The sequence below is a fragment of the Streptomyces sp. SP18CS02 genome (assembly GCF_036322365.1).
Classification (GTDB): domain Bacteria; phylum Actinomycetota; class Actinomycetes; order Streptomycetales; family Streptomycetaceae; genus Streptomyces.
The window spans coordinates 1-57,671 of record NZ_JAQYXC010000251.1 but is presented as its reverse complement, the minus strand read 5'-3'; the positions used below and the strand labels follow the sequence as shown (position 1 = coordinate 57,671).

Annotated in this window: 48 protein-coding genes and 1 pseudogene (1 of these 49 running past the window's edge); 23 read left to right on the top strand and 26 right to left on the bottom strand. The window is 72.4% G+C overall.

Annotated features, from left to right (window positions below; translation table 11 throughout):
- From PUR26_RS03515 to PUR26_RS03505, 3 genes are all read right to left on the bottom strand, one after another.
- Positions 1-1,371, bottom strand: partial view of an alpha/beta hydrolase gene (locus tag PUR26_RS03515; protein ID WP_329869084.1) — the 5' portion only. 219 nt of this gene lie to the left of the window's left edge; only the first 1,371 of its 1,590 coding nucleotides appear in the window; the start codon lies at positions 1,369-1,371; its stop codon lies off the left edge, out of view.
- A gap of 170 nt (positions 1,372-1,541) precedes the next feature.
- Entirely contained in the window at positions 1,542-2,009 is a 468-nt protein-coding gene (locus PUR26_RS03510) for a hypothetical protein (protein WP_329869082.1), read from the bottom strand.
- Positions 2,010-2,175: 166 nt separating this feature from the next.
- The gene (locus PUR26_RS03505; protein ID WP_329869080.1) at positions 2,176-2,670 is read right to left on the bottom strand and encodes a cupin domain-containing protein; all 495 of its coding nucleotides are present in this window, start codon (positions 2,668-2,670) and stop codon (positions 2,176-2,178) included.
- A gap of 661 nt (positions 2,671-3,331) precedes the next feature.
- Between PUR26_RS03505 and PUR26_RS03500 the strand changes: the two genes are divergently transcribed.
- Positions 3,332-3,727 carry a hypothetical protein gene (locus PUR26_RS03500; protein WP_329869079.1) on the top strand — a complete coding sequence of 132 codons (396 nt, stop codon included), beginning with the start codon at positions 3,332-3,334 and terminating at the stop codon, positions 3,725-3,727.
- A gap of 98 nt (positions 3,728-3,825) precedes the next feature.
- Here the strand turns inward: PUR26_RS03500 and PUR26_RS03495 are convergent, their stop codons facing one another.
- Positions 3,826-4,731 carry an oxidoreductase gene (locus PUR26_RS03495; protein WP_329869078.1) on the bottom strand — a complete coding sequence of 302 codons (906 nt, stop codon included), beginning with the start codon at positions 4,729-4,731 and terminating at the stop codon, positions 3,826-3,828.
- Between the two features lie 683 nt (positions 4,732-5,414).
- Here PUR26_RS03495 and PUR26_RS03490 point away from each other — a divergent pair.
- From PUR26_RS03490 to PUR26_RS03470, 5 genes are all read left to right on the top strand, one after another.
- The gene (locus PUR26_RS03490; RefSeq protein ID WP_329869132.1) at positions 5,415-5,795 is read left to right on the top strand and encodes a winged helix-turn-helix transcriptional regulator; all 381 of its coding nucleotides are present in this window, start codon (positions 5,415-5,417) and stop codon (positions 5,793-5,795) included.
- A 157-nt stretch (positions 5,796-5,952) separates the two neighbouring features.
- Positions 5,953-6,873 carry an aminoglycoside phosphotransferase family protein gene (locus tag PUR26_RS03485; protein WP_329869077.1) on the top strand — a complete coding sequence of 307 codons (921 nt, stop codon included), beginning with the start codon at positions 5,953-5,955 and terminating at the stop codon, positions 6,871-6,873.
- A gap of 345 nt (positions 6,874-7,218) precedes the next feature.
- Positions 7,219-7,824 carry a flavodoxin family protein gene (locus tag PUR26_RS03480; RefSeq protein ID WP_329869076.1) on the top strand — a complete coding sequence of 202 codons (606 nt, stop codon included), beginning with the start codon at positions 7,219-7,221 and terminating at the stop codon, positions 7,822-7,824.
- A 50-nt stretch (positions 7,825-7,874) separates the two neighbouring features.
- Positions 7,875-10,220, top strand: a complete 2,346-nt coding sequence (locus tag PUR26_RS03475) for a phosphoketolase family protein (protein WP_329869074.1) — start codon at positions 7,875-7,877, stop codon at positions 10,218-10,220.
- Positions 10,217-11,356, top strand: a complete 1,140-nt coding sequence (locus PUR26_RS03470) for an acetate/propionate family kinase (protein ID WP_329869072.1) — start codon at positions 10,217-10,219, stop codon at positions 11,354-11,356. Before PUR26_RS03475 ends, PUR26_RS03470 begins: the two co-directional genes overlap by 4 nt.
- Before the next feature lie 693 nt (positions 11,357-12,049).
- On the opposite strand, the gene PUR26_RS03465 is transcribed toward PUR26_RS03470, so the two are convergent.
- The 4 genes from PUR26_RS03465 to PUR26_RS03450 all read right to left on the bottom strand — a co-directional run bounded on the left by PUR26_RS03465 (position 12,050) and on the right by PUR26_RS03450 (position 16,510).
- Positions 12,050-12,844, bottom strand: coding sequence for a VOC family protein (locus PUR26_RS03465; RefSeq protein ID WP_329869070.1), 795 nt, complete (start codon positions 12,842-12,844; stop codon positions 12,050-12,052).
- A gap of 337 nt (positions 12,845-13,181) precedes the next feature.
- Positions 13,182-13,919, bottom strand: a complete 738-nt coding sequence (locus PUR26_RS03460; RefSeq protein ID WP_329869068.1) for a S1 family peptidase — start codon at positions 13,917-13,919, stop codon at positions 13,182-13,184.
- Positions 13,920-14,843: 924 nt separating this feature from the next.
- Positions 14,844-15,329 (bottom strand): cupin domain-containing protein, encoded by a 486-nt coding sequence (locus tag PUR26_RS03455; protein WP_329869066.1) that lies wholly within the window; start codon positions 15,327-15,329, stop codon positions 14,844-14,846.
- Positions 15,330-15,751: 422 nt separating this feature from the next.
- Positions 15,752-16,510, bottom strand: a complete 759-nt coding sequence (locus PUR26_RS03450; protein ID WP_329869064.1) for a hypothetical protein — start codon at positions 16,508-16,510, stop codon at positions 15,752-15,754.
- 369 nt (positions 16,511-16,879) lie between these two features.
- Here PUR26_RS03450 and PUR26_RS03445 point away from each other — a divergent pair, with 369 nt between their 5' ends.
- The 5 genes from PUR26_RS03445 (at position 16,880) to PUR26_RS03425 (ending at position 22,662) form a co-directional block, all read left to right on the top strand.
- Positions 16,880-17,401: a GNAT family N-acetyltransferase gene (locus PUR26_RS03445; RefSeq protein WP_329869062.1), complete on the top strand. Its 522-nt coding sequence runs from the start codon at positions 16,880-16,882 to the stop codon at positions 17,399-17,401.
- 277 nt (positions 17,402-17,678) lie between these two features.
- Complete coding sequence (locus PUR26_RS03440) at positions 17,679-18,713, top strand: hypothetical protein (protein WP_329869061.1); 1,035 nt, start codon at positions 17,679-17,681, stop codon at positions 18,711-18,713.
- Between the two features lie 520 nt (positions 18,714-19,233).
- Positions 19,234-20,427, top strand: a complete 1,194-nt coding sequence (locus tag PUR26_RS03435; protein WP_329869058.1) for a S8 family peptidase — start codon at positions 19,234-19,236, stop codon at positions 20,425-20,427.
- A gap of 158 nt (positions 20,428-20,585) precedes the next feature.
- Positions 20,586-21,635, top strand: a complete 1,050-nt coding sequence (locus PUR26_RS03430) for a carboxylate-amine ligase (protein ID WP_329869056.1) — start codon at positions 20,586-20,588, stop codon at positions 21,633-21,635.
- Between the two features lie 196 nt (positions 21,636-21,831).
- Positions 21,832-22,662 (top strand): pectate lyase, encoded by an 831-nt coding sequence (locus PUR26_RS03425; RefSeq protein WP_329869054.1) that lies wholly within the window; start codon positions 21,832-21,834, stop codon positions 22,660-22,662.
- A gap of 251 nt (positions 22,663-22,913) precedes the next feature.
- Here PUR26_RS03425 and PUR26_RS03420 read toward each other — a convergent pair.
- The 3 genes and pseudogenes from PUR26_RS03420 to PUR26_RS03410 all read right to left on the bottom strand — a co-directional run.
- Positions 22,914-23,145, bottom strand: a pseudogene (locus PUR26_RS03420) (ATP-binding protein); the annotation flags it as partial.
- A 133-nt stretch (positions 23,146-23,278) separates the two neighbouring features.
- A complete protein-coding gene (locus PUR26_RS03415) occupies positions 23,279-23,452 on the bottom strand; it encodes a hypothetical protein (RefSeq protein ID WP_329869053.1) in 174 nt (57 codons plus the stop codon).
- Positions 23,453-23,678: 226 nt separating this feature from the next.
- The gene (locus PUR26_RS03410) at positions 23,679-24,149 is read right to left on the bottom strand and encodes a hypothetical protein (RefSeq protein WP_329869050.1); all 471 of its coding nucleotides are present in this window, start codon (positions 24,147-24,149) and stop codon (positions 23,679-23,681) included.
- Positions 24,150-24,578: 429 nt separating this feature from the next.
- Here PUR26_RS03410 and PUR26_RS03405 point away from each other — a divergent pair, with 429 nt between their 5' ends.
- From PUR26_RS03405 to PUR26_RS03395, 3 genes are all read left to right on the top strand, one after another.
- A complete protein-coding gene (locus tag PUR26_RS03405; protein WP_443076960.1) occupies positions 24,579-25,556 on the top strand; it encodes an endonuclease/exonuclease/phosphatase family protein in 978 nt (325 codons plus the stop codon).
- A 59-nt stretch (positions 25,557-25,615) separates the two neighbouring features.
- The gene (locus PUR26_RS03400; RefSeq protein ID WP_329869048.1) at positions 25,616-26,104 is read left to right on the top strand and encodes a hypothetical protein; all 489 of its coding nucleotides are present in this window, start codon (positions 25,616-25,618) and stop codon (positions 26,102-26,104) included.
- A 287-nt stretch (positions 26,105-26,391) separates the two neighbouring features.
- The gene (locus tag PUR26_RS03395) at positions 26,392-27,018 is read left to right on the top strand and encodes a flavodoxin family protein (protein ID WP_329869047.1); all 627 of its coding nucleotides are present in this window, start codon (positions 26,392-26,394) and stop codon (positions 27,016-27,018) included.
- A 230-nt stretch (positions 27,019-27,248) separates the two neighbouring features.
- Here PUR26_RS03395 and PUR26_RS03390 read toward each other — a convergent pair whose 3' ends face one another.
- Together PUR26_RS03390 and PUR26_RS03385 are read right to left on the bottom strand one after the other, a co-directional pair.
- The gene (locus tag PUR26_RS03390) at positions 27,249-27,749 is read right to left on the bottom strand and encodes a hypothetical protein (protein WP_329869045.1); all 501 of its coding nucleotides are present in this window, start codon (positions 27,747-27,749) and stop codon (positions 27,249-27,251) included.
- Between the two features lie 176 nt (positions 27,750-27,925).
- A complete protein-coding gene (locus tag PUR26_RS03385; protein WP_329869043.1) occupies positions 27,926-28,663 on the bottom strand; it encodes a ribonuclease H family protein in 738 nt (245 codons plus the stop codon).
- 491 nt (positions 28,664-29,154) lie between these two features.
- Here PUR26_RS03385 and PUR26_RS03380 point away from each other — a divergent pair, with 491 nt between their 5' ends.
- The 6 genes from PUR26_RS03380 (at position 29,155) to PUR26_RS03355 (ending at position 34,840) form a co-directional block, all read left to right on the top strand.
- Positions 29,155-29,454, top strand: a complete 300-nt coding sequence (locus tag PUR26_RS03380) for a hypothetical protein (RefSeq protein WP_329869041.1) — start codon at positions 29,155-29,157, stop codon at positions 29,452-29,454.
- A 129-nt stretch (positions 29,455-29,583) separates the two neighbouring features.
- Positions 29,584-30,780 carry a hypothetical protein gene (locus PUR26_RS03375; RefSeq protein ID WP_329869039.1) on the top strand — a complete coding sequence of 399 codons (1,197 nt, stop codon included), beginning with the start codon at positions 29,584-29,586 and terminating at the stop codon, positions 30,778-30,780.
- Positions 30,777-32,030: an MFS transporter gene (locus PUR26_RS03370; RefSeq protein ID WP_329869037.1), complete on the top strand. Its 1,254-nt coding sequence runs from the start codon at positions 30,777-30,779 to the stop codon at positions 32,028-32,030. Before PUR26_RS03375 ends, PUR26_RS03370 begins: the two co-directional genes overlap by 4 nt.
- Entirely contained in the window at positions 32,014-32,907 is an 894-nt protein-coding gene (locus tag PUR26_RS03365) for a class I SAM-dependent methyltransferase (protein ID WP_329869035.1), read from the top strand. The genes PUR26_RS03370 and PUR26_RS03365 overlap by 17 nt, the downstream gene beginning before the upstream one ends.
- Entirely contained in the window at positions 32,904-33,605 is a 702-nt protein-coding gene (locus tag PUR26_RS03360; RefSeq protein ID WP_329869033.1) for a hypothetical protein, read from the top strand. Before PUR26_RS03365 ends, PUR26_RS03360 begins: the two co-directional genes overlap by 4 nt.
- The gene (locus PUR26_RS03355; RefSeq protein WP_329869031.1) at positions 33,602-34,840 is read left to right on the top strand and encodes a DUF2087 domain-containing protein; all 1,239 of its coding nucleotides are present in this window, start codon (positions 33,602-33,604) and stop codon (positions 34,838-34,840) included. Before PUR26_RS03360 ends, PUR26_RS03355 begins: the two co-directional genes overlap by 4 nt.
- Before the next feature lie 219 nt (positions 34,841-35,059).
- Here PUR26_RS03355 and PUR26_RS03350 read toward each other — a convergent pair whose 3' ends face one another.
- The gene (locus PUR26_RS03350) at positions 35,060-36,316 is read right to left on the bottom strand and encodes an amidohydrolase (protein WP_329869029.1); all 1,257 of its coding nucleotides are present in this window, start codon (positions 36,314-36,316) and stop codon (positions 35,060-35,062) included.
- A gap of 153 nt (positions 36,317-36,469) precedes the next feature.
- Here PUR26_RS03350 and PUR26_RS03345 point away from each other — a divergent pair, with 153 nt between their 5' ends.
- Entirely contained in the window at positions 36,470-36,643 is a 174-nt protein-coding gene (locus PUR26_RS03345) for a thiazolylpeptide-type bacteriocin (protein ID WP_007268044.1), read from the top strand.
- Between the two features lie 118 nt (positions 36,644-36,761).
- Here PUR26_RS03345 and PUR26_RS03340 read toward each other — a convergent pair whose 3' ends face one another.
- The 10 genes from PUR26_RS03340 to PUR26_RS03295 all read right to left on the bottom strand — a co-directional run bounded on the left by PUR26_RS03340 (position 36,762) and on the right by PUR26_RS03295 (position 53,315).
- Positions 36,762-38,693, bottom strand: coding sequence for a TOMM precursor leader peptide-binding protein (locus tag PUR26_RS03340; protein ID WP_329869007.1), 1,932 nt, complete (start codon positions 38,691-38,693; stop codon positions 36,762-36,764).
- On the bottom strand, positions 38,690-39,445 hold the full coding sequence (locus PUR26_RS03335) for an ABC transporter permease (protein ID WP_329869006.1): 756 nt from the start codon (positions 39,443-39,445) through the stop codon (positions 38,690-38,692). Before PUR26_RS03335 ends, PUR26_RS03340 begins: the two co-directional genes overlap by 4 nt.
- Positions 39,442-40,413 carry an ABC transporter ATP-binding protein gene (locus PUR26_RS03330; protein WP_329869004.1) on the bottom strand — a complete coding sequence of 324 codons (972 nt, stop codon included), beginning with the start codon at positions 40,411-40,413 and terminating at the stop codon, positions 39,442-39,444. Before PUR26_RS03330 ends, PUR26_RS03335 begins: the two co-directional genes overlap by 4 nt.
- A 111-nt stretch (positions 40,414-40,524) precedes the next feature.
- Positions 40,525-41,643, bottom strand: coding sequence for a peptidase M50 (locus tag PUR26_RS03325; RefSeq protein ID WP_329869002.1), 1,119 nt, complete (start codon positions 41,641-41,643; stop codon positions 40,525-40,527).
- On the bottom strand, positions 41,640-42,719 hold the full coding sequence (locus PUR26_RS03320; protein ID WP_329869000.1) for a lantibiotic dehydratase C-terminal domain-containing protein: 1,080 nt from the start codon (positions 42,717-42,719) through the stop codon (positions 41,640-41,642). The genes PUR26_RS03325 and PUR26_RS03320 overlap by 4 nt, the downstream gene beginning before the upstream one ends.
- Entirely contained in the window at positions 42,707-45,421 is a 2,715-nt protein-coding gene (locus PUR26_RS03315) for a lantibiotic dehydratase (protein WP_329868998.1), read from the bottom strand. The genes PUR26_RS03320 and PUR26_RS03315 overlap by 13 nt, the downstream gene beginning before the upstream one ends.
- 10 nt (positions 45,422-45,431) lie before the next feature.
- Complete coding sequence (locus tag PUR26_RS03310) at positions 45,432-47,015, bottom strand: nitroreductase family protein (RefSeq protein WP_329868997.1); 1,584 nt, start codon at positions 47,013-47,015, stop codon at positions 45,432-45,434.
- A 44-nt stretch (positions 47,016-47,059) separates the two neighbouring features.
- Positions 47,060-48,928 carry a TOMM precursor leader peptide-binding protein gene (locus tag PUR26_RS03305; RefSeq protein WP_443076958.1) on the bottom strand — a complete coding sequence of 623 codons (1,869 nt, stop codon included), beginning with the start codon at positions 48,926-48,928 and terminating at the stop codon, positions 47,060-47,062.
- A 151-nt stretch (positions 48,929-49,079) separates the two neighbouring features.
- Positions 49,080-51,311, bottom strand: a complete 2,232-nt coding sequence (locus PUR26_RS03300; RefSeq protein ID WP_329868995.1) for a TOMM precursor leader peptide-binding protein — start codon at positions 51,309-51,311, stop codon at positions 49,080-49,082.
- A 99-nt stretch (positions 51,312-51,410) separates the two neighbouring features.
- Positions 51,411-53,315: a BTAD domain-containing putative transcriptional regulator gene (locus PUR26_RS03295; RefSeq protein ID WP_443076957.1), complete on the bottom strand. Its 1,905-nt coding sequence runs from the start codon at positions 53,313-53,315 to the stop codon at positions 51,411-51,413.
- Positions 53,316-54,359: 1,044 nt separating this feature from the next.
- Between PUR26_RS03295 and PUR26_RS03290 the strand changes: the two genes are divergently transcribed.
- On the top strand, positions 54,360-55,460 hold the full coding sequence (locus tag PUR26_RS03290) for a hypothetical protein (RefSeq protein ID WP_329868991.1): 1,101 nt from the start codon (positions 54,360-54,362) through the stop codon (positions 55,458-55,460).
- A 277-nt stretch (positions 55,461-55,737) separates the two neighbouring features.
- A complete protein-coding gene (locus PUR26_RS03285; RefSeq protein ID WP_329868989.1) occupies positions 55,738-56,313 on the top strand; it encodes a hypothetical protein in 576 nt (191 codons plus the stop codon).
- Positions 56,314-56,739: 426 nt separating this feature from the next.
- Here PUR26_RS03285 and PUR26_RS03280 read toward each other — a convergent pair whose 3' ends face one another.
- Positions 56,740-57,474, bottom strand: coding sequence for an FAD:protein FMN transferase (locus PUR26_RS03280; RefSeq protein WP_329869127.1), 735 nt, complete (start codon positions 57,472-57,474; stop codon positions 56,740-56,742).
- A 38-nt stretch (positions 57,475-57,512) separates the two neighbouring features.
- Positions 57,513-57,596: an FMN-binding protein gene (locus PUR26_RS34585; protein ID WP_443076956.1), complete on the bottom strand. Its 84-nt coding sequence runs from the start codon at positions 57,594-57,596 to the stop codon at positions 57,513-57,515.
- Positions 57,597-57,671: the final 75 nt, after the last annotated feature.

Below are 57,671 nucleotides of genomic sequence, written 5' to 3'. Positions count from 1 at the left end.
GCCCGCCGCACCGACCTCCGGGGTGACCCGCTCACCCTCCACCGGCCAGTCGGCGCAGCCGACCAGACCGATGGCCATGCCTTCACCGAAGACGGGGGAGACCTTCTTGAACTCGGTGATCCGCGCCGCTGCCTGCTCCGGCGTGAAGCGCTCCTTGCTGTCGGCGCAGCTGATCGCGGTGTTGGCCGCGGCCATGTTGCTGAAGCGTCCCTGGGCGTCCCGGCCCAGGTAACCGTCCGCCGCCATCAGGAGATTGTTGCCCGTCCCGTTCTGCTGCACCTCGCCGATGCCCTGGACCAGAAGTTCCCAGCCCTCTTCGTTGTACAAGGCGGCGGCGATGCCGGTGGCGGCCAGGCCCGCCGTGAGCCTGCGGCCGTCCGGGTCCTCGGTGGGAGCGGGCTTCTTCTCCAGCTTCTCCAGCACCGCGCCGATACGCCGGTTGCCCTCCTCGGCGTTCGGGCCGGTCGGGCAGGACTGGGCGTACTGTTCCACGCAGTACTCCATGGCGTTCTCCAGTGCCGCCTGGAAGCCCTTCGCCTGGGCGAGGCCCTGCTCGACGCGGCCCTGGGTCGGGTCGACGACGGCGTCGAGGACGGTACGGCCGACGTTCTTCGGGTACAGATGGGCGTACACGCCGCCCAGCTCCGTCCCGTAGGAGATGCCGAAGTAGTTCAGCTTCCGATCGCCGAGGACCTGGCGCATCAGGTCCAGGTCGTGGGCGGCGTTGGTGGTGCCGACGTGCGGCAGCACCTTCGCGGAGTTCTTCACGCAGGCCGCCGCGTACTCCTTGCCCTCCTTCAGCGCCTCCCGGGCCTCGGTGACACCGTCCTGGACCGGGCCCGCCTCCTGCGTGTCCGCGTCCATCGCCTTGTCGTCCAGGCAGATGACGCCCGCGCTCTCACCGACGCCTCGCGGGTCGAAGCTGACCAGGTCGTAGCGGGAGTTGAGCTTGCCGTAGTCCTCGGCGGCGAAGGGCAGCGTGGCGACTCCGGAGGCGCCCGGCCCGCCGAAGTTGTAGACCAGCGAACCCAGCCGCTTGCCCCGGTCCTTCGCCTTCTTGCGGATCATCGCGAGGTCGATCGTCCCACCGGCCGGCGCGGCGTAGTCCAGCGGCACCTTCAGTGTGGCGCACTCCCAGCCGCTGCCGGGCGCCTCGCCACCACCCTGGGCGACGGTCGGCGCGGAGCAGGTCGTCCACCGCGGCTTCTGCCCGGTCAGCGACGCGGGCAGAACGGCCGACCCGGAGTCCGCCGGAGCGGAGGCCGACGGCGAAGCCGCCCCGTCCTTCGCACCGTCGTCGCAGCCGGCCAGCGCGGTGACCGCCAACAGGGCAGCGGCGGCGGCCGCCACCGGCCGTATGAGGTGGGACATGCGTGCTCCTGTCGTGCTGTTCGATTGAGTACCGAACAGTAGAGGACCGTTTCGCCCCGCTGGAGAGCAGGTCGCACGCCCTGTGCGACGCCGGAGGAGGCGAGGTGTGGCCGCCGAAACGCGGGGACGGGGGACAGGCCCGGTGTACGGCGGCTCCGAGGCGCCGCCGCTCACACGCCGGGCGCCCCTTCCCCTCCACGGGGCCGGCGAGGGCCGGGGCGCAGGGCGATGGCACACCACGCCGCCGCTGCCACCAACACGGCCGCGGCCATCGCGGCCAGCGCCGGAGCCTCCGGCCGCCATCCCAGTGAGAGCCGGGTGCCCAGGAAGACGAGGATCCCTGCGATCCGGCCCGGGGCGTAGACCGGCACCCTGGCGGCGGTGGTGCGCAGTACGGCCGTCGTCGCCAGCCCGATCCCGCCCCAGGCGAGCAGGTAGGGCCACACGGGCCCCGGAGCGGCCGGCGGCAGCCCGTACTCCTCCGGGCCGATACGGAACAAGGCGCCGGCCCAGCCCAGTCCCACCGCGAGAACGGTCATGCCCGCCACCCACACGGCGTGGCGCCATAGAGGTCCGGGCCGCACGGTCCCTTCGCCGTCGTCACCGTCGACGTCGGCGGGTTCGTAAACTTCGATCATGTCCTGTGGGACGCGGACCGGGGGCCGTACGTTGCTCCGGAGGCGAAGTCACACTGAAAGTGCCCGGATGCCCGGATGCCCGGATGCCCGGATGCCCGGATGCCCGGACGACGGGAGCGGGTTCCGGCCGGACGCGCCGCGGCGGGTGTTGTCGCGGCCCACCGGATCAGCGCGTGGCTTCGAGGGCGGTGCGCCACACCGGGCTGTCCACGTAGTGGTTGTCGAACTGCTCGGACGACGCCTTGATCTCCTGAGGGCTTGCCTCGCCCCGCATCACCCGGCCGAGCAGGCGGAGGTAGTCGAAGCGCGGCATGCCGGGCGTGAAGACGAACAGCACATCGGCCTCGGCACCGGGAGCGGCAGCGAAGGCGTGCGGAGTGTGCGGCGGTACGAGCAGGAGGTCACCCTCCTGCAAAATGCTGACCTCGTCGTCGACGAGAACCTGCAGGGACCCTCCGATGACGAAGAAGAGTTCCGAGGCCCGGGTATGGAAGTGGGCCGGAGCGCCCACCGCGCCCTTGGCGAAGCGCGAGCGGTAGCTGGTGAGAGGGCTTCCGTCCGTGCCGCAGTCGGCGAGCAGGGTCATGACGCTGCTGGGGTCGCTGGTCGTCTCGGCGTCCGCGGCCCGGGTCAGAAGGGGCTTGAGGGTGCTGGCGTTCATCGGTGCACTCCATGTCGTCGAACCGTGGGCCGCGGGCTTTTTCCCTGGCTCCGTGAGGACGACTCTAGGCAGCCGATAGACCTGCTGACGGGTGCATTCGATGCCTGCTTTGGTGGGTCAATCCTGATCCTGCGGTGGCCTGCGGTGGCCTGCGGTGGCCTGCGGTGGCCTGCGGTGGCCTGCGGTGCCCTGCGAGCCGATGTGCGGCGCGACCCTCGTCCGCCCGGCCCCCGTCCGCCAGGCCCCCACCCCGCCCAGCCCCCCTCCCGTCCGGCCCCATCCGGGCCCCGCCCATCCGGGCCCGGCCCGGCCTCGATCCGGCGGTGAGATCCGAGCAAGAGGCCCCGGTGCCCAATCGCTGTGCGCTGCCCCGGCAGGCCGTCCCCGCCCTCTTCCCGCGATCCGGCGAAGAGTCAGGCGTCTGACGTCACGCCGGGCCGGTAATCCCGACCGCTCGGGATTGACCACGCGAACGGAATCACCGTCCTCGGTTTCCCGGAAACGGCCGGATAGCGGAAGCGGAACGCGGACCCCCTATACCGACTGGTAACCATCCGGGCGGTGACCCCACCGAGCCCGAAATATTCGACTGCCTCCGGGCTGTCGGCTTTGTCCTGTCGTCATTTATGAGACAGCCCGCCGGATGATGCATGATCACCCCATGCTCGTTGAACTGTTAAAGATTGTTCGGTATCCGTGGAGCCCCTGGCTGGCCACTGTTCGTACCTCCTTCGGTCAGACCGTGGTGAGTTGGGGAGGTGATCCGGCAGCGAGGCCGGGTGAGTATCGCGTCGAGTGGAAGGTCGCCGAGGACATCGAGTGGGGGCGTAATGCCGTGCCGGCCAAGGGTTACGGACCCGAGGTCCGGCCCGGCCGTCATGGAATTGTTCTGCGGGGACGTCTGCGCCTGACGGGGGACGGCGCCGGCCTCTTCGATCTGGATGACACGACGGTATTGCTGAACCTTGTCGCCCCGCCTCCGGAAGGCACGGTGGGCACGTGGGTGGACCTCTTCGTCCGACGGGAAACGGTCGCTCTCCACCCTGTTGCGCACTGACCGGCGGGAGTCGGCAAAAGAAATTTGTGTGCTGTCCCTGGTCGGACGGGAAATTCTTCCCTTTGCGCGCTGATGCGGGCGCGCCGGCCATGGGGCACTCAACCCGCCGTGCCGTGCGTCGAGCCGAGCAGGGCCATGTGCTCGTCCGTCAGCCGCAGTGCTCCCGCCGCGATGTTGTCGGCGAGGTGGTCCGGGTTTCCGGTGCCCGGAATGGCCAGCACGTGTTCTCCCTGCCGGAGCGTCCAGGCAAGCCGGACCTGCGACGGCGAAGCGCCGAGTGCGCGTGCGACGGCCAGCACCTCCTCGCTCTCCGCGCCGCCCGCGCCGGTTTCGCGTCCCGCGCCAGCGATGGCGAAGAAGGGTACGAACGCGATGCCCTGTGCCGCGCAGTGGCGCAGTACGTCCTCGCCGTCCCGTGCGTCGAGGCCGTAGCGGTTCTGGACACAGACCACCGGCGCGATGGCCCGGGCCTGCGCGAGGTGTTCCGGCCGGACGCCGGAGACGCCGAGGTGCCGGACGAGCCCGGCGTCACGCAGCTCGGAGAGTGCTCCGAAGTGCTCGGCGACGGACGACTGGCCCATGACGCGCAGATTGACCAGGTCGAGGTGGTCGCGGCCGAGCTGGCGCAGGTTCTCCTCGACCTGGCCGCGCAGCTGGTCGGGCCGGGCGGGGGTGGTCCACTCGCCCGACGCGTCGCGGGCCGGCCCCACCTTGGTGGCGATGACGAGATCGTCCGGATAGGGCGCCAGTGCCGAGTTGATCAGTTCGTTGGCGGAGCGCGACCGTGAGAAGTAGAAGGCCGCGGTGTCGATGTGATTGACGCCGAGTTCGATCGCCCGGCGCAGTAGCCCGGTCACCCGGTCACGGTCGCTCGGGGCGCCGAGGTGAAACGGCGCGCTCCCGGTCAATCGCATCGCCCCCAGACCAATGCGATGGACCTTCAGGTCGCCGAGCAGCCAGGTGCCGGCTGCCGCCGCGTGGACGGTGTCCGTCGCCTTGCCCATTCGTGACTCCTCATGCTTCTTCCGGCGGGTTTCCGTAGGACCGGCCGTCGCCCTTGGGCGTACGGGCGGCCTTGGAGTATGTGACGGCGACGGGGAGGGCGAGAAGAGGTGAAGCCGTGGGGGATTCTCACACCGGGACGGGGAACCGTAAGGGGCCGCGGGGAGTTGTCATCGTCAGGAGGACCGCCCCTCGCGGCGGCCGTTCCCTCCGGCATCCGAACGGAAATGCCGGGTCCCTCGGCCTCTTCGCCGCGCGCCTCAGCGTTTCGACCAGGCGGACCGCCCGGGAGAACGAGTCCGACCACGAAAAGAATGACCGCGCCCCCGATGGGGGTGCCAGCGCGGAGTGCCTGCCAGCGCGGAGTGCCGACGGACACGGGCCCGCAGTACCGCACCACCTGAGCGCCGAGGGCTCCTCTTCCCGACCGTCACCCCATCGGCATCCCGGGCGCCCCGCCCGGCGGTGCGGGCCGGCTTCGGTCCGGTGGCGAACGCTACCCGCCGACAGACGCCGACGTGGGGCGATTCGCCGGCGCAGGGTGGAGGCCGTGCTGTCTGCCTCCTCCGGGCCAGGAGGGCCCACCTGCCCCGGACACACCCATACTCCCTTGTGATGACCGGGGAACCGTAGGAGAGTGGCCGCTGACATGGAAGAACGTACTTCTCGGGGACCGGGGGACCTTGTGGTGACCCAGCAGTTCAGCGGCTCGCCGGACGAAGCGGACCTGGGGCGCGTGGACTCCCTGGCCCGGGAGATCTTCGCGGACGTCGCCAACAAGTGGGCGCTCCTGATCATCGAGGCGCTGGGCGGACGCACCCTGCGGTTCGGTGAGCTGAGCGACGAGGTCGAGGGCATCAGTCACAAGATGCTCACCCAGAACCTGCGCATGCTGGAGCGCAACGGGCTGGTCGAGCGGAACGTGCATCCCACCGTGCCGCCGCGGGTCGAGTACACACTCACCGAGCCGGGCCACGCCCTGCGCGACACGGTCCACGGGATGTGCGGCTGGACCCGTCAGCACCTCGGTCACATCGAGAACTCGCGGCGCCGTTTCCATGCCTGACCTGTCACCACCCCTGAGGCGTCTCCTCGCCGCCGGGGCCGACCGCGTCCGTACCCGGATGTGTGACGGCATGCTGTGACGCCTGCCCGGCAGCCGGGCGCCCCCGAGAACTCCTTCGTAGCCGTACGAGTCCGCACCCCACGAAGGAGCATCCACCATGAGCACGTCCGTTCCCATCGGCGTTCCCGACGCGTTCGCCGCGGCGTACAGCCGGCACAACCCGTCCGGCCGTGCCTGGCTCGCCGCGTTGCCGCGGCTGGCCGCCGACGCCCTGGACCGCTGGGACCTGCGGCTGGACGGCCCCGCCCGGCACGGCATGGCGTCACTGGTGCTGCCGGTGACCCGAGCCGACGGCACCCCGGCGGTGCTGAGGCTTCATGAGGCCACCGAGGACAACGCGGGCGCCGCGCTGGGCCTGCGCGTCTGGAACGGCGACGGAGCGGTGCTGCTGCTCGACGACGACCCGGATGCCGGAACCATGCTGCTGGAGAGGCTCGATGCCGGCCGGCCGCTCTCCTCGGTGGCCGATGACTCCGCCGCCATGCGGATCCTCGCCGAGCTGATGGCACGTCTGGCCGCGGTGCCCGCACCCCCGGGCCTGCCGCATCTGGCCGACATCGCCGCCGCCATGCTCGACGAGGTACCGAGGGCCCTGCCGGCCTTGGCCGATCCTGTCGAGCGGCGACTGCTGCGCACCTGCGCGGCAGCCGTGACGGAGGTGATCGGCGCCCCCGGCGACCGACTGCTGCACTGGGACCTCCACTACGGCAACATCCTCGCCGGCCGGCGGGAACCCTGGCTGGCCATCGATCCCGAACCACTGGCGGGCGACCCCGGTTTCGAGCTCCTGCCCGCCCTGGACAACCGCTGGGAGGAAGTGGTGGCCGCCGGGGACGTGACGCGTACGGTGCTCCGACGCTTCGACCTGCTGACCGAAGCGCTCGCCCTGGACCGGCGGCGGGCGGTCGGCTGGACGCTCGGTCGCGTCCTGCAGAACGCGTTGTGGGACATCGAGGACGGCAAGGCGGCGCTGGAGCCGACCCAGGTCGCCATCGCCACGGCCCTGATGCGCCGATAGCAGCCGAGCGGCCTTCCCTGACCTGCGGCGGGGCCCCGGTACGACGCCCCGCTCACGGCCCGGTGAGCGGGGAACGGCCCCGGCGGTCGCCGGACGGGATCACCGCACCGATGAGGGTCCGTCGGGTGGAGCGAAGGTCCCGCCGAGACGCCCGGACGCCCGGCGCCGCGACGGACGCCGCTGACGCCGTCGCGGAGGGGGCGAGCGTCGCGGGGGAGAACCGGTCACGGCGAAAACGGTGACCCCGGTCTCCGCCGTGACACGAGTCCTGCGCCGGGTGCGTCCCTTCACCCGGTCGGCCCGCCGAACCGTCTGGCCGCCCAAGTCCTGGGTACGAGTGACGGCATGAAGGCACTCGTGATCAACTGCACGCTCAAGACGTCCCCCGAACCGTCCAACACCCATGCCCTGGCGAAGGTCGTGGCGGACCGGCTGGAGACGTACGGTGTGGAGGTCCACTTCGCACGGGCGGTCGACCTCGACATCAAGCCGGGTGTCACCAGCGATGCCGGGGAAGGCGACCAGTGGCCCGGGGTGCACAGCGCACTCCTTGAGTCCGAGATCCTGATCATGGCTTCACCGACCTGGCTCGGCCGGCCCTCCTCGGTCGCCCAGCGCGTGCTGGAGCGCATGGACGCCATGCTGTCCGAGACCGATGACGACGGGCGGCCGGTGGCGTACAACCGTGTGGCCGGTGTGGTGGTGACCGGTAACGAGGACGGCGCCCACCACGTGATCAGCGAGATCTCGGGCGCTCTCGGCGACATCGGCTACACCATCCCCGGCCAGGCATGGACGTACTGGCACCTGGGCCCGGGAGCGGGGCCCGACTACCTGGACGACGAGCGCGGACACGACTGGGCCCACAAGACGGGCCGGGCGATGGCGGCGAACCTCTACGGGACGGCCAGGGCCCTGCAGGAGAACCCCCTGGGCGCTCCGCCGAGCTGAGGCGGGACGAACGGAGACGAGGGAGCCGACCCGACCGAGGAGAGGGCGTCATGAAGCCTGCACACGAAGGGACACGAGCGTACCGGCGCGCCGCCGACTACGTGGCCGCCGCGCTCATCTTCCTGCGCGACAACGTGCTGCTGCGAGAACCGCTTCGCCGAGAGCACCTCAAGCCGCGGCTGCTCGGCCACTGGGGGTCCTGTCCCGGCATCACCATGGTGTACGCGGCGCTCAACAACCTGATCGAGGAGCGAGGCACCGACGTCCTCCTCATCACGGGTCCCGGACACGGCGCTCCGGCCAACCACGCCAACCTGTGGCTCGAAGGCACACACGAGCAGTACGACCCGGCGCTGGCACGCACCGAGAACGGGCTGCGGGAGCTCGCCCGCCGCTACTGCGCGCCCGACGGGTTCCCCAGCCACCTCTCACCGGCCGTGCCCGGGACCATCCATGAGGGCGGAGAACTCGGCTACGCGCTGGCGACCGCCTTCGGCGCCGCACTGGACGCCCCCGACCGCCTGGTGGCCTGCATCGTCGGGGACGGGGAGGCCGAGACCGGCCCCACCGCCGGTGCCTGGCACTCCGGCAAGCTCCTCGACCCCGTCACCGGTGGAGCCGTCCTGCCGATCCTCCATCTGAACGGCTACAAGATCTCCTCCCCGACGCTGTTCGCCACCATGTCCGACGACGAGCTGACGGCGCTTTTCCGCGGCTACGGCTGGGACCCCCGCATCGTCGACATGACCGTCGACCCCGACGGCGAAGGGCTGACGGACGCGGTGCTCGACGCCCACGCGGCCATCGCCGACATCCAGCGCCGGGCGCGTGAAGGAGCCGTCCCGGACCGGCCCGCCTGGCCGATGCTCGTGCTCCGCAGCCTGAAAGGCCAGGGCGCCCCGCGCGAGGTCGGCGGACGCCGTATCGAGGGCACGTTCCACGCCCATCAGGTTCCGCTGCCAGGGGTCCACGACGACGACAAGCAGTTCGAGGCGCTGGAGGCATGGCTGCGGTCGTACGCACCGCACGAGCTCTTCGACGAGGAGGGCAGGCCACGGCCCCACGTCCTGGCCGCCTGCCCGACGGGCGAGCGGCGCATCGGCATGCAGCCCGCCGGAGACGGGGGCCGCCTGCGCCGCCCCCTGGACCTGCCGGCCCTCGAACCGTACGCCGTCGACGTCGCCGCCGGCCCGGGCACCGCCTCCGCGAGCCCGAACCGCGTGCTGGCCGCGTGGCTGACGGAGATCATGCACCGCACGGAGAAGAGCCGCGACTTCCGCATCATGTCGCCGGACGAACTGGCCTCCAACAAACTCGACAGCGTCCTCGGCGCGACCGGACGCGCCTACGTGTGGCCCGTGGACGAATACGCCGAGGACCTCTCGCGCGACGGACGCGTCATGGAGACGTTGTCCGAGCACAACTGCCAGGGCTGGCTGCAGGGATACCTCCAGACCGGCCGTCACGGCCTCTTCCCCACGTACGAGGCGTTCGCCTCGGTCGTCGACAGCATGGTCAACCAGTACGCCAAATGGCTGAAGATGTCGCAGGAGGTACCGTGGCGAACACCCGTCAGCAGCATGACGTACCTGCTGACCAGCGAGGGGTGGCGCCAGGAGCACAACGGCTACAGCCACCAGGGCCCGGGTTTCATCAACAACCTGCTCACCAAGAAGAACACGGTCACCGGAGTCCACCTGCCGCCCGACGCCAACACACTGCTCGTCACCATGGAGCGGCTGCTCGACGACACCGGCAGGATCAACCTGGTCGTGGCCGGCAAGCACACGGCCGCCCAGTGGCTCGGCCTGGACGAGGCCCGACGCCACTGCGCGGCCGGCGCGTCCGTCTGGCGCTGGGCCTCCACGCACGGGGGCGAGGACCCGGAGCTGATCCTCGCCTGCGCCGGGGGCATCCCGACGGTCGAGACGCTCGCCGCCGCCCAGCTGCTGCGCGCCGACCTGCCGGACGTGCGCGTCCGGGTCGTCAACGTCGTGGACCTGTGCGTACTCGCCCGGCCGGACCGGCACCCGCACGGTATGGCGGACGCCGACTTCCGTGACCTGTTCGGCACGGACACCCATGTCGTCTTCGACTTCCACGGCTACCCCTCCGTCGTGCACGAACTGCTGCACGGCCGGCCTCGCCCCGAACGCTTCCACGTCCGCGGCTACGTCGAGGAGGGCACCACCACCACGCCGTACGACCTGCTCGCCAGCAACGGCGTCTCCCGTCACGACCTCGCCATCACCGCGCTCTCCCACCTCCGCGGCCGCTCACCGGCCACCGGGGACCTGGCCGCCGCCTATGCCCGCCACCGCGACCGACTGCGCGAGGAACTCCGCCGCACAGGGGTCGACCCCGCCGAGATCACCCGGTGGAGGTGGCAGCCGTGAACGACACCAACATCCTCGTCGTCGACGCCGGCTCCGCCAGCCTCCGTCTGGCGGTCTTCGACGCCGACCACCGCGAACTGGCCGGACGCCACCTGCACGAAGCGCCGGGCGAGGACGCCCGCGAGCTGATCTCGTCCTTCCTCCGCGAGGCGCCGCCCGTCGGCGCGACCGGCCACCGCGTCGTGCACGGCGGGCCCCGCCTCTCGCGGCACAGCGCCGTCGACGACGACGTACGGGCCGCGCTCGACGACGCCGCCCGACTCGCCCCCCTGCACGTGCCGTCCGCGCTCGCCGTTCTCGACGCGGCGCGCGGCCTGCTGCCCGATGTTCCGCACGTCGTCTGCCTGGACACCGTCTTCCACACCGGCCTTCCGCCGGCCGCCCGCGCCTACGGTGTGCCCCGGGAGTGGACGGAGCGCCATGGGCTGCGCCGGTACGGATTCCACGGACTCTCCTGCGCCTGGGCCCTGAAGCGGGCCGCCGGACTGCTCGGCCGGCCCGCCGACTCGCTCCAGCTGGTCCTCGCGCACCTGGGGGGCGGCTGTTCCGCCACCGCGGTGCGCGACGGCCACAGCGTCGACACCACCATGGGCTTCACCCCCCTGGAGGGCCTGGTGATGAGCAAGCGCAGCGGCAGCGTCGATCCCGGGATGCTGTTGTGGCTGCAGACGTCGGCCGGTCTGAGCGCCGAGCGCCTCTCCCATGTCCTGCACCACGAGTCGGGACTCCTCGGGCTCTCCGGCACGTCCGGCGACACACGCGACCTCGTCCGGGCCGCGGCGCGGGGCGACGGTGCCGCGGCCTTCGCGCTCGACGTGTTCGCCCTCAACGTCCGCAGGGGCGTCGCGCGCGTGGCCGCCTCCCTCGACCGCGTCGACGCGCTGGTGTTCACCGGCGAGATCGGGGAGGACCAGCCGGAGGTGCGGGAGGCGGTCTGCGCCGGCCTGGGCGTGCTCGGCCTCACCGGGGGCCTGGCGCCGGACAACCCCGCACGGGACGCCGTCGTCAGCGCCCCGGACGCGAAGGTCCCCGTCCTGGTGATCCCTACGGGGGAGCCCCAGCAGGTGGCGGTGGAAACGCGCGCGGTGCTCGCCGGACGGCGCCCGCGCCCTCACCCGGCAGGAGGCGGGACCTGAGCCCGGCCTCATGACCGGCCACGAGGCCGGGCGGGTCCGGGCACGTGCAGCGGACAGGCCGGGCCGCCGTCGCGGCGGCACGCCCGAGGCGCCCGGCCGCACCGTGGCCGTCTTGACCCCGGCCGGGGCCGCGCAGCTCCGGCCCGCGTTGTACGTGGCCGCCACGGCGAAGGACGGGTACGTGCCGGCGGAGGCGTCCGGGAGGACCAGCGCAGGGGCGTTGCCGCCCGGCGGGACGTGGACCATCGCTCCCTCCACGCGTATCGGGGCAGCGGTGAGACGAGGGTTCAGCGGCAGGTCGTCGGCCGCGAGTACGGGGCAACCCGCCTTTGACCGGACGTGGTTGGCGAGCGGCAGCGCGGCGATCGAGCGGTCCTGGCAGAGGAGCGGGCGGGGCAGGCCGTCGTCGTGGAGGTCGGCTTCGGGGGTGTGGTGCGCGGCGCAGGGTCCGGGTGCCCCTGTCCGTGACGGCGTCGGCGGGAGCAGGCCGCGCACGGACGCGCGGCCTCGTTCCTCCAGCGCCCGGGCGAAGAAACGGACGGCCCAGGTTTCCCAGGGCCACGGGGCCACGGGGACGGGACGGTCACGTCCCGACGGCGCAGCCCGGTGACCGGCTCGGGTGGTGGTGCTCGGGCGGTCACAAACCGGCGGTCACAAACCGGCGGTCACAAACCGGCGGTCAGGATCCCGCGGTCAGGACTCCTCCGGGGTGAGCACGACGAAGTCCGCGCCGGACCGGTCGAGGCACACGGCCATCCGGCCGACGCCCTCCGCGTCCTCGGGGCCCATCTGGACGCTGCCGCCGTTCTCCCTGACCCGTGCGAGGGTGGCATCACAGTCCCTCGACCCGAAGACCGGATGCCAGTACGGCCGGCCGCCGGTCAGCGTCAGTTGTTCGGTCGACACCTGCATGAGGCCGCCGTGCATACGCTCGGGAGGCAGACCGGTCGGCGTGATCAGGGAGTACGTTCCGCCGTTGCCCGGCAGCGGCATGTCCTGCGTCTGCCAGCCGAACAGGTTGCCGTAGAAGTGCTTGGCGCCGGCCGCGTCGGTCGTGTACAGCTCGACCCACGTCAAGGTGCCCGCCTGGTCCACCACGTCCAGACCCTTGGTGCTGCCCGGTTGCCACACGGCGAACTGACCCCCCTGGGGATCGGTGTACTGGGCCACCCGGCCCTCTCCGTCGGCGCTCATCGGGGGAAGCCGGATGGAGCCGCCCGATCGCCGCACGGCCTCGGTCGTGGCGTCGGCGTCGGGGACCTGGAAGTAGACCATCCAGGCCGAACGGGCGCCCTCCTCGGTGAGCGGTCCCAGTCCGGCGACCGTCTTGCCGTCGAGCTTGAAGAACCCGTAGTCCGGCGCCTCGGGGCTGACGGATCGGAACTCCCAGTCGAACACCGATCCGTAGAATTCGGCCGCCGCCGGGACGTCGGGCGCGCCGAGGTCCAGCCAGCACGGGGAGCCGGGAACAAAGTCAGTGGTGATCACGGCGGTCCTTGTTCAGCGGGGTGGCGCGTACCGCGCACAGGGGGAGATCTCCTGCCGAAGCAGCGTGACACCGCTCAGCGGCTCGCGCCCCCGGAGTGCGACGAACCGGTGACTGGGGCCGATCGGGCCGATCGGCGGCACGGTGCACCGGAAGCCGGTGCGCCGATGCGCCGGTACGCGCTATGCGGGACGTCGGGACGCCGAGGGGCCTGTGCGCCGGCGCGTCGGTGTCCCGAACCGTCCGTCACCGAGATGCCGAAGGGGTGAAGGCCCGCACCCGGCGGAAGCCCCCACCCCTTGTGCTCCCTCGCGATCAGCCGCGTGGGGGAGCGGTCGGTCAGACGCCGGCGACGCTCTGGATCCAGGACCGGTAGGCGGTCACGTTCGTGTACGCCGTGGTGGTCTGGCGGTCGCTGGTGGAGGCGACACCGACCTGCACGCCGTTGGCCATCATCGGGCCGCCGGAGTCACCGCCGGCCGTGATGCCGTTGCCGCGCCGGGCGCAGATGGCCGAGCCGTTGTAGGCGTCGCGGCAGCCGCCGGTCACGATGACGTCGGCGACCTTCAGGTACCGGGACTGGCAGTTGGCCTCGGAGCCGCACTGGGACGTCGCTCCCCAGCCGTAGACCTGGACGGTCTGGTTCACCGACACCGATCCCGGCTGGCCGAGCCGTGAGTAGGTGGCCGAGACGGAGCGGTCGAGCTTGACCAGCGACAGGTCCGAGGAGGCGTTGTTGTACACGGCGACGCCATTGGCCACGGTGCCGCCGGTGGTCTGGTCGAGGCTGCCTATGCGGAACGACAGCCCGCCGCCGCTGACGCAGTGCTTGGCGGTGAGGATCCAGGTCGGGGCGATGATCGAGGCGCTGCAGGTCTCGCGGCCGTTGGAGAACAGCCGGGCCGCCCACGGGGCGTTGCCGGCGTAGCCGCCGCCGATGATCGGCTGGGCCGCGGTGCCGGTCACGGCACGGGGTGCGCTCTCGGGCGCCGGCGCCTGAGCCGAAGCCGTGGGTGCGAGCGCGAGGACGGAGAGTGCGCCGGCCGCCAAGGCAGGGAAAAGTCTGGTGATTCGCACGTTCTTCTCCATTGTGTGGGGGTTGGAACGTTTTACTGAGCCGCCTGCATAGATATGCAGGCGGATGGGCGCGAATGGCTGGGTGAGCCTGTCGCGTTCATGCCAGGTTCGGCACCGGGAAATCTGGCAGACGTGATGTTGCCGGCGCAAGGGGTCGGTCATGACGAGTTGTGCGCCGGTGCTTGGCGGGTGGGCTGGTTCGGTGCCGTGAGCGCAGGCCGGAGCCGCCGCTGAAAGGCCGCGAAGGGTGAAGGGGAAAGGCGCTGGCGGGCATTCGCTCCTGCTGGGCCGGGATGTGCGCGTCCGGGGGGTCTCCCGAGTGCGGACTCCCGTTGGTGCCCGGCCGATCCTCTCTGTATTGGTCTGGACTATGCGCGTAGATATGCGATGTGAGGAATGAGCACGCCATATTTTGCGGCCGTGATCCGCGTGTCGCGAGAATGCCGTCCGAGTCGAGGGGGCCGCTCCCCGTCCGGTGTGACGCCCCAGCTCGCGTTCGTGTGGCCCGGCGCCCGATGCCCCTCGGGATCCGCGTGCCGGCCCGGGCAGGCCGGGGTGCTCGGCGTCCGGGCCCCACCGTGGTCAGGGCGCGCACGAGGCGACCATGCCGGGACGCCCACTGTGCTGTCCGTGCTCACCTCGCGCCACGACACGTCCCTCTTCGGCGCCGCGGTTCCGCGCCCGCAGTTCCGCTGACGACCTGCGGGTACGCGACGGCGCCACGGGCGAGCAGCGAGAAGTCCGCAGTTTCCCCGGAGGCGACGATCCGGTGGGCTCGTTCCTCGTGTACGAGGGCCGGATCATCGGCGCCCGCTCTGAGTCGTACGGGTCACGGACCAAGCCCCGCACGGCCTGCGAACGCCGCCGACCGTCGACCACGCAGCCGTCACCCTCGCGACCCGGGGCCGTCCCGGTCCGACACCCTCAGAGGACCAGCCCGTGCTTCGCGATGAGCGCCATGGTCGCCTCCATGTCCACCGCGCAGCCGTACGTCGCCGCTTTGAGCTCCAGTTCCCCGGGGCTCGCTTCCTCCGTGAGCCGGTCGAGCCATCGGAACAGCTCCTCAAGGCCACCCGGCGAGATGATCTCCAGCAACCGGGCCGGCGTCCCACCGGCGTTCCAGAAGGTGTGCCACTCGTCGCGCGGCTTGAAGACGAGGTCACCCGGCCCGGCCAGCACCTCCTCGTCACCGAACGCGGCGCCGACCGATCCGGCGAGCACGAAACCGAACTCGTCCTCGCGGGTGTGCTTGTGCACCGGCGCCGCGAGCACATGGGGAGGCAGACGGTGCTCGACGACGGAGAAGCGGCCCCCCGACGCCCCGCTGTCGATGAGGAAGCGATCCCCGCACGCGTGCTCCGGCTCATGGAGCTCGCCGTCATCAGGACCCAGTATCCGGCGCTCGACCACTGCACACACCGCCCTCGGTGAGGCTCGGCATACCACCTGCTTCGAGAATACGCGCGCAGCCGCGTACGGCCGGATCACCGGCCGTCGAGGGCGCCTCATGGCAGGACGCCGTCCGGACACACGACGGGGGATGCCGGGTCGCACTCCCTCGTGGGCCGACACACCGGCCGCCCGCGGATGCGGCCGTGCGCTCGCGGGGGTGCGATCGGGATTCCGGCGGCTGCGGCCGGGCCTGTTCGAGGCCCGGCCGCCCCCTTGGACGAGACCGGTGGCGCAGGGGGCGGCCGGGACGAGGCAGCAGGGGCGCCAGGGCTGAAGGAGGGGGCCGTACGTACGGGGATCGGCACACAGCCCGTGCTGCACCGGACCGCCGGACGGCAGCGGCCGTCGCGGTCGTCGGTTGCCTCAGTCCTGCTGTCCGCTCAGGCTGCGACAGCCCGGTAGAGACCGGGTCCCACGCGCTGGGCCCTGGACGTCGCCACCAGACGGTCGAGGGTGCTGCGCACGGCGTTGATGCTGTTGGAGGAGGCGTCGCGGCCCAGCTCCTGCGCGACGTCACGGGAGCGGACCGCGTTGTCACCGGAGGAGGACAGCACGCGCAGGACCTGCTCGGTGAGGCCCGCACCGCTGTTGTCGACGGTGGCGGCCGGCGTCGCCTTGGCGGCCTTGGCCGCCTTGGCCTTCGGCTGGGGCGAGCGCGCCGTCTTCTTCGCCGCGGGCTGCGGCTCCTTCTGCGCGGCGGCGGGCTTCGCCGCTCGGGCGTCCTTCTTGCCGGCAGCCGCCTTGCGGGTCTTGCCGGCGGATGCGGAAGCCCGGGCCCGACGCGGCTTGCGCGGGGCCGGAATGTCGGCCACGCTCTGCTCCTCCATGGAGGAGGAGGCCTTGGGGCCGGTGGCGAGTTCGGCCTCGGTGCTCGGGGAGGAAGCCGGGTCGGCCGTCGGCTCGGACGCCGCCTCGGACACCGGCTCCGTCTTCGGCTCGGAGGTGGCGGTGGGCTGGTCGACCGGGGCGGTCTCGGTCAGGGAGTGCAGGGCGCTGAGCGCGGCCCGTACCGACTCCAGCCGACCGGTGACGGTGGCGAGTTCCTTCTCCAGCGTCTGCTGCTGGTTCTCCAGCCGGGGAAGTTCCTCCTGCAACAGCGCTGTTGTGGCAGCGATGCTGCCCGGTGTGGTGGTGGTCATGACGTGGCCTTTCCGTCCCAGGTTGCGCAGATCCCTGTGGGGCTGCCTTGTAGTGGGGTGCAGCATAGGCGCTGCGGTGTTGTGAAGGACATCCGCATCGGTGCGGGATCACTGGTGGCCAACGGCGCCGCCCCGCTCCGTCCACTGCTTTTGTCACGTCCTTCGGTCATGCGTCCGGCACCTTCCCGGACCAGTGCCGGCGCCCGCTCCCGGCCGTCGGCAAGCAGTCCGGGCCCCGGCGGGCGGGCACCCTCATTGTGCTCATCAGCAACATCTGCCCCGTGAGGGCGCTTCCATTACGTGGTCGAGCGCCCGACCAGCGACGGAACCCGCGCGGCACGGCGGAACGCGTATGCCCTACGGTGAGACATGCCTCGACCCCAACTCCAACGCCTTCGACTCGACCACGCCCCCGCCCTCCTCGCGTTCGAGCGTGTGAACCGGGCGTACTTCGCCGCCTCGATCCCCGACCGCGGCGATCACTACTTCGCCCACTTCGACACACGGCACCACGAACTGCTGGCCGAGCAGTCCGCAGGGCTGCACTTCTTCCACGTACTGGTGGGCGACGGTGAGGTGCTGGGCCGGGTCAACCTGGTGGAGGTGAGCGACGGCCGCGCCGAGCTGGGATACCGGATCGCCGAGCGGGCAACCGGGCGCGGGCTCGCCACGACCGCTGTGCGTGAGGTGTGCGCCCTGGCTGCCGCGGAGTACGGCCTGCACACGCTACGGGCCGTCACGACCCTGGACAACCACGGCTCGCTCGCCGTCCTGGCCCGCACGGGCTTCACGAGGACCGGCGAGATCCAGGTGGACGGAAGGCCCGGTCTTCGTTTCGTGCGGAACCTGGAAGTGCCCCTGGAAGTGCCCTTGGAGGGCGGAGCCCCGTAGCCACGACAGTCCATGGCCCAGGACGCACGGCCCGTTCGCCCCGCGCGAGGCAAGGACGGTCGGTCAGGTGCCGGGTCCTCACGCGGCACCGACCGGCCCATGCGCCCGGCCGGCCCCACGCCGCTCGCCGGCCCCACGGACGGAGCCGTCCCGGTCGCGTCCTGTTCCGCGCGGCCCGAGTGAAGACCTTCCCGCCCGGGCATGCCTTCACCGAGCGTCCCGGTGCACTCGGGGCTCGACCGTGTGGGCAACCCGTGCGAGGGGGCGGTGACGTCGAATGAGCGCGGTGACGGCGGACGGCACGGACGGCGGCGAGGCCGCTCCCGCGAGGCCCGGGGGAACCGCGGCGTCGAAGGCTCTGTGGGTGGTCACGGGCGCGGTGTCAGCCTGGGCCACCGCACAGATCACGCGAGGTGTCGAACTGGAGGGGCCGGCCGGGCAGCAGGCGGCGGTGGTGCTGATGCTGCTCGCGGTGGCGAAGCTGGCCCAGCTTCCGTTCTGGGTCTGGAGGCGGGGAACGCCCCGGCTGCTGCGTGCGAGGGGCATCCGCACGCGCGCCGGTGCCGTCTCGTGCACGCTGGCCGTGTTCATGCTGGTCGGGGGAGTGGTGGTGGGCCCTGCCACATGGTGGCTGGCGGAATCCCTCTGCGGATTGCTGGATCTTCCTTTCCGCATATCCGGGTTCTGGCCCTACGTGGTGGCTTCCCTGGTCGACCTGGTGCTGATGGTGGTGCTGAAGGCTCTGAGCGACTCCTGCACCCGTGAGGGAAGGTCCGAAGGCGCCGTAGGGCGTCTCGCCAGGCTGACGGCGTGCTTCGGTGTGCTGTGTCTCCTGACGGCGGGAACCGGCACCATCCGGCTCGGCCAGGAACCGTGGTGGAGATCGCTGCTCACGCTGGTGGTGCTGGGCGCCCTCTTCTCCGCGGCCGGACTCGGCGGCACGCTCTTCAGCGACCTGGGCTGGCCGGGCCTGCGCCGGACGCTGCTCATGGTGCTGCCCGTGCTCGCGGTGGGGAGCGTCGCCGCCACCACGCTCCTGCTGTGGTGGGTGACCTGGTTCAGCACGGCCCTGCGTCCCACCGCCGCCCTCGAAGGATTCGGCAGCTTCCTGACGGCCGGTCTGATCGCCACTGCCATGCTGTGGGCGGCCAATCTGCCGTTCTTCCTGTACGGCCTGCGCCGTAGGGGACACAGCCTGCGGACCCCGCCCGGAGGGTACGGTGCCACTGCTCCGGTCGCGGTGCGCGCGAACGGCTTCGGCTACGTCTGGTTGCAGCCGTCCCGGAGCCCCGGTGCGGGGGAAGAGCTCTGACCGTCGAGTCCGGCGGCCGGCGGGCCGGCATCGGCCCGCCGGAGCGGCTGCCGGAACTTCGGACCGCGTCCCTCCAGCGGTGAACCGGGGCTCCCCGCCCCAGGCACGACCCTGCGAGGGCCGCGTCGGCCGACGTTCTCCCGGCGACGTGAGGGCGCTCCCTCCCGCACGCCCTGCCCAGGCCCCCTTCCGACAGCGGCTCGGATTCCCCACGGGCGCGGCCGCAGGCCCCTCCACGAGGGGCGGCCGCCCCGGTCAACGGTACGCGGCGACTGGCCACTTCTAGCCAGGCGGGACTACGCGGTACCGCGCACGGCAATACAGCTCAGCGTCACCGCAGCCGCGGAGACAGCCCGTGCACCTCGTCCCCACCCCTCGCGGACCGAGCGACACCCCGCCCTCCGCTCCACCCGGAGGAACGGACGCCGCGCTCCGCCTCGCTCAAGGAGAGCCGGGCTCGCCTTGCGTCCGCCGAAGCCGCGGCTGACGTTTCGTCCCTTCCTGAACGGAGTACCCCCCCATGCGGTGGTCCGCACGCTGCGCATCCGCGGTGATGCTCATGCTGTTCCCCCTCGCCGCGGCTCCGCCTACCGCTGCCGAGCCCAGCCCCCGTACGCCCCGGTCCGCACTCGCACCGCTGCACACCAAGGCGGCGCCGATCTCCGACCAGTACATCGTCACGCTCAAGCCCACTTCGATGTCGGCGGTCCAGGTGACGCAGCGGCTCGGCGTCGAGCCCCTCTTCTCCTACGACAGCGCCCTGCGCGGATTCGCTGCCAGGCTCAGTGCCTCCCAGCTCGCGACGGTGCGTACGCTGCCCGAGGTGGCAGCCGTCGAGCAGGACGCGGTCGTCACGGCCACCCCGGTCACGGCCCGCGGTTCCGCCCGTGTACCGGCCTACAGCTGGGGCCTGGACCGGATCGACCAGCCCTACCTCCCGCTCAACTCGCAGTTCAACGTCAACAGCACCGGGTCGGGTGTCGCCGCGTTCATTCTCGACACCGGTATCGACTACCGGCACCCGGAGTTCGGGAACAGGGCGCTGTTCGGGTACGACGCGATCGGCGACGGGAGGAACGGACAGGACTGCAATGGTCACGGCACACATGTGGCGGGGACCGTCGGAGGAGCCAACTACGGAGTCGCACGCGCGGCGACCCTGGTGAGCGTCCGCGTCCTCAACTGCCAGGGCCAGGGCTCCCTCGCGGGCGTGATCGCGGGACTCGACTGGGTCGCGCAGCACGCCAGGCAGCCCGCCGTGCTCAACGGCTCGCTGGGCGGCCCCCGGTCCGAAGCCGTCAACAACGCGGCCACCGCTCTGTCCAACAAGGGCGTCCTCCCGGTGGTCGCCGCCGGTAACGACGCCGCGGACGCCTGTGGCGTATCGCCCGCGAGCGCCTCCCGGGTCGTCACCGTCGGAGCCACCGACCACCAGGACCAGGAGACCAGCTTCTCCAACTTCGGCCAGTGTCTGTGGATCTACGCACCGGGGGCGGCCATCACCTCGGCGAAACTCGGCGGCGGCAGCGTGGCCCTGAACGGCACCTCCATGGCCTCGCCCCATGTCGCCGGGGTCGCCGCCCTGTACAAGGCCAAGTACCCGTCCGCGTCGCCCGAGGCGGTCGCGGTGTGGCTCGCGGAACAGTCGGTCAAGGACATCCTGACCGTCTCCAAGGGCTCGCCCAACCGACTTCTGCAGACCGGCGGTCTCTGACCCCCGCAGGTGGCCCCGGCGAGGCGGGGCCACCCCCCTTCCGCCCACCGGAGCCGTGGCGAAAACGCGCCCTGCCGCGGACCAGTGCGTGATCTTTACACTCCGCAGGCGACCCGCGTGCGGAGTGCCTCCGCACTTCCGAGGGAGGGAATGCTGCGATGTCACTCACCATCGGGGTGGAGGAGGAGTTCGTCCTCGTCCACCCCGACAACGGCACTCCGGTCCCGGCCGGCCCCGGCATCCTGGCCCGCGCCGCACGGGGCGGGCCGCCGGCCGAAGGCGCCACGGGGATCCAGCGGGAGCTCCTGACCTCCATGGTCGAGACGAGCACCGGCATCTGCGCCGATCTCGCCGACGTCCGCAAGGACCTGACCGCGGCCCGCGCCCGCCTCGCCGACATCGCGGGCGCCGAGGGCGCACGTCCCTTGGCCAGCGGCACCCCCACCACCGCCGCGCCGCCCCGGTCCCCGTCTCCCACCCCGCACTACCAGCACATGCGACACCTGTACGAAGGACTGGTCACCGAGACGGAGACCTGCGGCTGCCACGTGCACATCGCGATCCCCGACCGCCCGACCGCGGTGGCCGTGCTGAACCATCTGCGGCCCTGGCTTCCCACGCTCCTGGCGCTCTCGGCCAACTCCCCCTTCCACCAGGGCGTCGACACCGGCTACGCGAGCTGGCGCACCATGTCGCTCTCGCGCTGGCCCACGACCCGGATCCCTCCGTACTTCTCCTCCGCCGCGCACTACGACGAGACGGTCGCCGCCCTGCACACCGGAGGTGTCCTGCCTCCCGGAGCCAACGCCTACTGGCTGGCACGGCCCTCGGACCACCTGCCGACCGTCGAGGTACGGGTCGCCGATGTGACCGCGACGGTGGATGAGGCAGTCCTGCAGGCGGGCCTCACCCGCGCCCTGGTCCGTACGTCCCTGGACGCGCTGGCGGACGGTCGCGCCGCCCCACGCACGGCCGACCACATGGCCCACGCCGCGCTCTGGACGGCCGCCCGGTACGGCATCGACGGACCGGCCCTGCATCCCCACACCGGCCGGCAGGTGGCAGCCGGTGATCTGGCCCGGGAACTGCTCACCCTGGTCCGGCCCGCGCTCAAGGAGAGCGGGGACTGGGAAGAGATCGACGAACTGCTGCGATGGGTGCTGAGCAACGGCAATGGCGCCGACCGCCGGCGCAGGGGCTCGGCATAGCGGTGCCGGAGGGGCGAGTAGCCCCGGCCACGCCGGAGCGGGACCGGGACACCCACAGAGCACCCGCCCCTGCCCGGCCGCCGCCCGTAGGGCGGTGTCAGGGCCGTCCGGAAAAAGATCATCCCGGCGGCAACTTTTCCGACGACCGTGGCGACTGGGGGGTGTAAGACGTCATTGCGTGAAGGGAACGCGTGTTTTGAGTACGCAACAACAGCGGCGCGCCCAGCACCGTCGCAAGCTGACGGGCCGGCGAGCGGCGATCGGCGGTGCTGCCGCGCTCGCCGTGACCGCGACCGCGGTCGTCGGCAGCGGCATGCTGGCGCCGGCGGGCGCCGCGACGTCCTGGCCCTCGGCCAAGGGCGACAAGCCGGTGACCCGGACGATCGAGGTCTCGGGCCTGTACGACGGCAAGATGCAGCGGTTCCAGGGCAGTGGTGACCTCGGCGGCGACGGCCAGGACGAGGGCCAGGACCCGATGTTCAAGCTGAAGGACGGTGCCGTCCTGAAGAACGTCGTCCTCGGTTCGCCGGCCGCGGACGGCGTGCACTGCTCGGGCAGTTGCACGCTGGAGAACGTGTGGTGGGAGGACGTCGGTGAGGACGCCGCCACCTTCAAGAGCACCTCGTCGTCCGCCACCTACAAGGTGATCGGCGGCGGTGCGAAGAAGGCGTCGGACAAGGTGTTCCAGTTCAACGGGGCCGGCACACTGACCGTGACCGGGTTCCAGGTCGCCGACTTCGGCAAACTGGTCCGCACCTGCGGCAACTGCGGCAAGCAGTACAAGCGCACCATCGTCATCAGCGACGTGGACATCACCGCACCCGGCAAGTCGGTCGTGGGCATCAACCAGAACTACGGTGACACCGCCACGCTCAGCAAGGTGCGCATCCACGGCGACACCAAGAAGAAGACCAAGATATGCACCCGCTTCCAGGGCAACAACACGGGCAAGGAGCCCAAGGAGCTCGGCAGCGGTCCGGACGGCACGTACTGCCGGTACAAGGCCTCCGACGTCACGTACAAGTGACCGCACGCCCGGGTGACGCGGCCGGCACAGCCGTCTGATCACCCACCCGGGAAGGTGTTCCGCGGAGTGGCGCTCCGCGGAACACCTCCCCCGTCATCCGAATGCCGTGCCGTGCCGAGTGTGCCCTGGCCGGACCCGCTGCCGCGGTCACTTCCGGTTCATCCCCGCGCCCAGGGCTTCGGGTCCGGTGCGACGGCATGGCTCAGCCCGACCCGTGACGCTTCCACGGGCCGCTCGACGACGGACGGGGAAAGTTCGAACCAGACCACCTTGCTGTGCCACTGCGCGGCCGTCCCCCACCGGCTGGCCAGGGAGTCGACCAGCAGCAGACCACGCCCGTCCTCGTCCAAGGGCCTCACCCACCTGGTCCTGGGCATCGACGGGCTGTCGTCCTCCACCTCGCAGCACGTGTGAGTGCAGCAGCCGCACGGTGACGGGCCCCTGCGCGTGCCGGACGGCGTTGGTGACGACCTCGCTGACCAGTCACCGGGCTCCGCCCCCCGGGTCCGCCGGCCCCAGGGCATGCGGCGGGGCCCGGTGCGCATCGCACCGGGCCCCGATCGTCACTCGCCCACGGCGTCTCGCCGTGCCCACCGCGTTCTCGCGGGCGACGCGGTCAACGCCTGAAGCCGTCCTTCGACTTCTCCTTGGTCTCCCGGGCGGTACCCCGGGCCTCCAGCGCTGCTCCCTTGGCGGCCGTGGTCTCGTTGCCCATCGCGTGGGCCGCCTTCCGTACGGCCTTGCCGACAGCCTGCTCGGTCTTGGCCTTGGCCTTCTCTCCGGCGCTCATGTCGGTCCTTTCGTAGACGCTCGACGATTCGCCTGCCCCTGACCGCGGCACGGAAACCGGGGATTTCGTCCGGAGGCGGGACCGGCACGCAACAGGGCCGGCGGGACGGGGCCGTCAGGAGAGAGTCGTCAGGACCGGGGTGCTTGAGAGGATCGTCAGGCCGGGGTTCCGAGGCTTCGGCGCGGCGGGGGCCGCCGGAAGCGCCCCCACCGCGCTGCGGCCGGCCTCAGATGCCCATGGACGCCATTTCGATGGGGGACCGGTAGTTCGCCGCGGCGGTCACCACGCAGGCACGGTAGGTCCGGTTCTCCTTGACGACGAGGAAGTACTCCTTGACCTGCTTCCAGTACTGGCGCAGATATCCGGGCCCCGGGAAGAACGCCGGTGGACGCGGCACCAGCGCGAACGCCTTCGAGCATTCGAGGATCTCGCCCGTGGCGGTGGAGAGGATCGCCTCGACCTCGGCGTTCATGTTCCACCCGGCCGCCAGCTGCGGTGTCCAGATCGAGCCGGCCACCTCACGCAGTCGCTCCTGCTCCTCCGGCGTCGGGTCGCTCTGCGCGACCGCCGTGGCGCGCACGGCCGAAGCCGTCTCGTTGGCCTGCGCCGTGCCGCTCGCCGCGGTGACCGCGAGGATCCCGGCGGCGGTGGTCAGCGCGGCGCCGGTCAGCAGACGCGATCTTCGGGCTGCCTTCATGGTTGCCCCTCCCTCGGACGTTCCCGGCATCCGCCGGGCCGCCCCGGCACTCGCCGGGGACCGGGCCGACGCTCGCACCCCGCCTCCTACCGGTCAACGGCGTCCCGACGGCCAGCGGCCGGAAACCGTTGGCGGAGCCGCCAGTTCCGTACAGGGGGGACGTCCGGTCGCGCGATGCCCGGGGCCCGCGCGTCCGGACCAGCTGCGGCCGGGGACGGACGGGATGCGCGAACGCCCTGGTCGTTGCCGCCCGCGCCGGCCGGAACCCGATCGCCGTGGTGGTGCGTCGTACCGGGCACGCCGCACTCACGACGGGGGCGGATCGGGTTCGAAGCGGATGGGTGGCGCTCGGTGGAACGGACGGACAGTGGTGTGTCATCGGTCGACGGCCCGTCGGCGTCGGAGCGGAACGGGACAGGCCGACGACCGCTGCGTCGCGGCGGCCGGTCGTCGTGGGGCCGGGACCCCGAAGGAGCCCGGCCACCCCGGGCGCCCGGGATCGTGCTCGCGTCGCTCGCCGTGGCGACCGCCGGACTCCTGGCCTTCCACTCCGCGGTCCCCAACACCGTGGGCCGCCTGGGAAGCCTGGTGGAGACGTTCCTGCCCTGGCTCGGCGTCGCCGTTCCGGTGTTGCTCGGGCTCGCACTGCTGCGCCGGTCGGCCCTGGCGCTGGTGGCCCTGCTGCTTCCCACCGCCGTCTGGACGGCTCTCTTCGTCGTACCGCTGTCGGCCGAGGAGCCCGGCCGGCCTCACCTCAAGGCGCTCCAGCACAACGTCAGCGACGAGAACGCCGACCCCGAGGGCACCGCGGGCGCCCTGGTCGCGGCCGCCCCCGATCTGGTCGCCCTGGAAGAGCTCACGCCCCCGGCGCTGCCCGTCTACGAGGCGACGCTCGGGGCACACTGTCCGTACCACGCGGTGGTCGGCACCGTCGGCCTCTGGTCGAGGTACCCCCTGGCGGACGTCCGGCCCGTGGACATCAGGCCGAGCGGGATCGCGGAGGGCTGGAACCGCGGGCTGCGAGCCAGTGTGCGCACGCCACACGGCGACGTCGCCGTGTACGTCGCCCATCTTCCCTCGGTGAGGATCCGGGCGACCGGCCTGGCTTCCGGCCGACGGGACGAGAGCGCCCGGCTGCTGGGCGCGGCCCTGGCGGCCGAGAAACTGGACAAGGTGATCCTGCTGGGTGACCTCAACAGCACGGTGGACGACCGCGGGCTGGCCCCGGTCACCTCGCGGATGGACACGACGGCCCGCGGCTTCCCGTTCAGCTGGCCCGCGGCCTTCCCTGTCTCCCGGATCGACCACATCATGACCCGTGCGGCGACCGTCACCGGTGTGCGGACTCTCCCCGCCACCGGCAGCGACCACCTGCCCGTCACCGCCGGCATCAGGCTCGGCTCCTGACCGGAGCGAGCTCCTGGGGGACCTCGCCGGCCTCCGGAACGTATGACAGGCTGCGTTGCATGTCAGGAGATCCGTACGACGGTCACAACCCCCTCCTCGTGATCCTGTTGGCGCTGGCCGGTATCGTCGTCACGCCCTGGCTCACCCTCCGCGCGGTGGTGCTGCTGTCGCGTGGCGCCGCCGCACGGGCCGTGCACACCGCCGTCAGGGGTGCGGTCGCCCTGGTGTGGGCGGGAGCGGTGGGCATGTACGGCTGGGGCGTACTGCACCTCGTCCTCCTGGACGAAAGCAATCAGGCCCTCGCGTGCCGCGAGGTGTTGGGGCCGGAGAGGTCCCCGCTTCTGGACCGGTACGAACCCTCCTTCGTCCCCCTGCGCTTCGGATGCCACGTCAGGGGTGGCCAGACGTACGAGGCCGCTGTGCCCGGCTACGTCAACCCCGTGGCGGGGGCCCTGGGAGTGGCCGCCGTCGCGCTGACGTTCGCCGTACGGTTTCCACGCCGGGTCACCGCATCGCACGCGGACAGTGGGGCCGCCTCCCCCCACTGACCACGACCGTCCGGGTCGCCGCGCGGGTGGCCGTCGTGGGGCGGCGCCGGGCTCGGGGCGTGTGCCTGGTGTCGAGCCGTGAGGACCGTGTCGGCAGGACGCCGCCGTGGATGCCGGCGAGCGGCCGGCACGACTGACGCCGAGCCGGATGGGCCGCCCCGGAATATCCGCTGGTGCCAGCGGAGTTGGAAGCGAGACATCCACCCGCCTCCCCGGGCGGTGCGGCCGCGACGACTTCCCCGTATCCCGCGTCCCGCGCCCGCACGGGGTCCGAAACCGGAGCAGACATGACCACCGATACGACCACCGACACGACCCGTGGCACGGACGGCTCGTTCCTCTTCGTCCTCGGCAGTTCGCGCAGCGACGGCAACACCGAGATCCTCGCGAGAGCCGCCGCCGAGCAGCTCCCCGCCGGCACCCGGCAGCGTTGGGTGGACCTGGCCCGGCTGCCGTTGCCGGACTTCCAGGACGGGCGTCACGAGACCCACTGGCCGGCCGGTGAGAACGAGGTGGCTCTGCGCGAGGCCACGCTGGAGGCCACCGACATAGTCCTCGTCTCCCCCCTGTACTGGTACACCCTCTCCGCGAGCACCAAGCGCTACCTCGACTACTGGTCGGGCTGGCTGTCCGCGCCCGGCTCGGACTTCAAGGAGCGGATGGCGGGACGGACGCTGTGGGGGGTGACCGTCATGGCGGACCGCGACGAGGTGGTCGCCGACGGGCTGGTGACCACGCTCAACCACTCGGCGGCCTACCTGCGGATGCGGTTCGGCGGTGTGCTGTTCGGCAACGGTTCCCGGCCGGGGCAGGTGCGCAACGACGAGCGCGCGATGATCCGTGCCAAGACGTTCTTCCGGGGCGAGACCCCCCTCGCGCGGTTCCCGTATGAGGAGGAGGACGCCGAGGGATAGTCCGGGCGCCCGGAACCGGGCCCCGCGCGCCCGGACCCGATGCCCGGCCGACCACGTGCAGTCACCGGGGTTGCCGTGCCCCCTGACGGCCGAGGTGCGGCTGTGACCCGCGCGGACCGTGACGCCCGTGGCGGCATGAGGACGGCCGGGCGCCACGTCGCGAGGACGGCCGGGCGGAACCTCCTCCGCGCCGGCTCGGCGCGGGACCGCGGCGTCGGGCCCGACGCCGTTCAGTGCTGGACCACGGCCTTCGCCGCGACGATGGCCAGTCCGAGAAGGAGGTTGACGGCGCCGTTGACCACGATCAGACGGCGAGGGGCGCCGGCCCGGACGACGGCAGCGGTGGCCCACGCCACCTGATCGGTGATGGCGACGGCAAGGCCCAGCCACGCGGTGTCGCCCGGGGTGAGCCCCACGAAGGGGCTCAGGGCCACGGCCGCCGCCGGCGGGAGCGCCGCGCCGGCGATGGGCCACTCCCTCCGTGCCGCGCGACGGATCACCCCCCACGACGGGGCACGGTGCGCCAGTCGGTTGCCGACGAGGTCGGCGTAGACGTGCGTGATCCAGAAGATCAGGCCCGTGGTGATCAGCATGACGACGAGCTGGAGACGGGGGAAGGGGCCCAGAGTCCCCGCCGTGGCGATGACCGAGGCTGCGAGAAGCGACCCGTAGACCGCTCCGGTGTAGTTCCGTCCGGATGCCTCCGCCGGTCCGTGGCCGCGACGTCTCATCCGCTGAGGATGCCGCGCCGCTCCCGGCCCGCGTCGTCACCGCGCCCGCCCGGGCCGCCCGTGTCGCCCGGTTGCCCGGCCGGAGCGGCGTCCGGACCGGACGATCGGTGGCGGTTCGGTCCCGATCGGTCGCGGTGGTATCGCCCGACGCCGCTCCCGCCCGGTTCAAGGCGCCGTCAGGACGTCCGCGCACCTGCCTCGGCCGTGTCACCGGTCCGGCACTCCGGGTGGCCCCAGCCCTTGTCCAGCTTGGTGATGGTCGCCCCGGCGGCGTACGGCGAGCCGCAGGAACAGCGCCCGGCGAACTTGGCCTTGATCGTGGGACCGGAACCACCGGACCGGGTCGAGGCGCCGGAGCCGGTGGCCGACGGCCGACGGCGGGCGGGGCCGGACGCGGCGCGCGCCGGGCTGCTGCGGGCGGGGTCGGGTACGGGCAGCTCGTGCTGTCCCAGCGCCGTTCCGGCGGGCTGCTGGCTGACGGCGGCTTCGCTCGCGGCCTGGTCCGCGATGGCGTTCAGCGGGTCGCCGTCCGTCCGGTGCGCGGGAACGTGGACGAAGTCGACGTCCCGGTCGGCCAGCAGGAGGTCGATCTGCTGGATGAGCTCGCGGTTGGCGACGGGTTTGCCGCCCGCCGTCTTCCACCCGTTCCGCTTCCAGCCGGGCAGCCACTGCGTGACGGCCTTCATCGCGTACTGCGAATCCATGCGGACTTCCAGACCCGCGCCCGGAGGAAGGGTCTCCAGCAGTTTGAGCAGCGCGGTCAGTTCGCCCACGTTGTTGGTGGACCTGCCCAGCGCTCCCGACTCCCAGCGCTGCGGCTTCCCCTGGGCGTCGGCGATGACCCAGGCCCATCCGGCGGGGCCGGGGTTCCCCTTGGCCGCCCCGTCACATGCGGCGATGATGCGTTCAGACATCCCTCGATCATGCCAGCTCGCCGACGGCCCGCGTGCCGGAGCCGGGCATGGCCAGGCCCGCCCGTACGGCGAGGGAACGGCGCGGCATCTCCGCATCCGGAATCCGTTTCCTTGATCGCTCATACCGCTGCGGCGATCAACGGCATTCCCGCACGCCGCACAGGTGTTCGCCTTTATGGAATTCCGCTGCCGACCCGAAAACCCCGGAGGGCTCCTGGCCGAAAATATGACGGTCTCTTCATTCGGTGTGGGCGGTGCGGCTCCGGCGGTGGCGTAAACAGGCCAACGTCGGCATCCCTCGCTCCCGACGACGGAAAGTTCCTGACCAGCGATGACGGCATTCCAAGATCGGATTATCCGTGCGTCAGCTGCGGATATACGACAGGCGTTGTTCACGACGGGTGTTGAGTAATGGCCGCCCCCGTGATTAATCTGCTTTGGCACCGTGAACGGACCAACCTATGCGCCATCTAGATCACGGGAGACCAGTAGTGTCCATTGTTCTTGACACCACAAGCGAGGTCCTGGAGCTCAGCGTCGAGGAGATCGAACCGGTCCAGGCGAACGTCAAATACGCCCAGCTGAGCGTGGAGGAGACGTTGCCGGTCCAGGCGAACGTCAAGTACGCGCAGCTCAGCGTCGAAGAGACGGAGCCCGTCCAGGCGAACGTCAAATACGCCCAGCTGAGCGTGGAGGAGGCGTTGCCGGTCCAGGCGAACGTCAAGTACGCGCAGCTCAGCGTCGAAGACACGGAGCCCGTCCAGGCCAACGTCAAGTACGCGCAGCTCTGAGCATTCGCTGAACTGCGCGCGCAGAGGGGCGGCAAGGTCCACTTGTCGTCCCTCCTCCTCTGCGCGGGACGCCACCCCCGCGCCACACCGGTCCGGGTATTCCAGGAAGAGATGAAGGGGGCAGGGACCGTGCGGAAGGTCGAACTCTTCAGTCCCGAGTTCGCGAGCGACATCTGGGGGAAGCGGGCCGCGGAACTCTCCCCCGCGGGAGTGCGCTTCGCCGAGGAGGATCTGCGTACCGCGCTCGTGGAGTACCGGGACAACGGCGCGAAACTGCGGGCTCTGAACAAGGACTCCGAGGCGGTCACCGCCATCGACGGCGTCCGGACCGGAACCCCCGTCCACGCGTTCCATCTGGATCCCGCGGACGACACCCTCGACGACTACGCGCAGCGGGTGGACAAATACGTGGAGGGACGCGAGTGGAGCATCGCGTACTTCGGACTGTACGCCGCCGGAAGCGCGATGTGGGACGCGGCCAAGAGTTTCTCCGACGCCCTCGCCCGCGCCCTCGGGCACCGTCCGGGCGGCCGGGTCGACATCGACTGCTTCATCGGCCGCTACTCCTCCACGCACACCGGTGTCCATGTCGACCACGCCCACAACTTCGCCTCCACCCTGCGGGACGGCAAGACGATGTACGCCTGGCCGGGGGACCGCCAGGACCTGCTCGGTCTCAAGTCCCCCCACTACGACCGCCACAAGGACGAGGGCGTCGCGCTGCGGAACGCCGCCGACCGCATCGCCTACTTCCCCCAGGACCACCTCCATGTCGCCGAGACCAAGGACGAGGTCTCGGTCAATGTGAACGTCACCTTCTGGGAACGGGGTGATGACACCCGATCGCACGCCGACTGGATCCGATCCGTCCTCCGGCAGCCCGCCCGGACCTCGCACGACGTGCGCCGCCCCGGAGCGGCCGCGCCGACGAGCGACAACAGGCTCCTCCTCCAGACGCTGCGCGCGCTGGGCACGGACGGGAGCCTGGAGCGCAGGATGGCCGTCGCCCAACTGATCATGGACACCAGCGGACGGCTGAACGTGCCGCGCCCCGTCCAGGAGAAGCCGGCCGTTGCGGAGCTGGTGACGCTCACCCCGGTGACGACCCTCCAGTGGTACGTGATGGACGGCCTGGAGGAGATGCTCGTCGCCGCCAACGGCCACTGCGCGAGCTTCCCCTACCGCAAGGACGTGGAAGGCTTCCTCGAAACGCTGTCCAGCGGTGCGCCGGCCGACCTCTCCTGGCTCGCGGAACCGGGGCAGCGCGAGAAGCGGCCGGACTTCTCCCGCACCGTGGTGGCCCTCGCCCGATGGGGGGCTCTTTGAGCGCCGGGACCCCGCATCCGGGAAGGCGCGGGCTCACCGGGGCGCTCGCGTGCGCCGCGCTCTTCCTGGGGAGCTTCGGTGACGAGGCGGCGCAGGTCACCTTCGCCCTCGGCCTGACGGAGCGGTCCTCACCCGCCGCGATATCGGTGCTGCTCGCGAGCGGACTCGTCGGGGCGGTGGCGGCCGGCCCGTGCGCCCCCACCCTCCTGTCGCTGATGCGCGGCAGGACGCTGATCACCGTGATCTTCCTGACCGAGGGCGTCGCCATCGCCGCCGCCGGTCTGTCCGCCACGTTCGCGAGCTATGTGCTGACCGCCTTCGTCCTCGGGTTCCTCGGCTCGCTGCTGTGGTCGGCGGTGATGGTGCTCCTGCCCGCGCTGGGCGAGCGGGAGAAGGACCTCTCGCGGATCAACCGCGCCGTTCAGACCGTGCGCAATCTCGGCTACGTCGTCGGGCCGGCGCTCGGAGGCATCCTGTACGCGGGCGCCTCGGGGCCCTCGGCCCTCTGGTACATCGGCGGACTGATGCTGCTGGCAGCCCTCAGCGGCGGCACGGCCCTGCGGCGGCTGACGGCCGGCCGTGACGGCGGTCCGGGCACGGCGCGGAGGTCCGGTGGGGGCGGGTTCACGAACCTGTCCCTGACGGGGCTGCTGCGCCTGCCCGGAATGGCCCGGGCCGTCGCCCCGCTCGTGGTGACGGTCCTGACGACCTCGATGCTGAACGTCCTGCTCATCCTCTTCGTCCGTGAAGAGCTGGGATACGGCGCGGAGCAGTACGGGTTCATCATCGCCACCCTGAGCGTGGGTCTCGTCCTGGGACCGCTCCTGCTGGCCGGGTGGTTCGAGCGGTTCGGCGAACCGGCCGGAGCGGCGCTGGCCGCCACCGCCATCGGCGGTGCGCTCGTCGCCATGGGCGCGGGAGCCCGCTTCTGGTGGCTGGCGGGCGCGGCACTCGTCGCGGGACTGGCCAACGGAGTGCAGAACACCTTGATGTCCACCTACGTCATGAAGGTCGTCCCGGCGGACAAGCGCGAACAGTACATGCCGGCGTATGTGCTGATCCTTCAGAGTTGTGTGCTCACCGGCTTCCTGGCGGCCGGTCTGTTCCAGGTCCAGCAGAGCGCGACGGTGCTGTTCACGGCGGGATGCGTGGCCGGTGCCGCCGGCGTCACGGGTGCGGTCATGAACCGGGGCGTCCGCGCGTCGTCACCTGTCGAGAGAGATGAGGAAGCGCATGTCACAAGGGACTAGCCGATTCGAACGCGCCTCGGTCGCCCTCGAAGAGGTGGACCTGCAACCGCCCCTCGACAAGATCGTCACATCAGGTCTGGCCCGGCTGAGGGTGAGCCAGTACTACTTCGACGAGCCGCTCTTCGACGAGTACGAGGCCACCACCGTCCGCGCGACCTGGGACTTCCCGGCCGCCGAGCAGATCGTCGGGGACGGCGACAGCGTCCTGGACCTCGGCTGCGGGGACGGTCGCCTGCTGCTCCACCTCGCCGAGAGGTTCGAGCTCGCGGACAGCGTCGGGGTGGACATCTCCGAGATCGCCATCGACCGGTTCCGCGCGCACATCCCGCCGACAGCCAAGGACAGGCTGCACGCCCGGGTGGGTGACATCTTCGATCTCCCCGCGGACCTCACCGAGCGCCGGTTCGACGTGGTCGCCTTCGGGGACGCCACCGTCAACTTCGTCCTGGAGGACGAGCGCCTCGTCGAACTGCTCCGGACCGCGCACGACCGGCTCCGGGACGAGTCCGGCCGGGTGCTCATCGCGGTGTTCGCCGACGGCACGCCCGAGCAACTCGCCTTCATGGACGGCAGGACGACCGTCGTCCCGTTCCGGACCTCCGACGGCAGGGCTTCGCTGATCTGGTGGGCCTACAAGTTCGACACCGAACGCCTGGTGCTCCACCGTTCGACCTTCGTGCAGTCGGGGTGGTCGCAGGAGGGGGACATCGAAGGCGTCGTCTGCGATCTGCGGGACCGGCTCTGGACGCCGAGCAGCATCTCGCCGCTCGCCGCGAGCGTCGGCCTGGAGGTCGAGACGGTGATCGGATCCGAGGTCCAGGACGGCGCCGCGGTCGGAATGGGCACCGCCGTGATGGTGCTCAGGCGGGCGCGATGAAGGCCGATCCCCTGCCACCCCGCTTCTGCCAGAACACCGGCGGCTACCTCTGGCAGATCGCCGACTACCTGGGCGAGGACCGGTCGCGGTCCACCGACACCGCCGGAGCCGTACTCGCCCGTCCCCGCCGGCCCGAACCGGCCGACCGGCGTGTCTGGCCGGCCAGCCTGCCCCCGGACCTCCTTGTCCACCGGGCCGGCGACACCGTGGGCCACAGGCCCGCCGCGGCGGTCCTCGCCTCCGCGGACCACCCCCGGGCGGTCCTCGTCAACCGTCGGGCGGGCTCCTTCGCCGAGCTGCCGGTCGCCCTGGCCGACGCGTTCGACAAGGGCGTACGTGTCGGAGACCTGGACCGCGTCGAGGTGTCCGGCGTGACGGCCGAGGCGCCGGACCTGGTGGTGGCACTGCTGAGGCACGGACTGCTCGCCTCCCGGCCCGTCGCCGGCCTCCGCGGCCCGGACAGCGGCACGGCCTACCGCAGCGAGCCCACCGCGTGGCTGGACGGCCGCTCCGGCCGGACCTTCGTGGTGAACAGACTCACCGGAAGGGCCCTGCGGATCAGCGAGGGCGGAGTCTCCCTGCTGGAGGACTGCAGGCTGCGCCCGGTGGTGCCCGAGGGAGTGGACGCCGCCGTTCTCGACACCTTGACCGCTGCCGGGATCCTGCGCCCGGTCGCGGGAACGGAGCGGGAACGGTGACCCCGATCCGCCCCGGCATGGGCACCGAGAACGCCGGCCACCTCCTGGCGGCCCTCGTGCTGGCCCTGCGGCCCGAGCTGGTCGTCGAGATCGGCGCCGGCGACAGCACCCTCGCGCTGGCCCGCGCCGTGCAGCAGGCCGAGCGGGACTTCGCCGCGGACGCCGCGCTGGTCGCCTCCGGCAAGTGGAGCGAACGCGGGGCCCTGCTCTATCCGCCGGCCCTGGCGTCCGGCTACAAACCACGGCTGGTGACGGTCGACGACTTCTCCGGCGAGGGCTCCTCGGCGGAACTCGCCTGGAAGGAGCTGCGCGCGGGGGTGGGTGACACCTCGTTCGTGTCCTTCGTGGAGGCCGACTTCTTCCGGCTGACCGACGAACAGCTCGACTCGTGGGGGGAGATCGACCTGCTGTGGGTGGACGCCGGCACCCCCACCGAGGACGTGCGCTTCCTCGCCCGGCTCTGGCCACGCCTTCGACCCGGCGGCGTCCTGTGCCTGCACGAGCCGATGATGACCACGACCGTCGACACCCCCGAGGGCAACACCGTCCGCACGGTGCGCTCGCCCGTCTGGGAGGAGATCGGCGCGCGCTTCGACGGATCGTACGAGTTCCTGACCGTCCCCGAGCGGCACAAGTACCGCCAGACCGGCATCGGGATCGTACGCAAGCGTCCCCCCGCCGAGCGCGTCCACCGGCCGGCCGCCTTCCAGCAGGAGATGACCGAACTGGGAGAGGCACCCATCCGCTTCGAGACCACCGGCATCGGAGGCGCGCACCTGGACCGCGACAGGGCGGCGCGGTCCCTTCTGGCCGTCATGGGAGATCCCGCGACCCGCGCCGTCTACGCGCACATCTGTGCGGGCGCGACGGCTCAGGCCCAGCTGGCCGAACGCCTCGGTCGCCCACCCCGCGACATCGGCCGCGCCGTGAACCGCCTGGTGGCGGCCGGCCTGGTCCTCGCCGACGCCGACGGCCTGCGGGAGAACCCGAGGGCCTGGGAGGCCGCTCAGGACACCGGAGGCAGGCGCTACCGGTTCCTCACCGACCGCGAGCTGGAACAACCCGGGCATCTGAGGTCGATCGCGCGGCAGTTCAGGAGCGGGGTGGAGTACGAGGAGCCCTATGTGTCCGAGGTCTGCCGGGGCTTCACCGAGGACTTCGCCCGCCTGCGCCGCCGACTGGTGGACGAGGGACTCCTGCTGCGGGTCGGCGGCCGTTACCGGCGCGCCGAGTAGCCGGGCCGGCGCGGCGCGGTGTGCTTCCTCCGGGGCGGCGGGCACCGGACGCGACCCGGCAGGCGGGACACCGCGGCGCGCCTGCGCCGACGAGCGGCCCGGACGCGCCGGGAGCGCCGTCCCCCGGGGCCGACGGGACGCTGAGACGGCGGCACCCCGTCTCACCCCGTCTCCGCGTGACCGCCGCACAGCCCTTCCCCGGCCTCGGCGGCCGCCTCCTCACGGCCGGGTGAGCCGGGTGACCGCCGTGGTGAGCGCCGCGACGGCGGTCGGCAGGGACGCGCGCAGATCCGGGGCGAACTCGGGGGAGTGGTTGGCGGGCAGGGCCGCCAGCTTCTCGGCCGCCGAGGCGCCGGGAGCCCGGGACCAGGCCGCAGGGCCGACCGTGCCCAGCATCCAGTACACCAGCGCGATCCCCTCCACGCCGTGCAGCTCCCGGCCCGCGTCCCCGAACAGCGCGACGTCCTCCGTGGCCAGTGAGGGCGGCCACATCGTCACCCGCTCCGGCCCGAACTGCGCGATGTGCGCCTCGCGTACGGCCGCCGTCGCCCCCGGATCGGGGTGGGTGACCGGTGAGCCGGAGGTCCGTACGATCTCGGGCTCCCGGGGACAGCCCGACGCGGCACACTCGGCGCGTACGATCCGCTCCACCGCCGCCGCGGCCCGCGCGAGGGACGCCTCGCCCACAGCCCGTACGGTCACCCCGAGTTCGGCCCGGTCCGGCACGATGTTCGCCCGCTCGCCGGCCCGCAGGAGGCCGACCGTCACCGCCACCTGCTCCGCCGGGGCCGCCTCCCGGGCCACCACCGTCTGGAGCCGGGTCACCACATGGGCCGCCGTCACCACCGGGTCCACCGCGAGATGCGGGGCGCCCGCGTGACCGCCCCGCCCGTGCACGACGATCCGGAAGGTGACCGACCCCGCCGTCACCGGCCCGTACCCGTGCGCGACCATGCCGCCCGGCAGCGGGGCCGCGTGCTGGGCCACCACGTGGTCGGGGCGGCCGAACCGCTCGTACAGGCCGTCGCGGAGCATCGCCCGCGCGCCCTCCAGCGTCTCCTCCGCGGGCTGGCCCACCACGATCAGCGTGCCGCGCCACGACTCCGGGGACCCGGCCAGCAGTGAGGCGGCCCCCGCGGCCGCCGTCAGATGCAGGTCGTGACCGCAGACATGGGCGGCATCGCCCCTGCTCGCGTAGGGGAGTCCGGTGCGTTCGCGCACGGGCAGCGCGTCGAGCTCGGCCCGTACGAGGACCGTCGGACCGTCGCCGTTCCGCAGCACGCCGACGACGCCATGGCCACCCACACCGACGGAGGTCCGCAGCCCCGTGTCGTTCAGCCGGCGCGCGAAGCGCTCCGAGGTCCGCCGCTCCTGCCCGGACACCTCCGGATGCAGATGGAGGTCCAGGCAGAACTCCGTCAGCGGGCGCAGCAGCGGGCCGAGACGGGTGGGCGCGGCGGTGGCGGAACGGTCCATCCGGACATCCTCGGTCAGGAGGGGCGGGAGGGACGGCGCAGGTCGCTGACACCTCGTGTCAGCGACCTGTCAGCGTCCCACGGGGCGGGATGTCGGCGGAGGGCGCTGTGATGGAGCGGTACCGCACCGCACCCCACCACCCAAGGAGCCATCATGGAGAAGTCGCCTCTCGCCTCGCTCGCCGACGAGATCCTGGAGCTGGAGTCGGAGACCTTCGAGATCTCCGACTACTCGGACGCCAGTGAGGTCGTGCTCGCCGGTTCCACCAGCTGCAGCTCCACGTCGACGTGTTCGTCCACCACGAGCACCACGTCCTGCAGCGCCTGACCGCTGTCGGTCCGTGTGCGTACGGATGCCCCGGCGCCCTCTCGGGAGCCGGGGCATCCGCCCGTCCGGGACACCGGACGGGCGGCGGCCGGCGGGGGTGCCGACGGCCGTCCCCATGTCAGGGGAACGGGTGCGGCACCCGGCGGATCTCCGCCTCCGTGAGGTCCCGTTCGCGCAGCCCCGCCCGGCGCGGCGCCGTGCGCAGCCGCGGCAGGTACGGAGCCCGCTGCCGCGACCAACCGAAGTCGATCGGCAGCAGTCCCGGAACCACCGCGCAGACGGTGTGCAGCCCCGCCCGGCGCTGCTCCGGCGTGGTCTGGTCGACGACGATCACATCATGGCCGGCCGCTGTCAGCTCCGCGACGCACAGGCCCAGATCGTCCAGCAGGTCACCGGTCGAGGGACGCCGTCCGGTGTTCCACGAACGGTAGGTCTCCCGCATCGGCCGGACGGACACCGGTTCCAGATAGGGGCGCACATGGGAGGCCATCCGGGGCAGCCCGTACAGCTGCGCGTGGTCCTTCAGATGCAGCACGCGCCCGAAGTCGTCGGCCATCGCCTCCAGTTCCGCCCGGCGGTCGGCCACCTGACCGGGCAGGTGCGGGATGTACGTGAGCACCTCCGACAGGGCCGCCTCCACGGCCGCCTCCGGATCGAGCGACGCGCCCGCGCCGAAGGAGAACAGCCCCGGCCCGCCGTCGCGGCGTACCGCGAGCCCCGTGACCACCGGCACCGCCAGATCGATCCGGTTGTCGAAGGCGTGCACGTCGTAGCCCTGCAACGCGGCCCGGTCGGCCATCGCGCGGACGGCGGGGCTGCCCAGGGTGGACAGGTCGATCTCGGGCAGGGACAGGCCGCCGTACCACGCCAGCAGGAAGGCGTCCCGCTCGATCAGCTCCAGCAACGCGCCGAGCAGGGCCTCCTCCGGGCAGCTGCCGATGGCGCATCCGTTGGAGCACTCGAAGACGAAGTTGTCGGCCGCGAGCCCGGCGCTGTAGTGCACCAGCCGGGCGGGTACCAGCACCGGCCGGTCGTCGCGCAGCGAATGCCCGTACACCCAGGGGATCGGGCGCCGCGGGTCGAACGGGGAGACCATCGGATCGTCCCGGTAGGTGGACGGCGCGTAGAAGCCGCACTCCGCCGGATCGAGAGCCCGGTCGCCCAGCTCCTCGTAGGAAGCGGTCAGCGGGGAGCCGCCGGTGCGGCGGTGGGTGCCCGCATACCGCTCCAGGCCCTCCAGGAACGCCAGGTCGCGGCTGCCCGCGAAGCTGTTGGCCTGCCCGCTCCAGGTCACGTCGGTCAGACCCGCGTAGCCGCGCATGAAGACACTGCCCGCGACGGGCGCGGTGGTCGGCGAGGTGACGTTGATCCAGGTGCCGGAGCCCAGGACCCCGGTCACCGGATTCGCCAGGGCGGCCCGCGGCAGCGGGTACGAGGAGGCGGAACGCAGATGCCGGGCGTCCGGCCGGGGCTTGGGACGGGACACGGGCGTGAAGGGGGCCGGCGCGTCGGGGCCGGCCGGGCCGCAGACGGGGCACAGCGGATCGGCGAGCAGCGGATAGGTCCGTGTCCGCAGGGTCCGCAGATCCAGCCGGGACACCTGCGGCAGTGTCCGGTCGGCCGCCTCGCCCGGCTCCCGGAGGGAACCGGAGAACGCCGCCTCGTGCAGTGCGGCGACCGCGTCGAGTACATAGGGCGTCAGGCGCGGCCACTCGGGCGCCACCGTCGTGGGCGGCCGACTCCCCTCCTCCAGTGCGTCGCGCTCGCTGCGGCTGTGCAGCCGCTGGTGGCGCATCGCCAGGCACCGGCCGCACGCCGGCGCGGTGCCGTCCCCGCCCCACGGGCCGACGAGCAGGGCACGCTGGGTGAGGTGGACGGTGGCGGTGGGCCGGACCGCCGCGAACGGGTCGGACGATGCGGCCCGCAGGGCGTCATGCACCCCCAGTGTGACCACGGCCGCTCCTCGGCCCGCCAGCGCCCGCGCGACGTCGCGCCGGGCCTCCTCGAGGGGTGTGCCGTCCGAGGCCCGGACGGAGGCGGTCATGGTCATGTCCGGTTGCTCCAGCGGAAGGTCTTCAGGCCGATCGCGCCGAACAACACCGCGAATCCGAGCAGCACCACGCAGCCGATCCCGATGTCCGCGACGGGCCCCCTGCCGGTCAGCGCTCCGGAGGCGGCGTCGTTGAGATACCGCAGCGGCAGGATCCGTGAGACCGACCGCAGCCACTCCGGCATCATGTCCATCGGCAGGAACGATCCGGACAGGAACGCCATGGGTACCATCAGGCAGTTGGCGATCGCGGCGACCGCCTCCGGGGTGTTCGCGTAGGTGCCGACGATGACGCCGATGGCCATGAAGGCCGTGATGCCGAGGACCAGGGCCGGCAGCAGCAGCGGCCACCGGCCGTCCAGCACCAGGCCGAAGCCGGGAAGCATCGCCACCCCGATGAACACCGCCGCCTGCACCACGCCGACGGCCAGGGCCAGTACGTACCGCGAGGCCAGGACCGTGGTCAGCGGGGTGGGCGAGAGCCGGATCAGCCGCAGCAGATCGTCGCGCCGCCACTGCATCAGTGTGAACGCGATGCCGAACACGGCGGCGTTGGCGACGCCCCAGGACATCACACCGGGAGCGATGTACGAGATGTACGGCCGGCCGCTCTCCTCGACGTCCTGACCGCTGAAGATCAGGCCGAAGACCACGAGGAAGAGGAGGGGGAAGGCGAAGGTGAAGAACAGGGTCGCCTTGTCCCGGACCTGGGCCCGGTATCCGGCGGTGGTCAGGGCCGTGTACGCGCTCATCCGTGGGACTCCGTGGTGTGGGCGTGGGTGTGGGCGGCGCCGGGTCCGGCCGCCGCTCCGGTCAGTTCGAGGTAGACGTCCTCCAGGGTGGCCGTACGGGTCATCACTCCGTCGAGCCCGGTGAGCGCGTCCACGGCGCGCAGGACCCTGCCGGGGGACCCGGTCTCCAGCACGAGCGAACCGCCCTGCAGCGTGGCGCGGTCGACGCCGGGGATCGCACCGGCCTCCTCCACCGGGATGCGGCCGGCCGGCAGCAGCAGCCGGGACGGCGCGCCCGCCGCGGTGACCAGCCGGTGCGGCGAGTCGAGCGCCGCGATCCTGCCGTCGACGAGGATCGCCACGCGGTCGCACAGCGCCTCGGCCTCGTCGAGATGGTGCGTGGTGTAGACGATGGTCCTGCCCTCGCCCTTGAGGGCGCGCAGGACCTCCCACAGATCCCGGCGGGCCTGCGGGTCGAGCGCGGCGGTCGGCTCGTCGAGGAAGATCAGCTCCGGCTCGTGCACCAGCGCGGAGGCGATGGCGAGCCGCTGGCGCTGTCCGCCCGACAGGTTCTCGACGTACACGTCCCGCTGGTCGGTGAGTCCGACGGTCGCCAGTGTGCGGTCGGCGGCCGCGCGGTCGCTCCGGTACAGCCCGGCGACGGTGGCGAGGTGCTCGCGGGCGGTCTGGCGGACGAAGAAGGCCGAGGACTGCGTCTGGACACCGATGCGCGGCAGCAGCGCCGTGTTGCGCGGCCACGGGCTCAGCCCGAGCACGCGCACGGTGCCGGAGTCGGCTTCGCGCAACCCCTCCATGATCTCGACCAGGGTCGTCTTGCCGGCGCCGTTGGGGCCGAGCAGGCCGAAGAACTCGCCGCGCCGTACGTCGAGGGAGACCCCGTCCACCGCGTGGCGGTCGCCGTAGCGTTTGCGGACCTCCTCGACGGCGATGGCCATGGTGCCGGGGGGCTGGATGCTGTCGGTCGTCATGGGTGGTGCGTCCCTTGGGTCTGGGCGGGTGCCGGGGGATGGGTCATGGGGTCATGGGGCCGTGAGGTCGGGGACGGTACGGGACGCGGGCGGGCGGCGGAGGACGTCCGGTCAGGTGACGAGCACGCCCAGGAGGGCGCCGGCCGCACCGCACGCCAGGAGCAGCACGAGCAGGGCGGAACCGACGGCGTAGCCCAGGTAGAGGCGGCGGGCCCGGGGCGGGTAGGCCGCGGCCGCCGCCCGGTCGCGCGACCTCAGCCGCACATAGGCCGCCGCGGCGGGCGCCAGGGCGGTCACCCGCAGCGCGTGCCCGAGCATGGTGTAGCCGTCGAGCGGCGGCAGGGGAACCAGGTTGACCACGCCCTGAGCGGTTCCGAGCAGCAGCAGGGCGCCGAGCGTCCGGCGTGTGGAGTCCCCCTCCGTCAGGGCCGCCCACCAGAGCAGGAAGGGCAGCAGGAACAGCAGGTTGGCGAAGGCCCCCGCTCCCGCGACGGCCATCTGGTGCCGACGGCGGCGCAGATAGCGGTAGTTGTCCACCCTGCAGTACATGATGGCGACCGGCAGGCGCCAGCGCAGCCCGATCTCCCCGACAGTGCCGCCGACATGGCGCGCCGCGACCCCGTGCGCGAACTCGTGCAGCGCCGTGCTGACCCACAGCAGCGTCGCCACGGCCAGCAGCGGCACCGGGCGGAGCAGCAGCCAGCCCACATCGCGCAGCAGCTTCGCCGACTCCGCCGAGACCACGACCGTCGTGGTCAGACAGACCAGCAGCAGCGCGCCGAGCACCACCGGGTGCAGCAGGGGCCGCAGGACCCCGTGCCACCGGGCCGTGGCCGCGTCGGCGTCCGCCACCAGCCGCAGCGAGCCGCGCAGCAGGGTCCCCTCCACCGGCTTCACGCGCGGGGCCGGCGGCTGGGGGGCCGGCCCGCCCACGAGCAGCCCGCGGGTGCCGAGCAGGGCCAGCAGCCGCTGCCAGTGCGCCTCGGCCAGACGGCGGCCGAAGGTCTGCCCGTACTCCGCGCCGATGTCGCCCAGGCTGCGGGAGCCGTCCAGACGCGACACGAGGAAGTACTCCTTCGTCCCGATCTCGAAAGCGGCGCCCGACACCGGGTCCTTGACCAGGTGGACGGTCGCCGGCCCGTTCAGCAGGGGCGGCGAGAGCAGGATGTCGGAGCGGAGCGCGGGACGGTGCCCCAGAAGCCCGTCCGGTGCGGGGGAGACGCCGGTCACGGCGCGACCGCCGCCGGTCCGGCCGGACCCCGGCTCTCGCCCTCGCGCAGCACCCGGCCCAGCAGATGGGCGAGGTACGCCTCGTCGCGGATCGTCACATGCAGCCGGTTGTTGGTCATGTGCATGTACGGGGAGAGAAGCAGCGGCAGCGCCTCGGCCGGATCGGTCACCCGCTCGTCGCGCGTGCCGTCCCACGAGCGGAAGACCAGCTCCCCGCCGGCCGCCAGGGCGACCGCCCGCTCACGAAGCTCACGGCAGTGCTCGGCCCAGCCCGCGAGGAACGCGGGCAGCCGGCCCGTCTCCCGGGACGCGAGGGCCTCCCGCACGGCGGTGAAGCGCCGCGCGAGTCCGGGAGCGGTCTGCTCGTATGTGCGGTCGTACTCCTCGGAGCCGATGAAACCCGTGCCGGGAAACGCCTTGTGCCAGAACTGGTAGTAGCGGTCGAGATAGGAGGCGAGCTCGTCGCGGTCCGGCAGGAAAACCCCGGCCATCACCATCATCAACTGCGCCGAGGTGCCCAGGAGGACGGTCCGCAGATGGAGGTTCATCCGCCCGAGCGCCTCCAGCACCAGCTCACTGGACCTGGCGAAATGCCATTCGGCCAGTTCGATGCCCGCGGGGCCGCCGTACTTCCCGAATTCCGGCTCGTAGGGCTCGTAGGAGAAGGAATTGTTCGGCCGGAGGTTCATCCGGCCGTCCGGCCCCATGAAAGCGGCCCGGTCGCCCTCGGGGAATTCGATGTCGAACAGCGTGTTGTAGAACTCGTTCAGGAATCCGGAGTCCACCTCGTACAGCGCCGGACGGGTCCGCAGGAAAGCGGTGACCGCCTCCTCGGCGCGGCGGCGCACCTCGGCCTCGGCCGCCGGGGTCGCGGGCCGCAGCCGCAGCCGCACATGCGGCCCCTCCAGCCAGTAGTTGATGAAGAAGTGCCCGGCCAGCAGCTCGTCCCGGACGAGCGAGGAGACCAGCGGACCGACGCAGTTCACCAGCAGCGGCTGGGGGTTGGCCGCGTAGAAGATGTGCATGGCCTGCCAGGCGCCGCGCGGGTCGCGCGCACCGGGGATCAGCTCTGCCATCGGGGACCGCCTTCCGGGCGTCGGGTCGTGGTGAACGTCTCGACGGCCAGCTCGGCCACGTGCGCGCCACGGGCCGAGTACGTGTGCAGACCGTCGGGGCCGGGGAGCATCTCGCGGAACACGACCCGGTGGGCGGGATCGCGCAGCAGCGTCTCGAAGGCGGCGAGCGAGAGCAGACTGCCGAAGTCGACGTACTGCGGTTTGGCGCCCCCGCCGGGAGCACCGGCCGAGACGGTCGCGAAGACCCGCTCCGGCAGCCCGTGGGCGCGACGCCACCGCCGCCATCCGAGGAGGTGCACGGCCTCCCGCGCGCCGTGCGCGGGCAGCTCCCCGGCCGTGGTGGTCCAGCTGCGCCGGGAGAGCACCACGTTCCCGTGGACCACCCGGGGACGGGAGGTGACACCGTCGGGCGACGGCCCCTGCGGGACACCCGCCCAGACGTCGAGCGGCGACATCGACGACGGCGACAGCAACAGCAGGGTGCGCGGGATCGCGGGCAGTGCCAGCGGCACCAGATAGCCCAGATAGACCGGGATCACCTCACAGCCCAGCCGGCGCGAGCGCAGTACCACCCGGCCGGTGGCCGGGACGTGCTCGGCGTACAGGTCGTCCAGCCGCAGCAGCCGTTCCTCGGGCAGCGCCCCCGTCTCACCGGGGCAGACGATCCGGTACGGCGCGAGTTCCCCGTGCAGGTTCAGGTTCGTGGTGACCGGACCGCCGGTGACCTCGGCGAACACGGCGCCCGTCGGCGTCAGCCGCTCAGCCGCCCCCCGCAGTTCCCGTGACAGCGGCACGACCCCCTCACCGTTCTCGTCGTACAGGTGGGTGAAGCGGCTGAAGGGGAAGGACAGCCCCCCGTAGGACCGGTTGAGCACCGTCAGAGCCGCACCCGACCGCGGGTCCCGGGCCAGCTGGATGTGATGGCAGCGGGCGGCGAAACCGGGCGCCACCGGCTCCAGTTCGGTGCTGACGGCCCTCAGGTCCGCCTCGTCGAGCCGGAGCTCGCCCGGCGCACCGGAGTCCGCGTACCGCTCCCACGCCGTCCGCATCCGCCCGATGAACGCCACCCGGGCGGCGTCCAGCGCCCTGATGCCCGGCAGCCCCAGCCAGTTCTCCTCCGGGACGTACTCGCCCCGCGCGTCGAACGGCGACCGCCGGGCGGTGAAGGAGAGGTACTGGTCGAAGAAGTCCTCGTGGAAGTCGTGCACCAGGCCGAGCAGATCGTCGCAGCGGCCCCCGGCCCCGTAGCGGGCGGCGAAGAACCCCTCGAAGGTGAGCCGCTGCGCCAGCGTCAGGTCGAAAGCGGGCAGGATCCGTTCCACCGACCGCAGCCCCGCCCAGTCCGGCGCCGGTGCCGTCAGGTCACGACCCGCGCTCACGTCCTCGTACAGCAGGGTCTGCGGCAGGACCGCGTCCGGCGCGCCGAGCTCCTCCTGGGCCAGGCGAAGCCCGCTCCTGAGCGTCCGCAGCAGCTCCCCCCGCTCGGCGTGCCCGGCGGACGGGTAACGGGCGAGCGCCTCGGCGGGCGCGTCGAGGAGCGTGGCGAGCCGGTCGGCCCACGGGCGCCGCAGCGACCTCAGCGACTCCTGGAAGGCGCGCAGCGGATCGCCGCTGTGCACCTCGGTGTCCAGACAGGGCACCCGCACCATGCCCAGCTCCAGCAGGGCGGACACATACGCCTCGCAGTCCTCCGGCCCCGCGTCGTGCTGCTCGGCCAGCCAGTCGGCCAGCTCGCCGTGGCGCAGCTCGCCCCGCTCGGCGAAGAGCCCCAGCAGCCGGTCCAGGGTGCCGCTGCGCCGCAGGAAGAACAGCCGGTCCTTGACCGCGTCGAAGGTGACCGCGGCCGAGTCGTCGCCCGCCGCGACCGAGCGCCGCACATAGCGGATCCGGTTCTCGTCGCCGCCCCACCCGGAGGCCGGAAGCAGCGGCAGATCACGACGGCGCACCGGGTCGGCCGACACCAGCTCCGCGAGCCTGGCCAGCACCACCACATTGAGCCGCACCCCGCTGCGCCAGTCGTCCTCGACCCGCGTCCGGCCGTCCCCCTCGGCACCGAACACACCCGTGGCCACACCGGTGAAGGTGCTGAACGGACTCGTCTTGCACGCCGTGCGGTACAGGTACGACAACACCGACCGCTCGGCCTTGCGCGCCCGGCCGCCCGGCGCCCCCGTCGCCCTCAGATAGCCGTCCACCTGGCCTTCCAGCGCCGGCGAGGCCAACAGCAGGCCGAGACGCAGCCGGTCGTCGGCCAGCAGCCCGCGCAGCGCCGCCCGGTTGCGGCCCAGGCCGGCCTCGACCAGCGGGGGCCCCTCGGCCAGCAGCTTCTCCAGGTGCCCGCGGACCCGCAGCCACTGCGTGAGCTGCTCCGCGGCCGCCTCGTCCACGGCCGCCACCGCTTCCACGGCCGCGTCCGGCCGGTCGGGCAGCCGGTTGTTGTGGATGTGCCGGCGCAGCCGCAGCAGCTCACGGCGGCGGGCGGCGTCCGGACCTCCGGACGCCGGGTCCGTCGCCCCGACGGCGCCGTGCAGGGCCTCCGTCAGCCGCGACGCCCCCGCCTCCAGCTGTTCCTCGGCGGCCAGCACGACCTCGGCCCACCGCGTCGCCTCCTCGCAGCGCAGGTCGTCCACCACGGCCAGCGGCAACCCGGCCACCCGCAGCATGAAGCGGTCCCCGGCCAGCCATTCGGTTCTGCTCTCCATCGCCGCCCCCTCAGACGATCTCGTGACGGAAGTCGGCGGGCCGCGGCCGTTCATGGCCGAGCAGCATGATCAGCAACGGCGCCTCGTCCGTACCGGTCAGCCCCAGATGCTCGATGTACGCGATGTTGTCGAAGCCCAGCGCCACACCCGCCCCCAGCCCGAGGGCGGCGGCGGTGCTGTAGAAGGTCTGCGCGACCGCGCCGATCGTCGCGTTGACCAGCCGGTACCCCCGGTCGCCCACGGCGTCGAGCACGGCCCCGGTCCGTACGGTCGGGACGATCACCGCGCCGGTCTGCTCCAGGTTGTAGTTGGAGAGGAAGTAGTTCCGCTGCAGGAACGGTCCGGGCGGCCCGGACACGACCGGGCGCAGCGCCCTGGCCGCCGGGTCGTAGGCGTACGAGCCCGGCGCGATGCCCTCCACATGGTTGACGAACGCGTACAACGCCGTCAGCGCGGGACCGCCCGGGCGTTCGGCGTCACTGCCGAGCGAGGTCGCCGCACAGTCGGCGAGCGCCGCGGCGAGCTGCTCCGCCGTGATCGGCCGGCTCGCGTCGAACCGGCCGAAGCTGCTGCGCCGGGCGAGCAGGGCGCCGCTCGCCCCGAGCGAGGGCCCGGCCGGCGCGGGCAGCGGCACCGGAGCGCCACCGCGCGGGGCGCGGGCGGCGGCGGCGTCCAGGGCGCCGGGACCGGGCCGGTCGGCGGCCCGCCCCACCGTGGCCGCGTGGACGCGGTGCAGCGTCTCGAACTCCAGGACACGACGGGACCGCTCGGCGTCACGCCGCCGTACGGCCGGGCCGGGCGCGGCCCCCGGGCCGGCCGGCCACGTCGGGGAGCCCGCCACGGCGGCCACCGGCCGCTCGGGGACGCGAGCGCCCTCCCACTCCAGCGGCACGACCGCGAAGAGACCCTCGTCGCGCGACGCCACCCCCAGCAGGGCGGCCAGCCGTTCCTCGTCGAACCAGAGCGCCGGCGCGAGCCGCAGACCGTACTGGGACGCCCACAGCCGCCAGGTGCCCAGCAGCGCGCCCACGTCCATGCTGACCGCGTGGAAGGAGAAGCTGTTGTACTTGAAGGAGTTCTGCCAGTACTTGACGCCGAGAACCAGATAGTGGGCGGCCGCCGGCACCGCGTCGCCCAGCGCCCCGCGCACCTCGCCCGTGACGTCGCCCGCCAGCAGCCGGCGTACCGCGTGCTGGTGCGGCGCGTAGTGGTAGAGCCCGGGGGTCAGCGGGCCGTCCGCGCCGGCCGCCCAGTACACGGCCACCGGATACAGTCCGCCGCCCGAGGCGGTGCCCCGCGACCAGTTGGCGTGCGTGTAGTGCGGCAGCGCCGCCAGGTCGGTATTGGCCTGCACGGCGAGCCGACGTCCGGTCAGCCCGTAGGAGTCGCGCAGCATCCCCGCGAGCAGGGGCAGGGTGAACAGGCCGGACGCCTCGCCCGGCGGGGGTGCCTCGGGCAGCGGCACGGTCTCCGCGCCCGGGTAGAACTTCGCCTTGCGCGGCCGGTCGGACCAGTCGGGCACGAAGTCCGCCGGAGCCATGGGTATCCGGCCGCGGTGCATGATCTCGCGGGCGTAGTCATGGGCGTGGCCCATGGGTCCTCCTACGTTCGGGGCATACGCCGGGTCGCGGCGGCCGGTCATGGGAAGGGGTGGGGGGCCGGGTTGAGGTCGGCGGGAGTGAGGTCGCGATCGCGCAGCCCCGCGGCCCGCAGGGCGGTACGCAGCCGTGGCATGCCCAGCGCCCGCTGACGGGACCAGCCGAAGTCGATCGGAAGCAGGCCGGGGACCAGCACGCTCACCGTGTGCAGGCCGAGCGCCCGCTGCTCGGGCATGGTCTGGTCGACCGCGACGACGTCGAACCCCTCGGCCGCGACGGCGGCCACGCACCGACGGAGGTCCTCGGCGACGTCGTCGGACGTGATACGTCCCGACGCGTCCGTCCAGCGCGCCGCCGCCACCGGCCGCGGGGCGCCCGGCGACGGGGACCGCAGCAGGAAGTCCGCGTGCCGGCCCATGTCCGGCACCCCGTACACCAGAGGGTGGTCGTGCAACGCGGTGACCAGCGAGAAGTCGGCCGCCATGGCACGCAGCCGGGCCTCGTCCCGCTCGGTGCGCCCCGGCAGGTTGACGGCGTCGGTGGCGATCTCGCACAGCGCCGAGCTCAGCGCCGCCTCCGGGTCGAGGCCCGCCCCCGCACCGAAGCACATCCGCCCCGGCCCGCCGTCGAAGCGCTCCGCCACCGCGGTCACCACCGGGACCGGGAAGGTGATCCGGGTGTCGAAGAACCGGGCCCGGTAGCCGTACATCGCCAGCCGGTCGACCATGGCCCGGGTCCCCGGCCGCTCGCTGGTGGACGGGTCGATCTCCGGCAGCGGCTGCCGCCCGTACCAGCTCAGCAGGAAGGCGTCCCGCTCGATGACCTCCATCAGGCCGAAGAGCGCCGCCTCCGCGGGACTGCCGCCCGACGCGCATCCGTTGGAGCTCTCCTGCACGAACCGGTTCTCCAGCCCCGGCGCGTGGTAGTAGGTCAGGATCTCCGGCACCAGCCGCGGCACCCGGTCCCGCAGCGACCAGCCCCACACCCACGGGATCTCCCGGTCGGGGTCGAAGGGCCGCACCCTGGGGTTGTCGCGGTGGAACGCCTCGCTGTAGAGACCCACCTCCCGGGGATCGACCGCGTCCGCGCCCAGCCGCTTGAGCGACCCCACCACCCCGGTCACCCGGGAGCGCGCACGCATGCCCGCATACCGCTCCAGACCCTCCAACACGCCGACCTGGCCGCTTCGTTCGAACGAGTCGGTGTGCCCGCCCCAGAACGTCTCACGCAGATACGACCCCGACCGCATGGAGAAGCAGCCGATGGTCGCCGATGTGGACGTGGAGGAGACGTCCTGCACGAGCGAAGGCCCCAACGCCCCGCACAAGGGGTTGGCGAAAGCCGCGACCTCGATGCCGTACGACTCGATCGGCCGGGTCCGGAAGGCGCCCGGCCGGTACGCCGGAGTGGGCGGCAGCGCCAGTTCCGCCCCGTCCGCCGAGTCCTCCTCGGGCGAACCGCAGCCCGGGCACTCCGGGTCGGGCACGAGGGGAAGACGGCGGACGTCACCGGTCCGCAGATCCATCAGCCGCACCTCGGGGAACGGGCCCGCCCGCCGTTCCCCGCGCGACAGGCCGCAGAGGAGCGCGGCGAGCGCGTCGGCCGCGAACGGATGGGCGTACGGCCACTCGCCCGCCGCACGAGCCGTGCCGCCACCCAGCTCCAGGGCGTCGCGCAGGGCGACCGAACGCACCGCCTGCCAGCGCCGTTCCAGGCAGCGCGGACAACCGGGACCGCCACCGGCCGACGGCCCGACGACCGCGTGGTGCCCGTAGACCCGCACCGGGAGCACATCGGCTTCCGGCACGCCGCGTTCCGGACCGCCGGAGTGCGCGAACGCGTCGCGCACCCCCAGCGCCGACAGACTCACCACGGGCCCGCCCAGCGCACGCAGCGCCCGGTCCAGCAGCCGGCCGAACCGCTCGGCGGCCGGTGCCCCGAGCGCCACGGACAGCTCCGGGGCGACACGGACGAGGAGCCGAGGAGAAGCGGGCGTACGGTGCGCGGCGGCGGGGGCGTCGACGCCGGCCGGCCGTCCGTGGCCGGCCGCGCCGACGGGGTCACGCGTCACGGCCGGACTCCGTCACGGCCGTCAGCAGCACCCGGAACGTGTGGATCCCGGCCGACGCCAGCTCCGGGGACCCGGTCGGCACCGCGAAGGCGTCACGGCCCCGCGCACGCAGCCCGTCCAGGACGTCCGCCCATCCGGCCACCGACCCGCCGGCCGTCGCGGGAGCGGCCTCACCCGCGACGGCGAGCGCCCGGGCGTCCAGGTCACGCAGCAGCGGATCACCCGTGTCGGCAGGCCCGTCCGACGCCTCGTCCTGCTCGAACTGCACCGCGCCCAACAACTCGCGCAGCGCAGCCACCGCCGCTCCCCGCCGGTCCGGATCGCTGCCCACCGCCCAGCGCTCGCCGGAGCGCGCGAGCAGCACATGGACGCCGTGGGTACCGCCTCCGGCGAGGTCCAGCAGCTCGACGGGGACACCCAGCCGGTCCGCCGAACGCACGAGGAAGGTGAGTTCCGCGTCGGAACCGGCGCCCTCCTCCGCCTCCGGCAGCGGGACAGGCGCGGCGGCCCGGCCCCGTACGGTGCTCAGCAGCGCATCGTACGCGAGTGCCGACAACAGCCCGGCCGCGGCCGCGTCCGCCGGGGCGGGCCCCGCGCCCACGCCCGCCGAGGTGCGCTCGAAGAGCCGGTCCGCGTTGTGCGGCCCGAAGGGACGGACGGCACCGGCGGGCACCAGCACCGGCTCCTTGGTGAGCAGCGAGACGCCATGCTGGTGGACGTCGGCCGAGCCCGGTACGCCGGTGGCCAGGACAAGCCCGGCCGGCGCCACCGCCCGCTCCCCGGCCCGCACCAGACCGCGCGCGGGGACGACCCACTCGGCGTACAGGGCCGCCGCCGTGTCGAGGGCCCGCATCCGCGCCCCGGCCACATGGTGCACGTCGAAGGCCGAGACGGAGCGGGTGCCCGACGGCCCGATGCCCAGCTCCACGACGCCCAGCTTGAGCGGAACCTGGGTCAGCCGCTCGTCCCCGTACGCGGTGAACACACCAGCCCGGGGACGTACCAGCGTGGAGCGCCGGTTCAACTCCGCCACCAGCTCGTCCGCGTCCCGGGCGGTCTCCAGGGTGGGCAGCGCGGGCGCCCCCGAGCCGCCGGCGGCGGTGAGTTCGACCGGGGTCGACGCGGCGCGGGCGGCCTCCGCCTCGCTCCCCGCGCAGAACGGGCAGCGGGGGTGGGCGAACAGCGGTTCGGCCGTGACGTCCAGCGACTCCATGTCCTGCACCAGCAGGTGCCCGGCGGTCTCGGCGGGGAGCGCCCCCGAACGGGCCCGGAACACCTCGTAGCCCAGCAGATTGCCGATCATCGCGGCCAGCGGGCCTCCCGGCACGGGTCCGGAGGCGACGGGCGAGCCCGGCAGCGCCAGCGCGCTCCACAACTCGGCCGCGTCCCCCGCGCCGCCGCCCGTCGCACCCAGCCGCAGGGCCGCGCAGGCCCAGCACCCCGGCGTCCCGTGCGACATGAGCGGGCCGATGACGGCATCGGAGCCGTACGTCCAGGCCGGAAGCAGGACATGGCCTTCCGGAATCCCGGCGCGCAGCAGCGGCAGCACCGTGGCCGGCGCCGCCCGGCCGCCCGTGACCACGACGACGTCGTACCCCTGGAGCCCGGCCCACCCGATGTCGCCCTCGCCGGCCGCGAGGACGCGGACCTCCACCGGACAGCCGTCGGCCACGGTCTCGGCGGCCTCCGTGTCGACGGCGGCCCGGTCCAGGCCCGGGGTCACACCGACGACGGCACAGCCGTTGCGCACCAGGCTCAGGGCGCACCAGCGGGCCACCGGGTCCTCGCCCAGGACGGCGACCCTGGCGTCGCGGAAGTGCAGGAAGCGCGCCTCGGCGTCGTCGGCGTAGTGATCGGCGTAGGCGATCTGCGGGGCGAACCGCCGTGCCACATCCGGCGGCAGGGCCGCCCGTGGGCCTTCGGAGGACTCCGGCGCGGCGGCGACCGGGCGGGCGAAGTCTCTTTCGTACAGCGTTTTCACCAGCTCGCCGACCATCTTCCGCTGGCCGTCCCCGAGTCCCTCGCAGAGCTCCGCCACCGAGTGCTCGCCGGTGAGGTGGGGCACGAGCAGGGTGGCGAAACGGTACGCCGACGCGGCCGTGAGGCGGAAGCCGCCGTCCGCGTTGTGGAAGAGGACGCCGTCGGGCGTTTCGGTGAAGAGGACGTCCCGGCGGATGCGGGGACGGGTGGAGGCGACGGCTTCGTAGCTGGCCTGGGCCATGGGACACCCCTGGGTGCGATCGAGGCGGGTGGGAGGCAGAGCGGAAGGGGGCGCGTACGCGGGTGGAGCGGGGGAGGCGCGGTGCGGGGAACGGGAGCGTCAGTGCGGTGACGCGACGGGGGCCGTGCAGCGCGTACGGATGTACCAACGCGCGTAGATGCGAAGGAAGGCGTGCATCCTGTAGAAGCCGGGAGGACCGTCCTCGAGCATCCCGGCCTCGACCAGCTGCTCCAGGACCGCGGCCGACTCGGCGTCCGGAGCGGCGACGGGTCCCTCCGCCGCGTCCGGACCGCCCCCGAGCTGGAGGAAGGCGTTGCGCAGCTCGGGACGCAGTGTGTCCAGCGCCCGACCGAACACATCCGGCACCGAGAGCCGCAGGTCCTCGGCGAGCGCCAGCCTGCCGGGCGGGTCCTTCGCGAGCCAGGCCGCGCAGTCGGCGGCCGAAAGCCCCGGCCGGGTGAGCAGCCGGCCCGCGGCGATCCGCAGTGCCAGCGGGAAGTGTCCGCAGACGGTGGCCAGTTCATGGGCGGCGGCCGAACCCTCCGCGATCCGTTCGGCACCGACGAGCCCGGCGAGCAGGGCGTGGGCCTCGGCGGGACACAGGACGTCCAGCCGGTGCGCCGCGCCGCCGTGGGTGGCGACGACGGCGGCCAGACCGCGCCTGCTGGTCACCAGGACGGAGGTGTCATCCGGCCCGGGCAGCAGCGGCAGTACCTGCCAGGCACCCGCGGCGTCGTCCAGGACGAGCAGCCGGCGTCCGGCGCCGGCGGGCGGCAGCGCCGCCCGGGCTTCGTCGACGTCCACGGGCGTCCCGTCCGGCCGGGTCAGCGGGACGACGAACACCCCTCCGGGGAAGTCGTGCCGGATGTCGTGGGCGGTCTGGCGGGCCAGGGCGGACTTCCCGATGCCGGGTGCGCCGGATATCACCACCAGACGGGGGCCGGTCCCGGTGGTCAACCGGGCCGCGATGGCGGTGCGTTCGGCGTGACGGCCGGCGAACCCGGGGACGGGTGGCAGGGCCGGGGCGGCGGCGATGGGCCCCTCGCCGGGAGCCGGGGGCGCGGCCACCGGGGTGGGGACCGCAGCCGGAGCCTCAGTCGGAGTCCCAGCCACTGCCGGAGCCTCAGTCTGAGCCGGAGCCGGTGACGGTGCGGGCGGCGACACTGGTGAGGGAGGAGCGGGGCGGGAGGGAGAAGGGGGCGGGAGAGCGGTGAGGGGCCGAGGGGCGGGAAGCGACAGGGGGGAGGCCGTTGCCGGGTGGCCGCCGAGGTCCTCCGAGCGCAGTATGGCCAGCTCCAGCCGGCGCAGGCCAGGACCGGGGTCGATGCCCAGCTCGTCGCGCAGCCGGTCCCGCACGTTCCGGTACTCGGCGAGCGCCTCGGTCTGTCTGCCGGTGCGGTACAGGGCCTCGATGAGCTGTTCCATGAAGCGTTCACGCACGGGGGTCCGGCGGGCGCTCTCGTAGAGGTCCACGAGGACCTGATGGCAGTTCCCGTTGGCGAGTTCGAGGTCGCAGGCCCGTTCCAGGACGCGTAACCGTTCCTGCTCCAGCGCGGGAACGGCGTCGCGCTGGAGCATTCTCGACGCCACATTGGCCAGCAGGGGGCCGCGCCACAGGGCGAGGGCCTCCCGGAGCCGGTACAACTCCTCCTCCGGGCCGGTGGCGGAGGAGGCGAGCCCGACCAGGGAGCGGAACTGTGCCAGGTCGAGCGTGGCCGGGTCGTTGGGCATGCGGTAGCCGCCCGGTACGGCTTCGATCACGGTGGACGAGATGCCGTACTCGGTGAACAGCCGGCGTAACCGCAGGACACACGTCTGCAGCGACGCCCGCGCCGTGGCGGGCGGCTCCTCGTCCCACACGGCGCGCATCAGGTAGCCGGTCGACACGACGGCGCCGGGGTGCAGCAGCAGCGCGGCGAGCAGGCTGGTCGGTTTGGACGGTTTGAGAACGGCGACTTCCGGACCGCGCGCGATACTCAAAGGTCCTAAAAGTTGAAACCGGATGGCTGATCCCCCGTATCGCTACACATTCTCCGACAGGGGCCGTGATAGAGGCGATCGGCTGGTCGAGTGCGCGCCACAGTCGCTCCGCGCGAGTACGAACCGACTGTGAATGCTCTTTGCCGTGCCCCGGTCGGGCGGTGAATGAGTGGAACCATACTTAACGGATTCTGCTGAAGTCGAGCTGTGCGTTCTTGCATTCGGCCGCGGGGGAGATGTGTTCGCTCTCCTGTAACTCGGCCGTTTCCGCTGGTTGCCTTCGGCTTGTTCACGCATAAACGAGGCGCCGGACAGCGGCCATCCAAGCACGTTGCAGCGCGGTAATTAAGGTGCACAATCAGCCAGTGATGTGGCTGGATCAGTCTCTTGTGGCGCGGTGTCGGAGCGCGGGCGGTTCGGGACCGGAGGGCGCCTCGTGTGCCGGTGGGCAGGCGTGCATCGGCTTCCGCCGAGGTGGTGGTTCTCGTGGTGTCCGGCGACCGGTGCTCGCCCTGGGGACGGGAAGGGCGTCATGACCTGGTGGTTGAGAGCCATCGCGGCCTGAAAGGCGCCTTTGTCCGAGAGGCCCGGCCTGTGCCCGGGCGGCCGGACTGTATATGACGATCTGTCAATTACCAACGGCGGCAGGATGGTTGGCGTCGGCGGGGAGGTGCGGCCTGCGGTGGTGGGGGTGGCCGAAGGTCGGGTGGACGGCCGGTCGGCCGGGCGGGCGGAAGGGCAGGCTCCGCCCGGTCGGAGCACGGCGCGACCGGGGTGCGGGCGAGCGGGGCGCCGGACGTGGCGGCCGGGGGGGGAGCCGGGCCGGTGCCCGGGCGCGGCCGCCGGGAAACCCGCCAGGAAACCCCCGGGCCCCCCGGGACGCGACGGAGCCGGCGTCGCCCCCGACCCCGACGAGACCGGCTCCGGTGTTCCCGCGGACCTGTCGGCACGACGGGTGCGCCGGCCCCGCCGTCGACGCGAGGACAGCCGGCGGTTCTGCTTTCGTCGCGCGCACATATGGGTTGCAACCTTGTGGAAGGTTCGTGAGTCTTCTCTCCGGCCACCGTTGTGGTCGGACCTGATGAGGAGACAGTCATTCCCGCCATACGTAGAACCCTGACCGCCGCCGCCGTCGTCACCGCGGTCCTGTCGGGCTCCGCCGCCTGTGGGACGGTGGAAAACCTGACGGCAGGTCAGAAGCTGGACCGCGCCTTCGACCGGATCGGCAAGGAGCGCTCGGTCTCCGTCGAGCTCGACCTCGACGCCGACGCAGGGAGCCTGAAGGCGCTGGACGCCGAGGCGGAGCCGGGGGAGGAGATCCCTGACGAGGTGGCCGAGCTGATCAGCGGCGCCCGGATCTCGCTGTCCGTGCAGTCCACGAAGCCGCTGGACGAGTCCGACGAGAAGGACCTGACCGGTCTGGCCATGAAGGTCAGCAGCCCGGACGGCGACCTGTTCGAGTACCGGGTCGTCGGCGACCACACGTACCTGCGTGCGGATGTGAAGGCCGTCGCCGAGATGGCCGGCCAGCCGATGCCGTCCGCCGAGGAGCTGCCCGAGAGCGCGGAGGCGTTCAAGAAGTTCCTGAACGGTGAATGGCTCAAGATCGCCACCAAGGACTGGGAGGAGGTCCGCGAGGGGATGGGGATGCCGGGTTCCGGGGCCGCCGGCCCCTCGGCGGAGCCCTCCCTCGACGCCGACACGCAGAAGAAGCTGCTGGAGTCGCTGCGTGAGGTCGTCGCCCGTGAGGTCGACTTCACGTCCACCGGCGGCAAGGACGGTGTGGAGCACATCGCCGCCACGGCACCCTTCCGCACACTGATCACCGAGCTCGTCGACGAACTCCGCCGGCTGTCCAAGGACCTGCCGCCCGGCATGGAACTGCCCACCGCGCAGGAGCTGAAGGACGCCCCGGACAAGCCGGTCACGGCCGACTTCACCCTCAAGAACGGCGCGCTGAGCGAGCTGAGCCTGGACCTCACCAAGCTCGCGGAGAACGCCGAGGTCAAGAAGTTCGCTCTGGTGATGCGCCTGGGCAAGGGGGACAAGGTGGCCGCTCCGTCCGGTGCCGCCGCGGTGGACGTGGACGAGCTGATGGAGGGCGTCTTCGGCGGTGCCTCGCCCGCCGGGTTCCCGGAGGAGGACCTCGGAGACGACGCCTCGGCGTGATCCACGAGGGGCGCGAAGGCATCGACGCCCCGGCGTCCGACGGATCTCCCCATCGACCCTCGGCGTACCCCCGGAGCCCCCGGGGGTACGCCTTCGTCGTGCCCGCCCGCGCCGAGGCGACCGTGTCCTGCCACCGCGCCCGGCGCGGCTCCGCGCCGCGCCTGCCGCGCCGGGCCCGGCTGTGCCGATCGGCGTTCCCCGGCATCGGCCGGGTTCCGGGCTCGGAGCCGAGGAAAACCCCTGGCGCCACTGGGTCCCCGGCCCCCATCGTGGGCGCATGGACGACGAGCGAATCCTCGGCACTTTGCGACAGGTTGCCGCGACCCACGAGTACGTGCGGATCACGAGGTCCAACGAGGGAGCCGACACCCTCTACGGCTTCGTGGTCAGGGCCAGGCCCGCGTGGACGCTGGTGGCCAAGTGCAGCGAGATGATGCTCGACGGTTTCGAGGCCGTCCGCACGGACGACATCGTGAAGGTCCGGCGCCAGGGGACGAACTCCCCGGCGGTGCGCTGGCTCACGCTGCAGGGCATCTGGCCGCCCGCCGCACCCCGTACCCGCATTCGCCTGGGCACGGCGCGCGGCGTCATCGACTCCGCGGCCGTCCACTACGGGATGGTGGGGGTGCACCACGAGGAGAACGACACCCTCAACATCGGTGTGCCCGTCGGGTTCCGGAAGAAGTCCTTCGAGCTGTGGGAGATCGACGCGGACGGCGAGTGGTGGGGCACCCCCTCGCGGTACCGCTTCGAACGGATCAGCCGCATCACCTTCGGTGACCGCTACACCCAGGTCCTCAGGGAACTCGCCCCGCCGGCCCCTCCCGGCCTCGTCGCACCGCACCGCCCTTGACCGCGACGGCGCGTCGACACGCTGCCGCGCGGCGCGCCCACTCGGCGGGGGCGGCACCGAAGCCACAACAGGCGACGGGCTCGTTCCTCAGCGCCGAGGCCGGCGGTCGTCGCTCAGGCGTTAGGCGGAGCGGCCGGACATGAGCGGCCGGGCGGGGCCGTGACGGCGAACCGTACGCCGGTCGACCGTTCCGGCCCCCCCGGCTCGGCCCGTCATGGCGTCGGCCGCAGCGGGGGAGAGGGGCACGCGCGTCGGCGCCGAGGATCGCATCGGACCGACCGGACGAGCCTTCGCCGTCGTCGCTCCCGCTCAGGACCGCGTCGGGGAGCGGGAGCGAGGGCCTGCCCGAGGAACGGGCCGGACTCCGCGAAGCCGTGGCGTGCCGGGCGGGGAAACACCCGGCCGCGCGGGCCGTGCGACCCTCCGTCAGGCCCTGAGCCCGACCGTGTGACGCGCGAAACCGCTCGTCTGCCAGGTGCTGCCGTCCTGGGTGACGGCGAAGCCCTCGGTGTCCGGGAGCCCCTCCAGCCACTCCCTGGCGGGCCTGCCCATCGCGTAGGCGGCCGTCGCCCGTGCGTCGGCCTGCGTCAGCCCCGGGCAGACGACCGTCATGGAGGCGAGGCCCTCGGTGGGAGGCACACCGGTGTGGGGGTCGATGATGTGGCAGCCGCGCTCGGCCGGCCCCGACGTGGCGATGCCGAGGGTGCGGTCGGCCTCGACCACCGCGACCAGCCCGCCCCGCACCAGCGGATCGGCGATCCCGACGCGCCAGGGACCGCCGTACAGCTGGATGTCCCCGCCACCGTTCAGGCAGACCGCCTCGGCCCCCGACGAGGCGAGCATGCGCACCGCGCGTTCCACGGCCCACCCCTTGACCAGGCCGGTCGGGTCGAGGCTGCCGGAATGCCGTACGGTGAACCATCCGTCGCTGAGGCGCTCCTCCTCCTCGCACTCCCAGAGCACCTCGCTCACCACGGGGGCGCAGTCCCCGAGCGTGAGCTTCCCCCTGGCCAGCAGGCTGACCTGGCTGTCCCGGCGGAACGTCGAGAACAGTTCGTCCACCCGGTGCAGACCGGCGACGGCCGCCACGAGTCCGGCCCTCAGCCGGTCTCCGTCGCCGTCCGCCGCCATCCGCATGTCGAACGAGAACACGGTCCCCATGAGGTGCTCGACATGGCGCAGGCGCACCGCTTCCCCGGTCACAGGCCTGCCTCGTCGAGGGCGCTCTGGAGGGAGGTGATGTAGCCCTGGCTGGTGTAGGTGGCGCCGGAGACGGCGTCGATGCGCGCGCTCTGCGCGGTGACGGCCGCCTGGTTGAGCTTGGGTACGGCGTCGGAGGCGATCTTGCGGCTGTTGGC

Bases quoted from the DNA above. Each gene is read 5' to 3' on its own strand.
- PUR26_RS03435 (WP_329869058.1), top strand. From the start codon at position 19,234: ATGCGGTGGTCCGCACGCTGCGCATCCGCGGTGATGCTCATGCTGTTC.
- PUR26_RS03430 (WP_329869056.1), top strand. From the start codon at position 20,586: ATGTCACTCACCATCGGGGTGGAGGAGGAGTTCGTCCTCGTCCACCCC.
- PUR26_RS03280 (WP_329869127.1), bottom strand. From the start codon at position 57,474: ATGGGGACCGTGTTCTCGTTCGACATGCGGATGGCGGCGGACGGCGAC.
- PUR26_RS03335 (WP_329869006.1), bottom strand. From the start codon at position 39,445: ATGAGCGCGTACACGGCCCTGACCACCGCCGGATACCGGGCCCAGGTC.
- PUR26_RS03330 (WP_329869004.1), bottom strand. From the start codon at position 40,413: ATGACGACCGACAGCATCCAGCCCCCCGGCACCATGGCCATCGCCGTC.
- PUR26_RS03345 (WP_007268044.1), top strand. From the start codon at position 36,470: ATGGAGAAGTCGCCTCTCGCCTCGCTCGCCGACGAGATCCTGGAGCTG.
- PUR26_RS03365 (WP_329869035.1), top strand. From the start codon at position 32,014: ATGTCACAAGGGACTAGCCGATTCGAACGCGCCTCGGTCGCCCTCGAA.
- PUR26_RS03500 (WP_329869079.1), top strand. From the start codon at position 3,332: ATGCTCGTTGAACTGTTAAAGATTGTTCGGTATCCGTGGAGCCCCTGG.
- PUR26_RS03505 (WP_329869080.1), bottom strand. From the start codon at position 2,670: ATGAACGCCAGCACCCTCAAGCCCCTTCTGACCCGGGCCGCGGACGCC.
- PUR26_RS03400 (WP_329869048.1), top strand. From the start codon at position 25,616: ATGTCAGGAGATCCGTACGACGGTCACAACCCCCTCCTCGTGATCCTG.
- PUR26_RS03340 (WP_329869007.1), bottom strand. From the start codon at position 38,693: ATGACCATGACCGCCTCCGTCCGGGCCTCGGACGGCACACCCCTCGAG.
- PUR26_RS03410 (WP_329869050.1), bottom strand. From the start codon at position 24,149: ATGAAGGCAGCCCGAAGATCGCGTCTGCTGACCGGCGCCGCGCTGACC.
- PUR26_RS03315 (WP_329868998.1), bottom strand. From the start codon at position 45,421: ATGGAGAGCAGAACCGAATGGCTGGCCGGGGACCGCTTCATGCTGCGG.
- PUR26_RS03495 (WP_329869078.1), bottom strand. From the start codon at position 4,731: ATGGGCAAGGCGACGGACACCGTCCACGCGGCGGCAGCCGGCACCTGG.
- PUR26_RS03415 (WP_329869053.1), bottom strand. From the start codon at position 23,452: ATGAGCGCCGGAGAGAAGGCCAAGGCCAAGACCGAGCAGGCTGTCGGC.
- PUR26_RS03440 (WP_329869061.1), top strand. From the start codon at position 17,679: ATGAGCGCGGTGACGGCGGACGGCACGGACGGCGGCGAGGCCGCTCCC.
- PUR26_RS03360 (WP_329869033.1), top strand. From the start codon at position 32,904: ATGAAGGCCGATCCCCTGCCACCCCGCTTCTGCCAGAACACCGGCGGC.
- PUR26_RS03310 (WP_329868997.1), bottom strand. From the start codon at position 47,015: ATGGGCCACGCCCATGACTACGCCCGCGAGATCATGCACCGCGGCCGG.
- PUR26_RS03320 (WP_329869000.1), bottom strand. From the start codon at position 42,719: ATGGCAGAGCTGATCCCCGGTGCGCGCGACCCGCGCGGCGCCTGGCAG.
- PUR26_RS03480 (WP_329869076.1), top strand. From the start codon at position 7,219: ATGAAGGCACTCGTGATCAACTGCACGCTCAAGACGTCCCCCGAACCG.
- PUR26_RS03510 (WP_329869082.1), bottom strand. From the start codon at position 2,009: ATGATCGAAGTTTACGAACCCGCCGACGTCGACGGTGACGACGGCGAA.
- PUR26_RS03475 (WP_329869074.1), top strand. From the start codon at position 7,875: ATGAAGCCTGCACACGAAGGGACACGAGCGTACCGGCGCGCCGCCGAC.
- PUR26_RS03385 (WP_329869043.1), bottom strand. From the start codon at position 28,663: ATGTCTGAACGCATCATCGCCGCATGTGACGGGGCGGCCAAGGGGAAC.
- PUR26_RS03445 (WP_329869062.1), top strand. From the start codon at position 16,880: ATGCCTCGACCCCAACTCCAACGCCTTCGACTCGACCACGCCCCCGCC.
- PUR26_RS03300 (WP_329868995.1), bottom strand. From the start codon at position 51,311: ATGGCCCAGGCCAGCTACGAAGCCGTCGCCTCCACCCGTCCCCGCATC.
- PUR26_RS03485 (WP_329869077.1), top strand. From the start codon at position 5,953: ATGAGCACGTCCGTTCCCATCGGCGTTCCCGACGCGTTCGCCGCGGCG.
- PUR26_RS03450 (WP_329869064.1), bottom strand. From the start codon at position 16,510: ATGACCACCACCACACCGGGCAGCATCGCTGCCACAACAGCGCTGTTG.
- PUR26_RS03350 (WP_329869029.1), bottom strand. From the start codon at position 36,316: ATGGACCGTTCCGCCACCGCCGCGCCCACCCGTCTCGGCCCGCTGCTG.
- PUR26_RS03390 (WP_329869045.1), bottom strand. From the start codon at position 27,749: ATGAGACGTCGCGGCCACGGACCGGCGGAGGCATCCGGACGGAACTAC.
- PUR26_RS03395 (WP_329869047.1), top strand. From the start codon at position 26,392: ATGACCACCGATACGACCACCGACACGACCCGTGGCACGGACGGCTCG.
- PUR26_RS03285 (WP_329868989.1), top strand. From the start codon at position 55,738: ATGGACGACGAGCGAATCCTCGGCACTTTGCGACAGGTTGCCGCGACC.